The sequence below is a fragment of the Rhodococcus sp. NPDC003318 genome, assembly GCF_042879035.1.
In the GTDB taxonomy this organism is placed as follows: Bacteria; Actinomycetota; Actinomycetes; order Mycobacteriales; family Mycobacteriaceae; genus Rhodococcus_G.
In genome coordinates this window covers 1-56836 of sequence record NZ_JBIAOU010000006.1, presented here as the reverse complement: position 1 = coordinate 56836, position 56836 = coordinate 1, and the positions used below count along the sequence as shown (strand labels likewise).

53 protein-coding genes, 1 tRNA gene and 1 riboswitch (1 of these 55 cut by a window edge) are annotated in these 56836 nt (G+C 70.6%); of the genes, 32 read left to right on the top strand and 22 right to left on the bottom strand.

Annotated elements, in window-relative coordinates:
- Window positions 1-5, bottom strand: the start of a protein-coding gene (locus ACFYVR_RS12430; RefSeq protein ID WP_387473246.1) for a hypothetical protein. 1843 nt of this gene lie to the left of the window's left edge; only the first 5 of its 1848 coding nucleotides appear in the window; the start codon lies at window positions 3-5; the stop codon falls past the left edge of the window.
- A gap of 199 nt (window positions 6-204) precedes the next feature.
- On the opposite strand from ACFYVR_RS12430, the gene ACFYVR_RS12425 reads away from it, so the two are divergent.
- Window positions 205-1305 carry a M23 family metallopeptidase gene (locus tag ACFYVR_RS12425; protein WP_387473244.1) on the top strand — a complete coding sequence of 367 codons (1101 nt, stop codon included), beginning with the start codon at window positions 205-207 and terminating at the stop codon, window positions 1303-1305.
- 22 nt (window positions 1306-1327) lie between these two features.
- Here the strand turns inward: ACFYVR_RS12425 and ACFYVR_RS12420 are convergent, their stop codons facing one another.
- Window positions 1328-1705: a hypothetical protein gene (locus tag ACFYVR_RS12420; protein ID WP_387473242.1), complete on the bottom strand. Its 378-nt coding sequence runs from the start codon at window positions 1703-1705 to the stop codon at window positions 1328-1330.
- Between the two features lie 159 nt (window positions 1706-1864).
- Between ACFYVR_RS12420 and ACFYVR_RS12415 the strand changes: the two genes are divergently transcribed.
- The 3 genes from ACFYVR_RS12415 to ACFYVR_RS12405 all read left to right on the top strand — a co-directional run bounded on the left by ACFYVR_RS12415 (window position 1865) and on the right by ACFYVR_RS12405 (window position 4926).
- Window positions 1865-3073, top strand: coding sequence for a sensor histidine kinase (locus ACFYVR_RS12415; RefSeq protein WP_387473239.1), 1209 nt, complete (start codon window positions 1865-1867; stop codon window positions 3071-3073).
- Window positions 3070-3732: a response regulator gene (locus ACFYVR_RS12410; protein ID WP_387473237.1), complete on the top strand. Its 663-nt coding sequence runs from the start codon at window positions 3070-3072 to the stop codon at window positions 3730-3732. The genes ACFYVR_RS12415 and ACFYVR_RS12410 overlap by 4 nt, the downstream gene beginning before the upstream one ends.
- Before the next feature lie 243 nt (window positions 3733-3975).
- On the top strand, window positions 3976-4926 hold the full coding sequence (locus ACFYVR_RS12405) for a hypothetical protein (RefSeq protein WP_387473235.1): 951 nt from the start codon (window positions 3976-3978) through the stop codon (window positions 4924-4926).
- 229 nt (window positions 4927-5155) lie between these two features.
- On the opposite strand, the gene pcrA is transcribed toward ACFYVR_RS12405, so the two are convergent.
- The gene (pcrA, locus tag ACFYVR_RS12400) at window positions 5156-7630 is read right to left on the bottom strand and encodes a DNA helicase PcrA (protein ID WP_387473234.1); all 2475 of its coding nucleotides are present in this window, start codon (window positions 7628-7630) and stop codon (window positions 5156-5158) included.
- 291 nt (window positions 7631-7921) lie between these two features.
- Here pcrA and ACFYVR_RS12395 point away from each other — a divergent pair, with 291 nt between their 5' ends.
- From ACFYVR_RS12395 to pgi, 5 genes are all read left to right on the top strand, one after another.
- Complete coding sequence (locus ACFYVR_RS12395; RefSeq protein ID WP_387473231.1) at window positions 7922-8224, top strand: chorismate mutase; 303 nt, start codon at window positions 7922-7924, stop codon at window positions 8222-8224.
- Window positions 8225-8330: 106 nt separating this feature from the next.
- Window positions 8331-8468: riboswitch (cobalamin riboswitch) on the top strand.
- A gap of 43 nt (window positions 8469-8511) precedes the next feature.
- The gene (locus ACFYVR_RS12390) at window positions 8512-9567 is read left to right on the top strand and encodes an ABC transporter substrate-binding protein (protein ID WP_387473228.1); all 1056 of its coding nucleotides are present in this window, start codon (window positions 8512-8514) and stop codon (window positions 9565-9567) included.
- Window positions 9568-9638: 71 nt separating this feature from the next.
- On the top strand, window positions 9639-10643 hold the full coding sequence (locus ACFYVR_RS12385) for a FecCD family ABC transporter permease (RefSeq protein WP_387473670.1): 1005 nt from the start codon (window positions 9639-9641) through the stop codon (window positions 10641-10643).
- A 16-nt stretch (window positions 10644-10659) separates the two neighbouring features.
- On the top strand, window positions 10660-11436 hold the full coding sequence (locus ACFYVR_RS12380; protein ID WP_387473226.1) for an ABC transporter ATP-binding protein: 777 nt from the start codon (window positions 10660-10662) through the stop codon (window positions 11434-11436).
- Window positions 11437-11535: 99 nt separating this feature from the next.
- Window positions 11536-13185 (top strand): glucose-6-phosphate isomerase, encoded by a 1650-nt coding sequence (gene pgi, locus ACFYVR_RS12375; protein ID WP_387473223.1) that lies wholly within the window; start codon window positions 11536-11538, stop codon window positions 13183-13185.
- A gap of 7 nt (window positions 13186-13192) precedes the next feature.
- Here the strand turns inward: pgi and ACFYVR_RS12370 are convergent, their stop codons facing one another.
- Window positions 13193-14032, bottom strand: a complete 840-nt coding sequence (locus tag ACFYVR_RS12370; RefSeq protein WP_387473220.1) for an FAD:protein FMN transferase — start codon at window positions 14030-14032, stop codon at window positions 13193-13195.
- A 253-nt stretch (window positions 14033-14285) separates the two neighbouring features.
- Here ACFYVR_RS12370 and ACFYVR_RS12365 point away from each other — a divergent pair, with 253 nt between their 5' ends.
- Genes ACFYVR_RS12365 through ACFYVR_RS12345 form a run of 5 tightly spaced genes read left to right on the top strand, consistent with a single transcriptional unit; the run spans window position 14286 to window position 19649 of the window.
- On the top strand, window positions 14286-15089 hold the full coding sequence (locus tag ACFYVR_RS12365) for a crotonase/enoyl-CoA hydratase family protein (RefSeq protein WP_387473218.1): 804 nt from the start codon (window positions 14286-14288) through the stop codon (window positions 15087-15089).
- Between the two features lie 2 nt (window positions 15090-15091).
- Complete coding sequence (locus ACFYVR_RS12360) at window positions 15092-16357, top strand: hypothetical protein (RefSeq protein ID WP_387473216.1); 1266 nt, start codon at window positions 15092-15094, stop codon at window positions 16355-16357.
- Between the two features lie 58 nt (window positions 16358-16415).
- Window positions 16416-16661, top strand: a complete 246-nt coding sequence (locus tag ACFYVR_RS12355) for a DUF2630 family protein (RefSeq protein WP_387473213.1) — start codon at window positions 16416-16418, stop codon at window positions 16659-16661.
- Window positions 16662-16704: 43 nt separating this feature from the next.
- Complete coding sequence (locus tag ACFYVR_RS12350) at window positions 16705-18165, top strand: dihydrolipoyl dehydrogenase family protein (RefSeq protein ID WP_387473210.1); 1461 nt, start codon at window positions 16705-16707, stop codon at window positions 18163-18165.
- Window positions 18162-19649 carry a carboxylesterase/lipase family protein gene (locus tag ACFYVR_RS12345; RefSeq protein ID WP_387473207.1) on the top strand — a complete coding sequence of 496 codons (1488 nt, stop codon included), beginning with the start codon at window positions 18162-18164 and terminating at the stop codon, window positions 19647-19649. The genes ACFYVR_RS12350 and ACFYVR_RS12345 overlap by 4 nt, the downstream gene beginning before the upstream one ends.
- Before the next feature lie 7 nt (window positions 19650-19656).
- On the opposite strand, the gene ACFYVR_RS12340 is transcribed toward ACFYVR_RS12345, so the two are convergent.
- The 3 genes from ACFYVR_RS12340 to cobF form a co-directional block, all read right to left on the bottom strand.
- Window positions 19657-20922 carry a serine hydrolase domain-containing protein gene (locus tag ACFYVR_RS12340; protein WP_387473668.1) on the bottom strand — a complete coding sequence of 422 codons (1266 nt, stop codon included), beginning with the start codon at window positions 20920-20922 and terminating at the stop codon, window positions 19657-19659.
- A gap of 107 nt (window positions 20923-21029) precedes the next feature.
- On the bottom strand, window positions 21030-21905 hold the full coding sequence (locus ACFYVR_RS12335) for an Fpg/Nei family DNA glycosylase (RefSeq protein WP_387473205.1): 876 nt from the start codon (window positions 21903-21905) through the stop codon (window positions 21030-21032).
- Window positions 21906-21993: 88 nt separating this feature from the next.
- A complete protein-coding gene (cobF, locus tag ACFYVR_RS12330) occupies window positions 21994-22737 on the bottom strand; it encodes a precorrin-6A synthase (deacetylating) (RefSeq protein ID WP_387473203.1) in 744 nt (247 codons plus the stop codon).
- Window positions 22738-22836: 99 nt separating this feature from the next.
- Between cobF and ACFYVR_RS12325 the strand changes: the two genes are divergently transcribed.
- From ACFYVR_RS12325 to ACFYVR_RS12300, 6 genes are all read left to right on the top strand, one after another.
- Window positions 22837-23643, top strand: coding sequence for a thymidylate synthase (locus ACFYVR_RS12325; protein WP_387473665.1), 807 nt, complete (start codon window positions 22837-22839; stop codon window positions 23641-23643).
- Window positions 23643-24128, top strand: coding sequence for a dihydrofolate reductase (locus ACFYVR_RS12320; protein ID WP_387473663.1), 486 nt, complete (start codon window positions 23643-23645; stop codon window positions 24126-24128). The genes ACFYVR_RS12325 and ACFYVR_RS12320 overlap by 1 nt, the downstream gene beginning before the upstream one ends.
- Before the next feature lie 130 nt (window positions 24129-24258).
- Window positions 24259-25233 carry an oxygenase MpaB family protein gene (locus ACFYVR_RS12315; RefSeq protein WP_387473201.1) on the top strand — a complete coding sequence of 325 codons (975 nt, stop codon included), beginning with the start codon at window positions 24259-24261 and terminating at the stop codon, window positions 25231-25233.
- Window positions 25234-25332: 99 nt separating this feature from the next.
- Window positions 25333-25659, top strand: a complete 327-nt coding sequence (locus ACFYVR_RS12310; RefSeq protein WP_387473198.1) for a cupin domain-containing protein — start codon at window positions 25333-25335, stop codon at window positions 25657-25659.
- Window positions 25660-25701: 42 nt separating this feature from the next.
- The gene (locus tag ACFYVR_RS12305; protein WP_387473196.1) at window positions 25702-26340 is read left to right on the top strand and encodes an alpha/beta family hydrolase; all 639 of its coding nucleotides are present in this window, start codon (window positions 25702-25704) and stop codon (window positions 26338-26340) included.
- A gap of 63 nt (window positions 26341-26403) precedes the next feature.
- Window positions 26404-27984 (top strand): GAF domain-containing sensor histidine kinase, encoded by a 1581-nt coding sequence (locus tag ACFYVR_RS12300; protein ID WP_387473194.1) that lies wholly within the window; start codon window positions 26404-26406, stop codon window positions 27982-27984.
- A gap of 24 nt (window positions 27985-28008) precedes the next feature.
- Here the strand turns inward: ACFYVR_RS12300 and ACFYVR_RS12295 are convergent, their stop codons facing one another.
- Window positions 28009-29046, bottom strand: coding sequence for a beta-ketoacyl-ACP synthase III (locus ACFYVR_RS12295; protein WP_387473192.1), 1038 nt, complete (start codon window positions 29044-29046; stop codon window positions 28009-28011).
- A gap of 85 nt (window positions 29047-29131) precedes the next feature.
- On the opposite strand from ACFYVR_RS12295, the gene ACFYVR_RS12290 reads away from it, so the two are divergent.
- The gene (locus ACFYVR_RS12290; protein ID WP_387473190.1) at window positions 29132-29716 is read left to right on the top strand and encodes a TetR/AcrR family transcriptional regulator; all 585 of its coding nucleotides are present in this window, start codon (window positions 29132-29134) and stop codon (window positions 29714-29716) included.
- Window positions 29717-29719: 3 nt separating this feature from the next.
- Here ACFYVR_RS12290 and ACFYVR_RS12285 read toward each other — a convergent pair whose 3' ends face one another.
- Complete coding sequence (locus ACFYVR_RS12285) at window positions 29720-30370, bottom strand: response regulator (RefSeq protein WP_387473188.1); 651 nt, start codon at window positions 30368-30370, stop codon at window positions 29720-29722.
- 70 nt (window positions 30371-30440) lie between these two features.
- Here ACFYVR_RS12285 and ACFYVR_RS12280 point away from each other — a divergent pair, with 70 nt between their 5' ends.
- Window positions 30441-31391, top strand: coding sequence for an acyl-ACP desaturase (locus tag ACFYVR_RS12280; RefSeq protein WP_387473186.1), 951 nt, complete (start codon window positions 30441-30443; stop codon window positions 31389-31391).
- Window positions 31391-31654, top strand: a complete 264-nt coding sequence (locus ACFYVR_RS12275; RefSeq protein ID WP_387473184.1) for a hypothetical protein — start codon at window positions 31391-31393, stop codon at window positions 31652-31654. Before ACFYVR_RS12280 ends, ACFYVR_RS12275 begins: the two co-directional genes overlap by 1 nt.
- A gap of 104 nt (window positions 31655-31758) precedes the next feature.
- Here the strand turns inward: ACFYVR_RS12275 and ACFYVR_RS12270 are convergent, their stop codons facing one another.
- Window positions 31759-32661, bottom strand: coding sequence for a universal stress protein (locus tag ACFYVR_RS12270; protein WP_387473182.1), 903 nt, complete (start codon window positions 32659-32661; stop codon window positions 31759-31761).
- A 149-nt stretch (window positions 32662-32810) separates the two neighbouring features.
- Window positions 32811-33854, bottom strand: coding sequence for an LLM class F420-dependent oxidoreductase (locus tag ACFYVR_RS12265; protein ID WP_387473180.1), 1044 nt, complete (start codon window positions 33852-33854; stop codon window positions 32811-32813).
- 286 nt (window positions 33855-34140) lie between these two features.
- On the opposite strand from ACFYVR_RS12265, the gene ACFYVR_RS12260 reads away from it, so the two are divergent.
- The 3 genes from ACFYVR_RS12260 to ACFYVR_RS12250 all read left to right on the top strand — a co-directional run bounded on the left by ACFYVR_RS12260 (window position 34141) and on the right by ACFYVR_RS12250 (window position 38607).
- Entirely contained in the window at window positions 34141-34716 is a 576-nt protein-coding gene (locus ACFYVR_RS12260; RefSeq protein ID WP_387473661.1) for a TetR/AcrR family transcriptional regulator, read from the top strand.
- 56 nt (window positions 34717-34772) lie between these two features.
- A complete protein-coding gene (locus tag ACFYVR_RS12255) occupies window positions 34773-37121 on the top strand; it encodes an MMPL family transporter (protein ID WP_387473177.1) in 2349 nt (782 codons plus the stop codon).
- Window positions 37122-37266: 145 nt separating this feature from the next.
- Window positions 37267-38607: a YhgE/Pip domain-containing protein gene (locus tag ACFYVR_RS12250; RefSeq protein WP_387473174.1), complete on the top strand. Its 1341-nt coding sequence runs from the start codon at window positions 37267-37269 to the stop codon at window positions 38605-38607.
- On the opposite strand, the gene ACFYVR_RS12245 is transcribed toward ACFYVR_RS12250, so the two are convergent.
- Both ACFYVR_RS12245 and ACFYVR_RS12240 read right to left on the bottom strand, forming a co-directional pair.
- Complete coding sequence (locus tag ACFYVR_RS12245) at window positions 38574-39362, bottom strand: oxygenase MpaB family protein (protein ID WP_387473172.1); 789 nt, start codon at window positions 39360-39362, stop codon at window positions 38574-38576. The two genes, ACFYVR_RS12250 and ACFYVR_RS12245, sit on opposite strands and share 34 nt — an antisense overlap.
- Window positions 39362-40264 carry an oxygenase MpaB family protein gene (locus ACFYVR_RS12240; RefSeq protein WP_387473170.1) on the bottom strand — a complete coding sequence of 301 codons (903 nt, stop codon included), beginning with the start codon at window positions 40262-40264 and terminating at the stop codon, window positions 39362-39364. The genes ACFYVR_RS12245 and ACFYVR_RS12240 overlap by 1 nt, the downstream gene beginning before the upstream one ends.
- Before the next feature lie 125 nt (window positions 40265-40389).
- Between ACFYVR_RS12240 and ACFYVR_RS12235 the strand changes: the two genes are divergently transcribed.
- A tRNA-Arg gene (locus ACFYVR_RS12235) sits at window positions 40390-40462 on the top strand.
- Window positions 40463-40540: 78 nt separating this feature from the next.
- Complete coding sequence (locus tag ACFYVR_RS12230) at window positions 40541-41227, top strand: hypothetical protein (protein WP_387473168.1); 687 nt, start codon at window positions 40541-40543, stop codon at window positions 41225-41227.
- On the opposite strand, the gene ACFYVR_RS12225 is transcribed toward ACFYVR_RS12230, so the two are convergent.
- Entirely contained in the window at window positions 41184-44444 is a 3261-nt protein-coding gene (locus ACFYVR_RS12225; protein WP_387473166.1) for a BTAD domain-containing putative transcriptional regulator, read from the bottom strand. The genes ACFYVR_RS12230 and ACFYVR_RS12225 overlap by 44 nt on opposite strands.
- A 99-nt stretch (window positions 44445-44543) precedes the next feature.
- On the opposite strand from ACFYVR_RS12225, the gene ACFYVR_RS12220 reads away from it, so the two are divergent.
- On the top strand, window positions 44544-45461 hold the full coding sequence (locus ACFYVR_RS12220; protein ID WP_387473164.1) for a transporter substrate-binding domain-containing protein: 918 nt from the start codon (window positions 44544-44546) through the stop codon (window positions 45459-45461).
- Window positions 45462-45465: 4 nt separating this feature from the next.
- Here ACFYVR_RS12220 and ACFYVR_RS12215 read toward each other — a convergent pair whose 3' ends face one another.
- The 3 genes from ACFYVR_RS12215 to ACFYVR_RS12205 form a co-directional block, all read right to left on the bottom strand.
- Entirely contained in the window at window positions 45466-45897 is a 432-nt protein-coding gene (locus ACFYVR_RS12215) for an SRPBCC family protein (protein ID WP_387473162.1), read from the bottom strand.
- 94 nt (window positions 45898-45991) lie between these two features.
- Window positions 45992-47626, bottom strand: coding sequence for a cation acetate symporter (locus ACFYVR_RS12210; protein ID WP_387473160.1), 1635 nt, complete (start codon window positions 47624-47626; stop codon window positions 45992-45994).
- Between the two features lie 4 nt (window positions 47627-47630).
- Window positions 47631-47984, bottom strand: a complete 354-nt coding sequence (locus ACFYVR_RS12205) for a DUF485 domain-containing protein (protein ID WP_387473158.1) — start codon at window positions 47982-47984, stop codon at window positions 47631-47633.
- A gap of 611 nt (window positions 47985-48595) precedes the next feature.
- Between ACFYVR_RS12205 and ACFYVR_RS12200 the strand changes: the two genes are divergently transcribed.
- Genes ACFYVR_RS12200 through ACFYVR_RS12190 form a run of 3 tightly spaced genes read left to right on the top strand, consistent with a single transcriptional unit; the run spans window position 48596 to window position 51939 of the window.
- The gene (locus ACFYVR_RS12200; RefSeq protein WP_387473156.1) at window positions 48596-49147 is read left to right on the top strand and encodes a hypothetical protein; all 552 of its coding nucleotides are present in this window, start codon (window positions 48596-48598) and stop codon (window positions 49145-49147) included.
- Window positions 49148-49176: 29 nt separating this feature from the next.
- Window positions 49177-50505, top strand: a complete 1329-nt coding sequence (locus tag ACFYVR_RS12195; protein ID WP_387473154.1) for a TIGR03118 family protein — start codon at window positions 49177-49179, stop codon at window positions 50503-50505.
- 15 nt (window positions 50506-50520) lie between these two features.
- Complete coding sequence (locus ACFYVR_RS12190; protein WP_387473152.1) at window positions 50521-51939, top strand: hypothetical protein; 1419 nt, start codon at window positions 50521-50523, stop codon at window positions 51937-51939.
- Between the two features lie 12 nt (window positions 51940-51951).
- Here ACFYVR_RS12190 and ACFYVR_RS12185 read toward each other — a convergent pair whose 3' ends face one another.
- From ACFYVR_RS12185 to ACFYVR_RS12165, 5 genes are read right to left on the bottom strand one after another with little or no spacing between them, the layout of a single operon-like run.
- Window positions 51952-53700, bottom strand: a complete 1749-nt coding sequence (locus ACFYVR_RS12185) for a cation acetate symporter (RefSeq protein ID WP_387473150.1) — start codon at window positions 53698-53700, stop codon at window positions 51952-51954.
- Between the two features lie 17 nt (window positions 53701-53717).
- Window positions 53718-54098 carry a hypothetical protein gene (locus ACFYVR_RS12180; RefSeq protein ID WP_387473148.1) on the bottom strand — a complete coding sequence of 127 codons (381 nt, stop codon included), beginning with the start codon at window positions 54096-54098 and terminating at the stop codon, window positions 53718-53720.
- Window positions 54095-54946: a LytR/AlgR family response regulator transcription factor gene (locus tag ACFYVR_RS12175; RefSeq protein ID WP_387473146.1), complete on the bottom strand. Its 852-nt coding sequence runs from the start codon at window positions 54944-54946 to the stop codon at window positions 54095-54097. Before ACFYVR_RS12175 ends, ACFYVR_RS12180 begins: the two co-directional genes overlap by 4 nt.
- Before the next feature lie 40 nt (window positions 54947-54986).
- Window positions 54987-56180, bottom strand: coding sequence for a sensor histidine kinase (locus ACFYVR_RS12170; RefSeq protein WP_387473144.1), 1194 nt, complete (start codon window positions 56178-56180; stop codon window positions 54987-54989).
- Entirely contained in the window at window positions 56177-56578 is a 402-nt protein-coding gene (locus tag ACFYVR_RS12165; protein ID WP_387473142.1) for an MmcQ/YjbR family DNA-binding protein, read from the bottom strand. The genes ACFYVR_RS12170 and ACFYVR_RS12165 overlap by 4 nt, the downstream gene beginning before the upstream one ends.
- Window positions 56579-56836: the final 258 nt, after the last annotated feature.

Sequence of the window (56836 nt, the reverse complement as noted above, 5' to 3'; positions counted from 1 at the left end):
CGCACGAGGGTCGACGCTAGCCGCCGGGGCCCGGTGTGGACCGGGCGACACGCGTCGACGGCTCCCCGACCGAGCCCGTGATCATGCTGTGATGCATCTCACAAAGTCTCGGCAGGTCGCGCGCAGAGGTTGCGGCCCCCGCGACCGTTTCGTTACCGTCGCCAAGGTCAAAGTCACAGGCAGGTCACGAGGGAAGGACGGCAGTTGTCACGGCACCGCGCGCCCTCCACGACCCGCCTCTTCGGCACTCCGCCGGTACCGGACGCCACGGTCGCCGACGAATCCGCAGGTCATCTCATCGTTTCCCAACCGGGAGCGCCGACCGAGCCCGATCGGCGCAGGACCAGGCACGTCGACGATGACGCGACCACGCAGTCGTATCCGCAGTACTCGGCTCCGCGTTACACCGGGTCATCACGTTTCGAGACCCACGGCTCCATGAATCACCGCAGTACCCCGCTCCACCCGGTCCACGACGGCGTCGCCGACGGACCCACCGAGGTCGTCCCCGCAGCCCCCGGCGCGAACGACACCGATCTCGCAGCTCCCGCCAGGCGCGGTGGAGCGCACCGACTTCCCACTCCTCCCACTGCCCTCAAGGGCCGGGCCGCCGTGGTCGCAGTCGCGGCCGGCGCCGTCGTCGCCGCAGGCCAGGCCGCGGGCAACGGTCCCGAACAGGCCCCCCAGTTCGCCCTCGCCGACGACGCCGCCTCGAACATCGCGTCCACCGCGGAGCCGCAGGCAGCCCAGTTCGCCGCGAACACCGAGAGCACCGCGCCCTCACAGGTCGCTCAGGTGCTCAACGTCGCCGATCCGGCCGACCTGACCCAGTTCTCGAACCTGCTCGCGAAGGGCGAGCGGCTCAGCCAGGAGCGCGCCGCCCGCGAGGCGGCCGCACGTCGCCCCCTGTTCGTGCTTCCGGCGGTCGGCACCTTCACCTCCGGTTTCGGTTCGCGTTGGGGCGAACTCCACGCCGGCGTGGACATCGCCAACGCGATCGGTACTCCGATCTACGCGGTCGCCGACGGCACCGTCATCGACTCCGGGCCCGCGTCCGGGTTCGGCATGTGGGTCCGTCTGCAGCACGCCGACGGCACGATCACCGTCTACGGCCACATCGACTCCTCGCTCGTGTCCGTCGGCCAGCAGGTGCTGGCCGGCGACCAGATCGCGCGCATGGGCAACCGTGGTTTCTCCACCGGACCGCACCTGCACTTCGAGGTGCACCTGGCGGGCGACACCAAGATCGACCCGCTGCCCTGGCTCGCCACCCGCGGCATCAGCCTCGGCCCCGAGATCGACTGACATCCGCCGGCCCCGGCCGAGCTCAGCCGGCCAGCACCCTGGTGGTCCGACCGGTCAGGTGCGCGTCGGCCATCCGCTGCTCGGCCCGCTGCTCGCGCCGCAGCGCGGCGGACACCTCCGCACCCGCATCGAGCGCGGCCCGAAGACCGGGTTGCTCCGCGGCCAGCCGCAACCAGGCGTCGCGGGGTGCGGTCCCGTCCTCCACCGCCTGATCGAGCAGGGCCGCCAGATGCCCGCTCCACCGCTGCTGCAGGGCCAGCAGGATCTCGTCGGGTGAACTGAAATGCGTTCTCGCACCTGGTATCTCGTCGAGGTGTCGCACCACGGTCGGATCGGTCTCCGCTCGGGACAACACCGCCTCGAGTACCCGTCGACGCTCTCGGAACTCTGTCCAGGACATCTCGTCACCTCCCAGGAAGCCGTGTGCCGACCACGCTACGAACACGGGGCCGGTACCGTCGCCGTGCCGGAGGAGGGAATTCGTCTCCTACCCAGGTCGGAGACCGACTCCGTTCCGGGACGGATGCGCCTGCAACCGCCCGCCGTTTACGCTGGCCGTGTGCCGATCACGGAGTTCTTCCGGCAGCGGCTGGCGGCGAGTGGCTACGACTACCCGATCGCCGTGCCCCTGTTCGAACACCTCGCCACGGCGGCGATCGCGGTGGTCGCGGTCGCGCAGCGCGATGCGTTCCTGCCGCCGGACTGGCCGCTGCTCCTCGCCGTGGTCGCGGTGATGGCGCCGATGGTCGGCGACATGCTCAGGACGGGGACCCTGGTGCCGCGCCCGCTCCTCGCGGCCGTGGTGATCGCCGCGACGACGGTCCTGATGCTCGATCCACCCGCCACCGAGTTCGACTTCGCCCCGCTGCTGCTGATGATGATGGTCGGTGAGGTCGCGGCCACGTCCGGTCTCGCGGTCAGTCTGGTGACGGCGGGTGCGGCCCTCACCGTCCCGGTGGCGTTCGCGGCGTTCGGCCGGCTCGACGGTTCCGCGTCGTGGTACCTGCCGGCCATCGCACTGGGCTGGATCATCGGTCGACTGATGCAGACGCAACTGCGACTGCTGCACCAGGAACGCGCGGCTCGCACCATCGCGGCGGAGCAGTCGGCGGACGCCGAACGGCAGCGCATCGCCCGTGAGGTGCACGACGTGATCGCGCACTCGCTGAGCGTGACGCTGCTGCACCTGACCGCGGCCCGTCGCGCCCTCGAACAGGACCGCGACGTGGACGAGGCCGTCGACGCCCTCACCGATGCGGAACGTCTCGGCAGACAGGCGATGGCCGACATCCGCCGCACGGTCGGGCTGCTCGGCAACGGGCCCTCGGGGTCGCGTCCGGAACCGGGCATCGACGACGTCGGTGACCTGGTCGACGACTTCCGGCGCGCGGGACTGCCCGTGCGGTTCGAGATACACGGCGACCCGTCCGGGATCACCGCCGCGACCGGGCTCGGCGTCTACCGGGTCTCGCAGGAGTCGCTCGCGAACGTCGTCAAACACGCGCCCGGATCCGACGCGGACGTCCGGGTCGCCATCGGTGCCGACGCGGTCACGGTCGACGTCCGGAACCGACTGCGGGGTGCGGTGCCACCACCCGACCGGAACCCGGGAAACGGGCTGCGCGGCATGCGTGAACGGGTCACCCTGCTCGGTGGAGACCTGAAGGCCGGGCCGGACGCGGACGGCTGGAGGGTGCACGCCCACATGCCGTTGCCCAGCACCACCTGCGCCTTCGGACTTGTCCGCAAAACCCCGAGACTGTCGTGACGGCGCCGGCCGAAGTTCGGGTCCTGCTCGTCGACGACCAGGAGCTGGTGCGGTCGGGACTGCGGCGGATCCTGCGCCGCAAGGACGGATTCGTGATCGCCGGCGAATGCTCCGACGGGGCGGAGGTACCCACCGCGGTGCGCGAGCACGATCCGGATGTCGTGTTGATGGACCTGCGGATGAAAGAGGTCGACGGCATCGCCGCGACCCGGGCGTTGCGGGCGCACGCCGCGAACCCTCCGGTGCTGGTGCTCACCACCTTCGACGACGACGAACTGCTGTCGGGCGCGTTGCGGGCCGGGGCGGCCGGGTTCCTCCTCAAGGACTCCCCCGCCGAGGAACTGATCCGCGCCGTGCACACCGTCGCTGCCGGCGGGTCCTGCCTCGACCCGGCCGTCACCGGGCGGGTCCTGCGCACCTACCGGACCGCCACCCCGGCCCGCGACGGGCGCGGCGTCGACGGGCTGACGGCCCGCGAGGTCGAGGTCCTCGCACTGATCGGCCGCGGCCACACCAACGGCGAGATCGCCCGTCACCTCGGCATCTCCGAGGTGACGGTGAAGAGCCATGTCGGCCACATCTTCGTCAAACTCGACCTCCGCGACCGGGCAGCGGCCATCGTCCACGCCTTCGACCACGGCATCGTCGCCCCCAGCTGACCCCCGCCCCTCCGGCTGAAGGCGCCCTTGGTGTCGTTGATCCGAACGAAGGCCACTTTCAGCCGGGAGTTCCGCCAGGAGCCGGGGTCGGCCGGCGTCCGGGGTGAAGGCGCCCTTCATGCGGCTGAAGCGAACGATGGGCGCCTTCAGCCGGTCATCCACAGGTCGCGAACTATCCACAGCCCCCGCGGAATCCGCCCGACGACGGCCTTCGACGGTGCCGGCGCCGTGCAGGATCTGCTCATGCGACGAGGTGACTGGGCCCGACGGCTCGACGAGATCAGACGGGCCAGCCCCCACGGTGCCGTCAGGGTGGCCGACCTCTCCGCCGAGGGCATCTCGGGGTCGGCTGTCTCGCAGCGCTGCCGTACTGACGGACCGTGGCAACGCCTACTGCCCGGAGTCGTACTCATGCAGAACGGCGAACCGAGCTTCCGTCAACGCGAAGCGGCCGCGCTCCTCTACAGCGGACCCGACGCACTACTGACCGGGCAGGCCGCCTTGCGCGAGCACGGCCTCGGATCCGGGTCGCCCGGCGACATCCATGTCCTCGTTCCCCACGACCGTCAGCGCCAGTCGGCACGCTTCGTCCTGATCGAGCGGACGACACGACTGCCGGACGCGGTGTCCCGCAACGGTTTCGCCTGCGCACCCCTCCCGCGGGCGACGCTGGACGCAGCCCGCCGGATGCGCTCGCTGAACGCGGTGCGCGCTCTGGTGTCCGAAGTGATCCAACGTGAGCGGCTCGAACCTGCTGCATTGTTCCGTGAACTCGCGGCGGGTAGCCGACGTGGGTCGGCGCTGCCACGAGTCGTGCTCGCCGAGGTCGCCGCGAACGTCCACTCGGTCGCGGAGGCACAGGCGCGCGATCTGGCCAGGACCTCGGGGCTGCCGACCATGAGTTTCAACCCGTCCGTCCACACCGCCGACGGGCGGTTCCTCGCCCGCCCCGACGGCTGGATCGACGACGTCGCCCTCGCCTGGGAGATCGACTCGCTGAACTGGCATCTGAGCGCGGACGACTACGCGGCAACGCTCGAGCGGCGGTCGCGGTTGCAGAGTCACGGGATCGTCGTCTACGCGATCATTCCGCGACGACTGACGGAGGAACCGGCGCGGGTCCTGTCGGAGTTACGCGCCCACTACGACCTCGCCGCGTCCCGTCCTCGCCCCGACGTCCGCGTGCATCCCTGACGACCTGACGACCTGACGCCTCGACGACCTGACCCCCTGATGCCCCACCCCGCCCGGCTGAAGGCACCCTTCGTGCCGTTGATCCGAACGAAGGCCACCTTCAGCCAGAACGGGGGGCGGCCGACGATCCGGAGTGAAGGGGCCCTTCGTGCGGCTGATGCGAACGAAGGCCACCTTCAGCCGCGGTGGGTGCGGGGTGGGGCGGTGGGTGCGGGGTGGGGTGTGTTGGTCAGAGCTTGACCATGGGGACGCCGCCGATCAGCATCAGCCGCACCTTGCCCGACGAGCCGAAGTCGACGGTGACCGTGGCGGTGGTGCCGGCACCCTTCGTCTCGAGGACGGTGCCGAGCCCGTACTTGTCGTGGCTGACGCGGTCGCCGACCGCGAGCACCAGGTGGTTGTTGCGGGGCCGTGCGGAACCGAAGCTCGGTGTCGCCTCGGCCCTCTCGCGACCTCCGAAGCCGCCGTACCCGCCGCTGTTGCCGTAACCGCCGTTGCCGTAGCCACCGCCGTAGCCCTGACCACCGCGGAACCGGCCACCACCGATGGCCCCACCCATGCCCGGGCCGGGATCCTCCCGACGCCAGTCGATCAGTTCCTGCGGAATCTCTTGCAGGAAACGCGATTCCGGGTTGGTGATCGGCTGACCCCACGCCGAGCGCAGCACCGCGCGGGTCACGTACAAGCGATGCCGGGCCCGGGTGATGCCGACGTACGCGAGGCGACGTTCCTCGGACAGCTCCGCCGGATCGCCGAGCGCCCGCATGTGCGGGAACTGGCCGTCCTCCCACCCGGTGACGAACACGACGGGGAACTCGAGACCCTTCGCGGTGTGCAGCGTCATCAGCGTCACCACGCCGTCGCCGTTGTCGGGCAACTGATCCGAATCCGCGACCAGCGACACCCGTTCCAGGAACGCGGCCAGCGACCCGGGGTCGGGCTCACCGTCGCCGAGTGCCGGGTCGTCTTCGCCGGCCGCGGCGAGGGCACCTTCGAGCGACTCGTCGATCTCGGTGTCCAGACCGGCCGCGTTGCGGGCGTCGGAACTGAACTCGCGTGCGACGCTGACGAGTTCGTTGAGGTTGTCGAGCCGGGCGCCGTCCTGGGGGTCGCTGCTCGCCTCGAGTTCGGCGCGGTAGCGGGTCTTGTCGAGGACGGACTCGACCACCTCGCCGATGTCGATCAGTCCGGTGTCGTCGGGCTGCATCCCGTCACGGATCTCGTCCATCATGTCGAGGAAGCCGGCGATCGCCTTCTGCGAACGGGTGTTGAGCAGCGGCACCGTGCCGTCGGCGGCGTCGCGCAGGGCGGCCGCGAATCCGATGCCCCGCTGCTCGGAGTGCACCGCGACGCACGCCTCGGCACGGTCGCCGATGCCGCGACGCGGGGTGTTGAGGATGCGCCGCAGGCTCACCGTGTCGTCGGGGTTCTCCAGCACCCGCAGGTACGCGACGACGTCGCGGACCTCCTTGCGCTCGTAGAACCGGACGCCTCCGACCACCTTGTACGGCAACCCGAGCCGGATGAAGATCTCCTCCAGCGCGCGGGACGAGTTGTTGGTGCGGTAGAACACCGCGACGTCGCCGTAGCGCGCGTCGCCGGCGTCGACGAGCCGGTCGATCTCCGACGCGACGAACGACGCCTCGTCGTGCTCGTTGTCGGCGACGTACCCGGTGATGAGGTCGCCCTCGCCGGATTCGGTCCACAGCTTCTTGTCGCGTCGGCCGGTGTTGCGGGCGATCACCGCGTTGGCCGCCGACAGGATGTTCTGGGTGGAGCGGTAGTTCTGTTCGAGCAGGATCGTCCGGGCCTGCGGGTAGTCCCGCTCGAACTCCTCGATGTTGCGGATCGTCGCGCCACGGAAGGCGTAGATGGACTGGTCCGCGTCACCGACGACGCACAGCTCCGACGGCGGGACGGGGCCGGCACCCTCCTCGCCGACGAGGGTGCGCACGAGGACGTATTGGGCGTGGTTGGTGTCCTGGTACTCGTCGACGAGGACGTGCCGGAACCGGCGCCGGTAGTACTCGGCGACCTGCGGGTGGTTCTGGAGCAGCGCGACCGTCTCGCCGATCAGGTCGTCGAAGTCGAGCGCGTTGGCCGCCCGCAGCCGGGCCTGGTAGTGGCCGTACACCCGCGCGACGAGGCGGACGACCTCGTTGGTCTCGAGTTCCGCGTTGGCCGCGGCCTCCTCGGGACCGATCAGCTCGTTCTTCAGGTTCGAGATGTGGGTGGCCAGCAGCCGCGCCGAGTACTTCTTCTGGTCGATCTCGAGATCCTTGGAGATCATCGTCAGCAGCCGGCGCGAGTCGTCGGCGTCGTAGATCGTGAAGTTCGAATTCAGCCCCGGCAGCAGCGCGGCCTGCATGCGCAGGATCCGCACACAGCTCGAGTGGAAGGTTGCGACCCACATGCTGTTGGCGCGGGGTCCGACGAGTTGGGCGACGCGCTCGCGCATCTCGGCGGCCGCCTTGTTCGTGAACGTGATCGCCAGGACCTGCCCGGGAGTGACGTCCCGCTCCGCGAGCAGGTACGCGATGCGGCGGGTCAGCACCGCAGTCTTGCCCGACCCTGCGCCCGCGACGATCAGCAACGGCGATCCCTGGTGCACGACCGCCTCGCGCTGCTGCGGATTCAGTCCGGCCAGGAGGGCGTCGGTCGAGGTGCGGGTACCGGCGTGAGCTGCCGCGGAGAATGTGTTCATCGCCTGTCCACGCTACCGCTGTGCACCGACATCGGGCTGCCCGCCCACGACCCGTGTGCACCCACGACCCGCCGCGCCCGGTCGGGCATGGCAAAATGGGGTCATGCTCAGTGCCGACGCTCGCCACCCCTGGCGATTTTTCTACGGGTACCGGACTCCGGTGCCCGTGGCCTGAACAACCCACGAGCCCCGCGGTCCGCAGCGATCCGGGGCTCTTTTCGTGAGAGGGCCTGGATCGGGTAACGACCCGCGGGACCGAGAACGATCCAGTTTCTGACACGAGGAGAAGACATGGGCGCCCCCATCTCGCCGAACAACAACGCCGAGAACGACACCGACCTGCCGACCAGCGAGGCCGAGATCGACGAGCTCCGCAAGGAGATCGACCGCCTCGACGCGGAGATCCTCGCCGCGATCAAGCGCCGCAGCGAGGTGTCCCAGGTGATCGGCCGCACCCGCATGGCGTCGGGCGGTCCGCGCCTCGTGCACAGCCGTGAGATGAAGGTGCTCGAGCGGTTCAGTGAGCTCGGCCAGGAGGGTCACACCCTGGCGATGCTGCTGCTGCGCCTGGGGCGCGGTCCGCTGGGCCGGTAACTCCGCTCGGGCCTGCGACTCCTCTTCGGCGCCGGTGACGACGAGGCCCCGGCAACCTCGGAGGAACGCAGCGCGATACCCGGACATACCGGGCGATGCTCGCGAGGTATACGGTGACGGTGGCCGCCCGTGCGGCCCCGATCGGCGAGGGAACCCGGTGCGAATCCGGGACTGACGCGCAGCGGTGACGGCCCTGTTCACGTGGGCCGAAGTCCGGATGCTCGCGGATCGGGTCAGGTGAGACTCTCGGCCCCGCGACTGGGCCCTGAACGAGGAGTTCCCGCTTCGTGCGTATTCGTTTCCTCCGCTGTGCCGCCGTGCTCGCCGCAGCTGCCACGCTGCTGCTGACCGGCTGCTCGGGTTCCGCAGCCACCGACGACGAGCCGTCGACGGCCGCGACCGGGTATCCCGTCACGCTCTCGAACTGCGGCCGCACCGTCACCGTCGATGCGCCGCCGCACCGTGTCGTCTCCCTCAACCAGGCGTCGACGGAGATCCTGCTCTCCCTCGGACTCGCGGACCGCATGGTCGGCACCGCGACGTGGACGGATCCGGTCCGTGAGAACCTGGCTGCCGCGAATGCGACGGTGCCGCGGCTCGCCGACAACAAGCCGTCGCTCGAGGTGGTGCTCGACGCCGAGCCGGATTTCGTCACCGCGTCGTTCGGGTCGTCGATCGGCGACGGCGGCAGTGCGGGCCGCGACCAGTTCGAGTCGCTCGGTGTGCCGACCTACCTGTCCCCCACCGACAACGGGTGCGGCGGCGACGTGTCCTCGGCGTCGAACGCGGACGGCGCCCGCACCGAGCCGTTGACCCTCGACAGCGTCTACCGGGAGATCCGCGAACTGGCCGCGATCTTCGACGTCCGCGAGCGCGGTGAGGGGTTCGTCGCCGAGTTGCAGCAGCGGTACGCGACGGCAGCGGACACCGTGGACGCTGCCGGTGTCTCGCTCGCGTTCTGGTTCGCCGACACGAAGACCCCGTACATGGCGGGCTGCTGCGGGTCGTCCGGGATCATCGCGCGCGCGGTCGGCGCCACCAACGTCTTCGCCGACACCACCGACGAGTGGCCGCAGGTCTCCTGGGAGACGGTCGCGGACCGCGATCCGACCGCGCTGGTCCTCGCCGACCTGAGCCGGCGCAGCATCGACGGCGACGCTCTCGACAGCAAGATCGCCTTCCTCGAGTCGAACCCGGTGACGTCACAGCTGCCCGCGGTCCAGCAGAAGCGGTACATCGTCGTGAGCGGGGCGGACATGAACCCCACCATCCGCACCGTCGACGGCGTCGAGAAGGTGGCGGGGGCGCTGCAGCAGTGGAACCTCGTCACCCCGCAGCCGTGACGCCGACGGTCGCCGCGGAACGGGCGACGGCCCCGACCCCGACCCCGACCCCGCGACGCGAGTCGAAGGCCCTGCTTCCGGCGGTGCTGCTCGGTGGACTTGCCGTCCTGGTGGCCTCGATCGCCGTGACCGTCACGATCGGGCCGGCGAACCTGTCGGTCCGCGACGTGTACGCGGTGATCCTCGAGCACTGGGGCATCGGGTCGTCGGGGCTGACCCGGCTGCAGGACGGCATCGTCTGGGAGTTGCGGCTGCCCAGGACCCTGCTCGCGGCGGTGTGCGGCGCCGGGCTGGCGCTGTGCGGGGCGATCATGCAGTCGCTGCTGCGCAATCCGTTGGCCGATCCGTTCGTCCTCGGCATCTCGTCCGGCGCGTCGACCGGGGCGGTGCTGGTGGCGGTGCTCGGCATCGGCGGCGGCGCGATCTCGCTCTCGACGGGCGCGTTCGTGGGTGCGGTCGTGGCCTTCGGCGCGGTCCTCGCCCTGGCGGCGGGGGCCGGCGGCGGCACCGCGAAGGTGCTCCTCGCCGGTGTCGCGGGCACCCAACTGTTCTCGGCGTTGACCTCGTTCGTCGTGATGTCCTCCGCGGACGCCGAGCAGACCCGCGGCGTGCTGTTCTGGCTGCTCGGGTCGCTCAGCGGCGCGGACTGGACCGACGTGGCGCTGTGCGGCGCCGTCACCGTCGTCGGGGTCACGGTGTGCCTGGCGGTGGCGTCGTCGCTGGACGCGATGACGTTCGGCAACTCGTCGGCGGCCTCCCTCGGTGTCCCGGTCGGCACGATCCGCACGCTGCTGCTCACCGTCACGGCGCTGATCACCGCGGCACTGGTCAGTGCCGCGGGTGCGATCGGGTTCGTCGGGCTGGTGCTGCCGCACGCGGCCCGGTTCCTCGTCGGTCCGCGGCACAGCCGGCTGCTGCCCGCGACCGCCCTGATCGGCGCGATCTTCATGGTGTGGGTGGATGCGGTCGCCCGCACCGTGTTCGCGCCGCAGGAGATCCCGGTCGGTGTCGTGACCGCCCTGATCGGTGTGCCGGCCTTCGCGCTCGTCCTCTTCCGGATGGGGAGGACCTCGTGACGCGGTGGGGGCACTGATGCCCCTGCACGCGAAGAACATCACGTGGAGCCGCGGCGGCAACCTGGTCGTCGACGGCGTCACGATCGAACCGCATCGGGGCGAGACGATCGGGCTGCTCGGGCCGAACGGTTCCGGGAAGTCGTCGCTGCTCGGTGTGCTCGCGGGCGTGCACCGCCCCGACGAGGGGCAGGTGCTGCTGGACGGGAGCGACATCCGTGCCCTGCGACGCCGGCAGGTCGCGCGTCGCGTCGCGACCGTCGAACAGCACGCCGACACCGAGATCGACATCACCGTCGCGAATGTCGTTCGCCTCGGCCGGATCCCGCACCGCGGCCCGTTCGGCGGGGACGATACCGCTGACCGCGCCGCGATCGAGCGGGCGCTGGCGCGCACCGGGATGACCGAGCACGCCCACCGCCGCTGGCACACCCTCTCGGGCGGCGAACGTCAGCGGGTGCAGATCGCCCGCGCGCTGGCCCAGGAACCGGACGAGATCCTGCTCGACGAGCCGACCAACCACCTCGACATCGCGCACCAGCTCGACATTCTCGCCCTGGTCGCCGAACTGCCGATGACCAGCTACATCGCCCTGCACGACCTGAACCTGGCCGCGATGTTCTGCGACCGGGTCGTCGTCCTGACGCGCGGCCGCATCGTCGCCGCGGGAACACCGGCCGAGGTGATCACCGAGGAACTGGTCGCGGACGTCTACCGGGTCCGCGCCACGGTCACCGTCGACGACGGCGTCCCGTCGGTCAGCTACCACCGTGCGCTCCGCGCGGTGAGGCCGTGACGCGCCGAGGCTCGGGTGTGGAACCTGGCTCGATTCTCCGGATCCCAATTGCTGATCGCACCCCGGCGCAGCGCGGCCGCTGCCGTTAATGTCGAGACCATGAGCCTCGACATCACCGCGACCTCGGCCTGGCAGAAGCTCCGCGCGCACCACGACCAGATCGCGGACCGGCACCTGCGCGAGCTCTTCGCCGAGGACCCCGAGCGCGGACGCGAGCTCACCGTCACCGCGGGCGACCTGTACATCGACTACAGCAAGCACCGGGTGGACCGGGAGACCCTGGCACTGCTGGTGGATGTCGCGCGCACCGCCGGGGTCGAGGAGCGCCGGGACGCGATGCTGCGCGGCGAGCACGTGAACACCTCGGAGGACCGGGCGGTCCTGCACACCGCGCTGCGGCTGCCCGCCGACGCCGAGCTGCACGTCGACGGACACGACGTCGTCGCGGACGTGCACGAGGTGCTGAACCGGATGGGCGACTTCACCGACCGGCTCCGGTCGGGTGAGTGGCGCGGCGCGACGGGCGAGAGGATCACGACGGTCGTCAACCTGGGCATCGGGGGCTCGGACCTCGGACCCGTGATGGCGTTCCGGGCGCTGCGACACTACGTCGACAGCGGCGTGACGGCCCGGTTCGTCTCCAACATCGACCCCGCCGACCTGGTCGGCAAGCTCGCCGGTCTGGATCCGGCGACCACCCTGTTCATCGTCGCGTCGAAGACGTTCTCCACCCTCGAGACGCTCACGAACGCGACCGCGGCCCGGCGTTGGCTCGTCGCCGCCCTCGGGGAGGACGCCGTCCCGCAGCACTTCGTTGCGGTCTCCACCCACGCCGAGCGGGTCGCCGAGTTCGGCATCGACACGGCGAACATGTTCGGCTTCTGGGACTGGGTCGGCGGCCGCTACTCGGTCGACTCGGCGATCGGGCTGTCGCTGATGTGTGTGATCGGCCGGGAGGCGTTCGGCGAGTTCCTCTCCGGCTTCCACACCATCGACCGGCATTTCGCGGAGCAGCCGCTCGAGTCCAATGCACCGGTGCTGCTCGGCATGATCGGGTTGTGGTACTCGAGCTTCTTCGAGTCGGATTCTCGTGCGGTGCTGCCGTATTCGAACGACCTCGGACGGTTCGCCGCCTATCTGCAGCAGTTGACGATGGAGTCGAACGGCAAGTCGGTGCGCGCCGACGGCTCGCCGGTGACCACCCCGACCGGCGAGATCTTCTGGGGTGAGCCGGGCACGAACGGGCAGCACGCCTTCTACCAGTTGCTGCACCAGGGCACCCGCCTCGCGCCCGCCGATTTCATCGGATTCGCCGAGCCCACCGACGATCTCGCGACGATCGACGGCACCGGTTCGATGCACGACATGCTGATGAGCAACCTGTTCGCGCAGACGAAGGTGCTGGCGTTCGGCAAGACGGCCGAGGAGATCGCCGCCGAGGGTACCGACCCGGAGTTGGTGCCGCACAAGGTGATGCCCGGCAACCGTCCGACGACGACGATCCTCGCGCCGAAGATCACCCCGTCGGTGCTCGGGCAGTTGATCGCCCTCTACGAGCACCAGGTGTTCGTCGAGGGTGTGGTGTTCGGGATCGACTCGTTCGACCAGTGGGGCGTCGAACTCGGCAAGGTGCAGGCCCTCGAGCTCGCACCGGTCCTCACCGCACCGGAAGCGCCTGCCCCTCAGGATGATTCGTCGACGGACACCCTCGTCCGCTGGTACCGCGGCAGGCGCGGCCGGCTGTCCTGATCCGTACTCACGCCACGTGGTCGTACGGCGGCAGGTGCAACCACGCGTCGGTGGTCCGCACACTGCCGTGCCGGTAGGCCACTCGCGCGGCCAGGTCGTTCTCGCCCAGCCACCGCAACGCGGCCACGCCCTGCGCGGCGGCCGCGGCCGCGGCCGAGTACGCCCACAGCCCGTCGTCGGCGACGACGGTGACGCTCTCGAGCCCCGCGTCGGTGACGCGCGGCACGGAGTCCACGTCCGCGGCGTGCACGGCGGGCGCCCGCGCGGTCGCCAGTGCGCTGCCCGAGCGCACCTCGACCTGCGGACTGCGTCCGGTGGCGTCCCGTCCCACCTCCACCTGCCAGCCGCCGATCGGGCAGTGTCCCCACGTCGCGACCAGGTCGTCGATCCGCACGAGGACACCGCACTCGAGGTCGTCGGCGGCGCGGCGGGCCGCGCGGTGGGCGGTGGCGGCCTTCGCGATGCCGGTGACGTCGAGGAAGGCTCCGAACGGCGCGAACACGGTGTCGCCGTCCACCCGGATGTCCTCGAACGTGGGCGGGGTGCGGGCCGGGACGGCACCCGGCGCCGTCTCCTCGATCAGGGGCGACACCGCACCGTCGGTCATCCGGGCCGCCCACAGCGCCGCCCGGATCAGACCGCCGAGCCGTGTACCGACCCGCACCGGCGTGCCCTGGGCCTGGTTGACGGCGTGTATCTCCGCGTCCCCGCGACCGAGGTCGCACACGGCCTGTACCTGGGCCAACGCATCAGCGACGATGTCGGCCGCCTCCGTGAGTGCCGCCCACTCGGTGACGCGTACCTCGACCTCACTCCCCCATGTCGTCCACACTGTGCTCGGGGCCATGATCCTGCGCTCCACGCTGACATCGGTGCCGACCCGGCGGTCGGCTGCTAACGAATCTCCAGTATGCGCCCTGTTTCTGTGGATGGTCTGAGGGATTTTCCGCCGCCGGACAGGGATGCCACGGCCGAGGCGACGAACCGGCCTCGGGACACGGGAAGACGAATCCCGCTCTTGTACAGTCGGCCTCACCACCCCGGGAGCCCCGCCTCTGCGGCACCCGAGCCGCACCAGCCAGCGAGGAGAATCGGACCGGATGAGCGAGCACAGGATTCGTCTCGACGTCGACGAGCAGGGTGTCGCGACCGTCACGCTGGACCGCGCCGAGAAGCACAACGCACTCGACCCGGCGATGTTCGACGCGTTGGTCGAGGTCACCGCGCGGCTCGCCGCCGACCGGAGCGTGCGCGCCGTCGTCCTGCACGGTGCGGGCAGGAGCTTCTGCTCCGGCCTCGACATCACCGGCCTCGGCGAGCGGGACGGCGGTCCGTCGGATCTGCTCGCCCGCGAGGACGGCCACGTCGCCAACCACGCCCAGCGCGTCGCCCACGACTGGTCCCGGGTGCCCGCCCCGGTGATCGCGGCCATCACCGGCAACTGCTTCGGCGGCGGCCTGCAGATCGCGCTCGGCACCGACATCCGATTCGCGACCCCGGACGCGCGGCTGTCGATCATGGAGGTCAAGTGGGGCCTGGTCCCCGACATGGGGATCACGCAGACCCTGCCCCGCCTCGTCGGCATCGACGTCGCGAAGGAGCTGACCTTCACCGGGCGGATCCTCTCCGGCACCGAGGCCGAGGCCATCGGACTGGTCACCCACACGGCCGCCGATCCGCTCGCCGCGGCGCTGGAGTTGGCCCGCGAGATCGCCGGGAAGTCGCCGCACGCGGTCCGGGCGGCCAAGCAGCTCTACGACGACACCTGGACCCGCTCCGACCCGGCGTCGGCATTGCTGCTCGAGAGCGAGCTGCAGGTCGAGCTGATGGGTTCACCCAACCAGATCGAGGCGGTCTCCGCCGGCATGGCCAAGCGGGCACCGGCCTTCGCCGACCCGGACTGATCGTGACCGGGCAACGCCTGACGGTGGTGGACGAGATGTTCCTGCGCAGCCACCACGGGTACGGCACGCCGGTCGTGATGCAGGGCCTGTGGCGCGGCGCGGACGTCGACGCCGCAGACGTGGACCGGGTGCACGACGCGCTGCGCCACGGCATCCTGTCGCGCACCGTGGTTCGGCCCCGGGTGCCCGGCGCGCGGCCGCGCTGGCAGCCCGGCACGGCCGCCTGGCCCGTCGAGTGGGCACCCGCCCCGATCCCCCGGGACGGTGTCGTCGCGTGGGCGGACGAGGTGGCCACCCGCCCGGTGGACCCGGAGTCGGGCGCGGGGTGGCGGCTGGCCGCGGCGCGGATCGACGGCGGCGCGGCGGTGCTCTCGCTGCTGTGCTCCCACGTCGTGACCGACGCACGCGGGCTCGCGACGGTGCTCGCCGCGGCGATGTCGGGGCAGGCGCCGGCGGTCCCGTCCGCGGGTCCGGCGCATCCCGTCCGCGCCGACCTCGCCGACGCCGCCCGGATGCTCACCGCGGTCGGGGCACGCACCGCCCGCGCCGTCGCCGGTTTGGCGCTGCACCCGTCCCGCCGCGCCGAGTTGCGCTCCGCACCTGTGCGCGAGTTCGGTCGCCCTGACGACCGAACTCGTGCACAGGTGCCGGAGGCGCTGATCGTCGACGTCGACGCCGCGCAGTGGGACACCGTCGCGGCGCGGACCGGCGGCACGCCGAACTCGCTGCTCGTCGCGGTCGCGGTCGCCATCGCCGCCGGTGACGACGCACCCCGGCAGGTCTCGGTCCCGGTGGACCGCCGCACCGACACCCGCTCGGCGTCGAACGCCGTCGACATGGCGGAGGTCACCGTGCGCCGCGGCGACTCCCCGGCCACCGTGCGCGCCCTGCTGCGGGACGCCTACGCCCGGCCGCCGATGTCGAGTCCGGCCGGGTTCCCGCCGGAACTGCTGCAGGTGGTCCCCGACCGGGTCGCGTACCGCCTCGCACCGGACCCCGGCGAACGCGACGTGCTGTGCTCGAACATCGGGGCCGTCCCCGCCACCGTGGGCCGGCTGGGCGACGCGCGAGCCGACGCGATCGCGACCCGGGCCGTGCACCCCGGCATCACCGCCCAGCAGCTGGCGTCGTCGCGAAACCGGTTGTCGGCGTATCTGTGTCGGCTCGGCGACCGGTACACGCTCTCGCTCGTCTCGAAGGATCCGGGGCTGCGAGCCCGCACGGACGCGGCGCTGTCCCCGCTCGACGTGCCCGCGCGACACTGGTGACGCGGGCATAGTGTGGAGGCGTCACAGCCGCCGATCCGACCACGAGTGGAGTGCGACGATGAGTGAACAGGACATCCTGGCCCGCATCCGCGAGCTCGTCGAAACCGAACACAGGCTGCGCGCGAGGACCGAGGCAGGCGACCTCGACCCCGACACCGAGCAGGCCACCCTCGCCGCCGTGGAGCAGACCCTCGACCAGTGCTGGGACCTGCTGCGTCAGCGGCGCGCCCGCGCGGACGCCGGCCTGCCCCCCGACGAGGTCCCGGTCAGCTCGGCCGATCAGGTCGAGGGCTATCTCCAGTAGTCCTTTCCCGGCGGCCGCCCGCCCGCCGTTCTACCGTGGGTCCATGACCCTCGCACCGGAGAACGAGGCCGAGTCCGCGTACGACGTCGTCGTGATCGGGGGTGGTCCGGCCGGCGAGATCGCCGCCCAGTACGCCGTCGCCGGATCCGACCGCACGGCCGTGATCGTCGAACACGAACTCCTCGGCGGCGAGTGCTCCTATTGGGCGTGCATGCCGAGCAAGGCCCTGCTGCGTCCGGGCGCGGTGCTCGGCGCCGGGCTCGCGATGCCGGGCGTCCGGGAGTCGCTGGGCGGCGCGGCCCTCGACGTTCCGGCCGTCCTGGGCCGACGCGACTCGTTCACCTCGCACCATGACGACACCGGGCAGGTGCGGTGGGCGACCGGGGTCGGCGTCGACGTGATCCGCGGCTCCGGCCGGCTCACCGGTGAACGCACCGTCGCCGTGGACACCTCCGACGGAACCCGGACGCTGCGGGCGGGGCTGGCCGTGGTCCTGGCGACGGGCTCGACCGCCACCGTCCCGCCGACGCCGGGCCTGCGGGAGGCACTGCCGTGGACGTCGCGGGACGCGACCAACCTGCGCCAGGTCCCCGACCGGGTCGCGATCATCGGGGGTGGTGTCGTCGCGACCGAGGCCGCGACCTGGCTGCTCAGCCTCGGAGCGCGGGAGGTGACCCTGCTGGTCCGCGGCCCCGCGCTGCTCGCGTCGGCCGAACCGTTCGCCGGGGAGGCGGTCGCCGAAGCGCTGAGGTCCCGCGGCGCCACCGTCCGGACCGGAACGACCGTGTCCTCCGTCCGGCGCGACGACGCCACCGACACCGGCATCGGGCGGATCCACGGCGGCCCGGTCACCGTCACCCTCGACGACGGCAGCGACCTGGTTGTCGACGAGGTGGTCGTCGCGGCGGGGCGCCGGCCGGCGACCTCGTCACTCGGCCTCGACACGGTCGGGCTCGACGGCGTGGGCACCGACGACCGACTGACCGTGGTCGGGACGCCGGGCGACTGGCTGTACGCCGTCGGCGACGTCAGCGGCCGCACGCCCCTGACCCACATGGGCAAGTACCACGGGCGGATCTGCGGGGACGTCATCGCCGCGCGCGCCGAGGGCCGGCCCCTCGACGGTGCCCGGTTCTCGGCGAGCGCCGACGCGGCCGCGGTCCCGCAGGTGGTGTTCGCGGCCGCGGAGGTCGCGTCCGTGGGCCGGACCGAGAAGACCGCGCGCGAGGGCGGCTTCGATGTCGAGACGGTCGAGCTCGACATCGAGGTCGCGGGGTCGTCGCTGGCGCGGGACGACTTCGCCGGCCACGCGAAGCTGGTGATCGACCGCGCCGCCGACACCCTGCTCGGTGCGACGTTCGTCGGCACCGACATCGCCGAACTGCTGCACGCCGCGACGGTCGCGGTCGCGGGCGCGGTGCCGATGTCCGCACTGTGGCACGCCGTTCCGGCGTACCCGACCGTGTCCGAGGTGTGGCTGCGACTGCTGGAGGCGCGACGATGACCGACCCACTGGTGATCACCACCGCCGACGGCCCACTACAGGGTCGCGAACAGCACGGACTGCGGTCCTGGCGCGGCATCCCGTACGCCGCACCACCCGTCGGCGCCCTGCGGTGGCGCGCCCCGCAGCCCGTCACACCCTGGACCTCGGTGCGCGACGCCACCGAATTCGGCAGCGCCGCACCCCAGTCCGGCCGCATCGCCCGCTCCGGCGGGACCGGCGAGGACTGCCTCACCCTCAACGTTCTCGCGCCCGCATTCCGCAGCGTGCAACGGCGCCCGGTGATGGTGTTCATCCACGGCGGCGCCTACAACTCCGGGGCCGCGGCGACCCCGCTGTACCGGGGGGACTCACTGGTCCGGCGGGGCGACGTCGTCTACGTGACCATCGGGTACCGCCTCGGCGCGCTCGGCTACCTCGACTTCACCGAACACTCCACTCCCGAAAGACGATTCGACTCCAACCTCGGCCTGCGCGACCAGATCGCGGCCCTCGAATGGGTACGCCGCAACATCGGCGCGTTCGGCGGCGACCCCGACAACGTGACGCTGTTCGGCGAATCGGCGGGCGCCAACGCCGTCACCACACTGATGTGCGTGCCCGCCGCGGCCGGACTGTTCCACCGCGCGATCGCGCAGAGTCCGCCCGCCGCATCGGCGTACGGAACCGAACGGGCCCGGGCGTGGTCGCGTGAATTCCTCGAACTCCTCGGCGGCGGAGACGATCCCGTCCGGGCACTGACCGAGGCGAGCACCGACGCCCTGGTCCGGGCCGGTGACACCCTCGTGGCCCGCGGCGCCGACGAGGCGCCCGGAACCCGCGCGTTCGCACCCGTCGTCGACGGGGACCTGCTGCCCCGGCACCCCCTCGACGCGTTCGCCGCGGGACTCGCCCACCCCGTGCCGCTCGTCATCGGCACCAACGCGCGCGAGGGCACCCTGTTCCCACGCTTCCTCGACATCATCCCGACCGACCCGGTGCGGATCGAGAAGATGTTCGCCGAAACGGATCCGGTGCAGAAGTCCCGGATCCTCGCCGCCTACCCCCGCTACCCGGACCGTCCCGCCGCAGTCCAACTCGGCGGCGACGTCACCTTCTGGGAGCCGTCCATCCTCGTCGCACAGGCCCACACCACGGCCGCACCGACGTACTCCTACCGCTACGACTTCGCACCGAACCTGTTGCGCTGGACCGGATTCGGTGCCACACACGGAACCGAACTGCTGGCCGTATTCGGCGTCGGGGACCGCCCGATCGGCAAGGCCGCAGCGGCTCTCGGCGGCCGCGAGGGCCTGCGCTCGGCGACGAACATCCTGCAGTCCCACTGGCTGCACTTCGCCCGCCACGGACACCCCCGGGAAACCTGGCCGGTCTACAGCCTCGACCGGCGCGAGACCCTGATCATCGACCGGGGCGTCCGCGTCGAACACGACCCCGACGCCGACAAGAGACGCGCATGGATCGGCTACCGGCACCGCCGGTGAGGATCGGCTACCGGGTGGGAGTCGGCGTCGGCGCCAGCGACAACCCGGCGTAGATCTGATCGAGGATCGTCGGCAGCATGGCGATCGCCGTCGCCTTGCCCTCGGGAGACACGGTCAGGTTCGTCCAGATCACCAGCGTCACATCGTTGTCCGGGTCGTACCCGATGAAGGAGTTGAATCCCGGCAGCTCCCCACCGTGGTAGTACATCGCGGCATTCGGCCCGAAACGCTGGAAACTGATGCCGTATCCGTACTGCTGCCCGTCGGGCGTGTCGGGGTTCTCGGGACGCAGGCCGCCGAGCCACTGTTGCTGGTACTCGGAGTCGAACACCTTGCCCGACACCAACGCGCGGATCCACGTCGCCAGGTCGTCCGCCGTGGAGATCGCGCCGCCGGCCGCGGTCGCGTAGGAGGGGTTCTGGTCGGTGTAGTCGTTCGGTCGGAGTGTCCCGGCCCGAGCAGCCGCCTGCAGGTCGTCGGGATACGGCTCGTCGACCAGCGCGTAGGAGGTTCCGCCGTAGAGGTATCCGTGCGAGTGCGGGTCGGGAATCGTCGAGTCCTCGGGGGCGGGCAGGGAGGTCTGCGTCAGCCCGAAGGCGCCGAGCAGTCGATCCCGGAATTGCTCACCGAGCGGGCGACCCCCGACCTTCTCGGCGACCAGCCCCAGGAGCGCGTAGTTGGTATTGCAGTAGTCGTACGCGGCGCCGGGCGCGAACTCCGGCGGGTGAGCGAACGCGATGTCCAGGACCTCGCGGGGCGTCCAGACCTTCGCCGGGTCGGCATCGAGAGCCGCGGCCAGTTCCGGCGCATCCGTGTAGTTGTACAGCCCGCTGCGCATCGTCAACAGCTCGGCGACGGTGATGTTCTCGCCGTTCGGCACGTCCGGCACGTGGTCGGAGACCGGGTCGCCGAATCGGAGCCTGCCGTCCTGCGCCAGCAGGACGATCAGCGCAGCGGTCATGGTCTTGGTGTTCGAGGCGATCCGGAAACGAGTCCGTGCGTCGGGTGGCGTCTGAGCACCCTGTTCGGTGGTGCCCACGACCGCGTCGAAGGTCCCCTGCGGGGTGCGGAGCCGGACCACCGCCCCGGGTACGAGCAGCTCGGTCGCGGCGGCGGTCACCGCTGCCTGGAATGCGGCCGGGTCGACATGCTCGAGCGCCGACTCCGTCGGTGCCCCGATCGTCGCGGACGCTGCGGGCGGCGATCCGGAGGCCGACTCCGACTGCCCGGAGTCGGACGCGCAGCCCGCGAGGGCGACACAGGTCGCGAGCACGACGGCACCGGCGCCGGGCCTCCGGCGACGATGTCCGGTCCTTCGGGCGGGCGCACTCTCGGCTCGCGGGTACCTCGTCGTCACCGTCACCACCTCGGCGCAGGGTTCTACTTGAGCAGCTTCGACATTCGCCGGTCGGCGAGGATCTTGCCGCCGGTCTGGCAGGTCGGGCAGTACTGGAACGAGCGGTCCGTGAACGAGACCTCCCGCACGGTGTCACCGCACACCGGGCACGGCAGTCCGGTGCGGGCGTGGACCCGCATCCCGGATCGCTTCTCCCCCTTGAGCCGGGCGGCATCCTGGCCGACCGACCGGACCACCGCATCGCTCAGCACCGAACGCATCACAGCGTGCAGGTTCGAAACCTGTTCGGGTGTCAGCTTGTTCGCGGTCGCAAACGGCGACAGCCGCGCCTCGTGCAGGATCTCGTCGGAATACGCGTTGCCGATGCCCGCGAGCACAGCCTGATCGGTCAGCGCCGTCTTGATCCGCTGCGAGGACTTCGCCAGCCGCTCCGCGAACACCGGTTCGGGAACGTCGAGCGCGTCCGGTCCGAGTTTGGCGACACCCGGTACCTCCGCCGGTGTGCGCACCAGCCACACCGCGAGGCGCTTCTGCGTCCCCGCCTCGGTGAGGTCGATCGCGGGGGCCGTCCCGTCCGGTGCGAACAGGTGCAGCCGCAACGCCAGCGGCCCCTTACCGGGCTTCGGTGGCGTCGAACTCGGGTTGTCCTGCCACCGCAGCCAGCCGGCGCGGGACAGGTGGGTGATCAGCCACAGCCCGTCCTCCTCTCCGCACCGCAGCCCCAGGTGTTTGCCGAACCGCGCGGCGCCGCTGATGTCGCGGCCCTTCAGGACGCTGACCGGCGGATCGAATGTCTTGAGCACGCTCAGCGCCGCGACGTCCACCCGTCCGATCACCGCGCCGACCGCGTGGTCGCGCAGGAACTGGGCCAGGGCCTCCACCTCGGGCAGTTCGGGCATGCCCACCAGTATTGCGCCTACGGCGCAGTGGTGGGGGGGGGGGGGGGGGGGGGGGCCCCCGCCCCCCCCCCCCCCCCACCACTGCGCGTCAGCGCCTCCGGAGAAGGTAGGTGTCCATGATCCAGCCCTTGCGCTCGCGCAGCTCGGCGCGGGTGCGGACGATGTCCTCGGAGACCGAGCGCAGGTCACCGGCGATCAACGTCTCGTCCGGGGTGCCGAGGTAGGCGCCCCACCAGATGTCCCAGTCGCCGTCGAGGGTGGTGAAGCTGTTCTCCGCGTCGAGCATCACCACGGCGTCCCGGACCCCGTCGGGCAGGCCCTCCTCGCGCAGCCGGCGACCCGTGGTGGTCAGGACCGGTTCCCCGATCCGGTTGAGCACGACCCGGTGCTGCGCGGCCAGCGAGGACACGCTCGTCACACCGGGGATCACCGAGTACTCGAAGTCCACGACACCGCGCCCGAGCACCCGCTCGACGATCCGCAGCGTGCTGTCGTACAACGCCGGATCGCCCCAGACCAGGATCGCTCCGACGCCCTCGACCGCGGCGAACGCCTCCTCGAAGATCCGCGCGCGGCGGTCGTGCCAGTCGTCGACGACACCCTCGTAGTTCGCGGGGGTGCGGTCGCGCGGGGGGTCGACGATGTCGACGATCCGGTAGTTCCCGCGCACGTGCTCGTCGAGGATGGCGGTGCGCAGATCCACGAGATCGTGTTTGCGCTCCCCCTTGCCGATGACGAAGAACACCTCGGCCCGGTTCATCGCCTTGATCGCCTGCACCGTCACCTGGTCGGGGTCGCCGGCACCGATGCCGATCACGAGGAGTTCACGCATGGGCGCAGGCTATCGCCCGTGAGTCCCTCTGGTCCGCCACGGGGCCGGAAGGACTCACGGGGGGCGGAGCCGCCTAGACTCGGGCGCGTGACTCCCCCGATGCCCGCCCCCGTGCACACCCCGTACGAGGACCTGCTCCGGCTGGTCATGGAGACGGGCACCCCGAAGGCGGACCGCACCGGCACCGGCACGCGCAGCGTGTTCGGTCACCAGATGCGCTTCGACCTGAGCGAGGGATTCCCGCTGATCACCACCAAGAAGGTGCACCTGAAGTCCGTCGTGTACGAGCTGCTGTGGTTCCTACGCGGCGACTCGAACGTCACCTGGCTGCGCGACCACGGCGTCACGATCTGGGACGAGTGGGCCGACGCGGACGGCGAGCTGGGGCCGGTCTACGGCGTGCAGTGGCGGTCCTGGCCGACACCGGACGGCGAGCACATCGACCAGATCACCAAGGTCGTCGAGACGCTACGGACGAACCCGGACTCGCGGCGGATGGTCGTCTCGGCGTGGAACGTCGCCGACCTCGACGCGATGGCGCTGCAACCCTGCCACGCGTTCTTCCAGTTCTACGTCGCGGACGGCCGGCTCAGCTGCCAGCTGTACCAGCGCAGCGCCGACCTGTTCCTCGGTGTCCCGTTCAACATCGCCAGCTACGCACTGCTCACGCACATGGTCGCGCAGCAGGCGGGGCTCGAGGTCGGCGAGTTCGTGTGGACGGGCGGCGACTGCCACATCTACGACAACCACGTCGACCAGGTCACCGAGCAGCTCTCCCGCGAGCCCTACCCCTACCCGACGCTGATCCTGCACAAGCGGGACTCGATCTTCGACTACACCTTCGAGGACGTGGAGATCACCGGCTACCGGCACCATCCCGGCATCAAGGCGCCGGTGGCGGTGTGATACTGGGGCTGATCTGGGCCCAGGCCCGCGCCGGCGTCATCGGCCGCGACAACACCATCCCGTGGCGCGTCCCCGAGGACACGGCGCACTTCGTGGACGTCACGACCGGTCACCCCGTGATCATGGGCCGCCGCACCTGGGATTCGCTGCCGCCTCGTTTCCGTCCGCTCGCCGACCGCCGGAACATCGTGGTCACCCGCGACCGGACGTGGTCGGCCGAGGGAGCCGAGGTCGTGCACTCTCTCGACGACGCGCTCGCTCTGGCCGGTGACGCCGAGACGTGGGTGATCGGCGGCGGCGAGATCTACGCGGCCGCACTCGGCCGGGCCGACCGGGTCGTCGTCACCGAGATCGACCTCGACGTCGACGGCGACGCCTACGCACCCTCGCTGGGCGATGCGTGGACACCGGAGTCGATCGGCGACTGGCAGACCTCGCGCCGGGACGGAACCCGGTTCCGATTCGTGAACCACGTCCGCCGCTGACCCGCCGGGTCCCTCCCCCGCATCCTCGCGGGAACCTCCGCGACAAATCTTGACACGGGCGTGTTCAGATTGGTCCACTGCAGGTACGCCGACAAGCGACCCTGCCCACCCAGCCGCGAGGTGACCTTCGATGAACAGCCCCGACCTCCCGGTGTCCGCGCCCACGGACACGGCGGTACCGCCCTGGGATCCGAGCCAACCGCATCACGAGCTGGCCGCCGACGTGCGGTGGTGGACGGGCATGCCGATCGCCTTCGGCCTGTACGGGCGCCTCGCGCTCGATCAGGTGGCGTACCGCGAGGTCGCCGCGGCCGTCGACGCGACCGGGCGCTTCGCCGAGAACTTCACCAACCGGGGCATCCGCAGCTACCTGTGGGGCCCGCTGCTGCTGTTCGGTGACGCCGCCGATCGGCACGCGACCGCGGACCGGCTCGAGACGATGCACGGCCAGGTCCGCGGCCGAGGCAAGGGCCACTTCGAGGGCGAGCGGTACAGCGCGCTCGACCCCGCACTGTGGAAGTGGGTGGGCACGAGCAGCCTGCTCGTCTTCTACACCGGGTACGTCGCAACCTACCGCGAGGACCTCGACGACGAGCAGCGTGAGGTCGTGTACCGCACGGTGCTCGCGATGAGCGACTTCGACCTCACCAGCGACCGTTCCCGGGTCCCACAGACGGTCGCCGAGATGACGGAGTACTACGAGTCGGTGGCAGCCACCGAGCTCGCCGACAACGAATTCCTGCAGTGGGCGAACGCGCAGTTCGACGCGCTGCCGGTACCCACGCTGTTCGGCCCGCACCGGCTGCACCGGGCGATCGCCCCGTTCTGGCGCGCCGTCACCCCGGTCCTGGCTCGGCCCGCCCGGATCTGCTCGGCGGCGGCGGCCCATCCCCGGATGCGGGAGCTGCTCGGGACCGAGTGGAATGCGCGGCGCGCGTGGGAGTTCCGCTGCTACACCGCGGCGCTGCGCGCGGCGCGGCGGGTGCTGCCGAAGTGGATGCTGCTCGAGCCGCTGGCGTACAACCGGTACCGCTACGAGCGCCTGCGCGCGGCGTACACCCGACCACAGCTGGCCTCGTTCGGTCCGGCGTCGACGGCACGTTGACCGACCCGTTCGGCGAGTAGGGGCGCCACCCGGCGCCCGGTGGGCCATACTGCAGGGGCAGGACGTCCGATTCGGTCCTTCCCGGCGAGAGGTACGCCCATGGACAAGAAGTCGCTGACCGCCGTTGCGCGGCAACAGCTCAAGCTCGCCGCCGCCGCCAGCAGCGGCCGCAGCTCGCAGACCATCTACGGCGGCCACCAGCGCAGCCTGCGACAGACCGTGGTCGCACTGACCGCAGGCGAGGAGCTGGCCGAGCACGACTCCCCCGGCGAGGCGACGCTGCTGGTCCTCAGCGGCACACTGACGCTGGTCGCGGGCGAGGACTCGTGGAAGGGCTCGACCGGCGACCTGCTGGTCATTCCGGCGGTCCGGCACCGGGTCGAGGCCGTCGAGGACGTCACCTTCCTGTTGACGGTCGCGAAGTAGCCTCTCGAGGCGGCCGCCCCCGGCGGCGTAGATTCGGTGGCTGTGAGCGAACTGTTCGAACGCGACGGTGTGGTCGGGGACCTGCACCGACCCGACGGCGACCCGACGGCGGCCCTGCTGCTCGCGCACGGGGCCGGCGGAGACCGGAACGCGAAACTCCTCCAGCGGGCGGCGTCGGAGTTCGCGGCACGCGGACTTCTGGTGCTGCGTTACGACCTGCCGTTCCGGCAGCGGCGACCGAAGGGGCCGCCGAGCCCGTCGACCGCCGCGAAGGACCGCGACGGCATCGTCGCCGCGTCCGACGCGATCCATGAATTGTTCACGGGCACATTGCTTCTCGGCGGACACTCGTACGGCGGCAGGCAGACCTCGATGCTCGCGGCCGAACGGCCGGGGGTGTGCGACGGCCTGTTGCTGTTCTCCTATCCGCTGCACCCACCGGGCAAACCGGAGAAGGCGCGCACCGAGCACCTGCCGGACCTGCGCTGCCCGACCGTGTTCGTGCACGGCACCCGCGACCCGTTCGGCAGCCCGGACGAGATGCACGCCGCCGTCGAGCTGATCCCCGCGCCGCACACCCTCGTCCTCGTCGAGGGCAGGGGGCACGACCTGGCTCCCGACAGGAGCCCGGCGGTGCCGCTCGCGGTCGAGGCCGCCACCGCCGCCTTCGCGTTGCGCTGACGGCGCTGGGTCGACGCTGTGGCGAATCACCCCTGCCGGGCGCTGCCCCAGTACGCTCGGTACATGGTCGGGGACCCGGAATTCAACCTGAACGGACTGCTCGACACGGTGCACCGGCGGTTGGGCGAGGACGTGACCTCGCCGAAGAACCTCCGGGACCTCCTCGAGGCGGTCCTCGTCGTCGGGGCCGGCCTCGACCTCGACACCACGCTGCAGCGGATCGTCCGGGCGGCCACGGAACTGCTCGGCGCGCGCTACGGCGCGCTCGGGGTCCGGGCGCCGGGCGGCGGGTTGTCCGAGTTCGTGTACGAGGGCATCGACGCCGACGTCCGAAAAACCATGGGGCACCTGCCGGAGGGCCGCGGGCTGCTCGGCCTGTTGATCAACGATCCACGGCCGGTGCGGATCCGGGAACTCGCGACCCACGCGTCGTCGGTCGGGTTCCCACCGAACCATCCGCCGATGCACAGCTTCCTCGGCATGCCGATCGTGGTGCGCGGTCAGGCGTTCGGCAGCATCTACCTCACCGAGAAGCTCGGTGGCCCCGAGTTCACCGACGAGGACCAGACGATCCTCACGGTGCTCGCCGAGTCCGCCGCGCTGGCTATCGACAACGCAAGCCTGTTCGAGCAGTCCCGCACCCGCGAACGGTGGCTGACGGCGATGTCGTCGATCACCTCACGGCTGCTGATCGGCGGCTCGGTGCCCGAGACCCTCGACCTGCTGGTCCGTCAGGTGCGGGACCTGAGCACGGCCGACGCGGTCACCCTGGTGAACACGGTGGACGGCACGAGCGCCGTGATCGCCAGCACCGACCCGCGGCTGTCTGTCGGGCAGGAGGTCGCGTTCGCGGAACTCAGCGCGGGGGTTGCGCGGTCGGCGACGCTGCCGGTGTCCGGCCCGCAGCACGTGCAGGGTGCGCTGGTCGTCGGGAGCGGCACCGGCGGTTCGGAGTGGGATTCCGACGAGTTGCACCGGATGGCGTCGATGGCCGATCTGGCGGCGGTGGCACTCGAATTCGCCCACCAGCAGAGCCAGCAGCGTCTGCTGGACGTGCTCGCCGACCGCGACCGCATCGCTCGCGACCTGCACGACAACGTCATTCAGCGATTGTTCGCGACCGGCATGAGCCTGCAGTCGGTGACCGCGACGACGCAGGGTCGCACGGCGGAGGTGCTCACCCGGGCGGTGGAGCAGCTGGATCAGACGGTCCGCGAGATCCGCACGACCATCTTCGACCTGCAGTCCGCCGAGTCCACGTCGGCTGCCGGGCTGCGCCGGCGGCTGCTCGACGTGATCGGCGAACTGACCACACACGCGTCCGTCACCCCGTCCGTCCAGTTCGACGGGCCGATCGACACGGTGGTGCCCGACGGCGTCGGCGCGCACGCCGAAGCGGTGCTGCGGGAGGGTCTGAGCAACGCCCGCAGGCACGCGAGTGCCTCCGCGATCGCGGTCTCGGTCACCGCCGGGGACGACTTCGCGATCACGATCGTCGACGACGGGATCGGGATGTCCGGCACCGAGACCCGAAGTGGCCTGGCCAATCTGGAGCGCCGTGCGGCCGCGTGCGGTGGCCGCTGCGACGTGGCCGCACCCGCAGCGGGCGGGACCGCGCTGACCTGGCGGGTGCCGCTGCGCTGACCTGACGCGAACACCCGGCCGGGTTCAGGCGATGGCGGGCAGCGCGACGACCTGTCCGGCGTAGGCCAGTCCGGCGCCGAAGCCGAGGAGCAGCGCGGTGTCCCCCGGCTTCGCCCCACCGGAACGGATGAGCTGTTCCATCGCCATCGGGATCGACGCCGCGCTGGTGTTGCCGGATTCGACGATGTCGCGGGCGACGGCGACGGTGTCGGGCAGGCCGAGCGTGCGGATCAGCGCGTCGGTGATGCGGCTGTTCGCCTGGTGCGGCACGAACGCGTCCAGGTCGTCCGCGGAGACACCGGCCTTCTCCAACGCGTCGCGGCACGCCTTCTCCAGGAACGTCACGGCCCAGCGGAACACCGCCTGGCCGTTCATCCGGATGTACGGCCGTTGGGTGCTGCCGCCGGTCGCCTCGGCCTCCGCGACCTCGGCGAAGTACTGCGCGAAGTCCTTGTCCTGCTTGATCGCCGACGTCTGGGATCCGTCCGAGCCCCACGCCACCGGACCGATGCCCTCGGCCTCGGCGGGACCGACCACGACCGCGCCCGCCCCGTCCGCGAAGATGAACGCGCAGGTCCGGTCGGTGGGATCGAGGAGGTCGGACAGCCGCTCGACACCGATCACGAGGACGTGCCGTGCCTGGCCGGCGCGGACGAGGCTCGCGGCGTTGCCGAGGGCGTAGCAGAAGCCGGCGCACCCGGCGGAGACGTCGTAGGCGGCGGCGTCGTGCATGCCCAGTTCAGTGGCGACGACCGCCCCGGCGGACGGCCCGAGCACCATCTGCGAGGAGGTGGCGAGCACGACCGCGTCGATCTCGTCCGCCACGAGGCCGGCCGCGGTGAGCGCGTCGCGGGCCGCGGCGACGCTCATCGAGACGATGGTCTCGTCCGGTTCGGCCCAGTGCCGCGCCGTGATGCCGGACCGGGTGCGAATCCATTCGTCGGAGGAGTCGATGCGGTCGACGATCTCCGCGTTGGGTACGACGCGTCGGGGCCGGTACGCCCCGAGGCCGAGCAGGGCCGCGTGAGCGACGGGTTTCGCGGTGGCGATGGCGACGGGCATGGCATCCTCTCGATGTGAACCGATCGGTTCAACTGGCTCGATCTAACATGAACCGATCGGTCCACACAAGCCGGGAGGCAGACGCATGACCACGGCACGCCCGCGCGCTCGACTGCTCGCGAGCACCATCACGACGGTGCAGGAGGTCGGAGTGCACGCGGCCGGACTGGCCGAGCTGCTCAAGCGGAGCAACGCGTCGCGCAACTCGCTGTACCAGCACTTCCCGGAGGGGAAGGGACAACTGGTGGAGACGGCCACCCGGATCGTGTCCCGGGTCGTCCATTCGCACCTGAACGTGATGGCCGACAAGCTGGCCACCGCGCCGTCGGCGGACCGGTGGCTCGACGAGCTGTTCGCGTTCTGGCTCGACCCGCTCGAGTCGAGCGAGTACCGGCTCGGGTCGTTCATGATGGCCGCCGCGCTGGACGAGTCGGATCCGGCCGTGCGGGCCGCCGCCGGCCAGGCCTTCGCCGAGTGGACCTCGCGGCTCGCCGCGGGCCTGGTCGCGGCAGGCCTCGACGACACCACCGCACGGAGCGTGGCGGGTCTGCTGCTGTCCGTGATCGAGGGCGCCATCGTGCAGAGTCGGGCGCTCGGCTCGAGCGCGCCCTTCGACGACGCCCGCACCCAGCTCGGGGTACTGCTGCGCCACCACCTCCCCGACCGGTAGCGGTCAGCGGCCCCGTTCGGGCCTGCCCCGCAGTTCGGTGGCCAGCACCGCCGCCTGGGTACGGCGCTGCATCCCGAGCTTCGCCAGCAGCCGGGACACGTAGTTCTTCACCGTCTTCTCCGCAAGGTGCATCCGGGCACCGATCTCCCGGTTCGTCAGGCCCTCCCCGATGAGTTCGAGCACCACCTTCTCCTGGTCGGTCAGTTGGTCGACCAGGCCGTTCTGGCTGCGCTGCGCACGGATCCGGGCGAGCACAGCGGCGGTGTCCCGGTCGCCGAGGAGCGACCCGCCCGCGGCCACGGTGCGGATCGCGGAGATCAGGTCGGTCCCGAGGATCTGCTTGAGCAGGTACCCCGACGCGCCGGCCATCACCGCGTCGAACAGTGCCTCGTCGTCCGAGTAGGACGTCAGCATCAGGCAGCGCAGTCCCGGCATCGCCGACCGCAACTCCCGACACAGCTCCACCCCGGACCCGTCCGGCAACCGGACGTCGAGGACCGCGACATCCGCGCCCGACCCCGGGATGCCCGCGAGCGCCTCCGCGACCGACGACGCCTCCCCCACCACGGTGAAGTCGGCGGCGCCGTCCAGGAGATCCACCAGGCCGCGCCGGACGATCTCGTGGTCGTCCACCAGGAACAGGCGTGTCTGCATCTCCCAATACCAGCACATGGGGACTTTCGGCACTATCGCCCAGGGGCCCGGATCGGCGACTGTCGATTCCGTGACCCGCGAACTGACTCAACTCGAGCTGCTCCGTGAACTCGAGCCCGTCGCCGAGGACAACGTGCACCGGCACCTGTCGATGGCGAAGGAGTGGCATCCGCACGACTACGTGCCGTGGGACGACGGCCGCAACTTCGCCGAACTCGGCGGCGTGGACTGGGAGCCCGGGCAGTCGCAGCTGACGGACGTCGCGAAGGCGGCGATGGTCACCAACCTGCTGACGGAGGACAACCTGCCGTCGTACCACCGGGTGATCGCGGAGAACTTCTCGCGCGACGGCGCGTGGGGCACGTGGGTCGGCCGCTGGACCGCGGAGGAGAACAAGCACTCCGTCGTGATCCGCGACTACCTGGTCGTCACCCGCGGGGTCGACCCGGTGGCACTGGAGAACGCGCGCATGACGCACATGACGCACGGCTTCAACCCGGATCTGCAGGACGGCCTCCTCGACGCCGTCACCTACGTGACCTTCCAGGAGCTGGCGACGCGGGTCTCCCACCGCAACACCGGCAAGGCGTGCGGCGATCCGGTGGCGGACCGGATGCTCGCCCGGGTGGCCGCGGACGAGAACCTGCACATGATGTTCTACCGCAACATAACCGGGGCCGCGCTGGACGTCGCACCCGCTCAGGCGATGCGCGCAATCCTGAAGATCCTCACCCACTTCCAGATGCCGGGCGCGCAGATGCCGGGTTTCCGGCGCAACGCGGTGCTGATCGCCAAGGGCGGCATCTACGACCTGCGCCAGCACCTCGACGACGTCGTGCTTCCGGTGTTGCGCACGTGGAAGATGTTCGACCGCAATGATTTCAGCGGCGAGGCGGAGACGCTGCGCGAGCAGCTGGCGGTGTTCCTCGCCGCACTCGAGGCGGACGCCGTTCGATTCGAGGAGTCCCGCGACCGGGCACTGGCCCGCGCCGCCACCCGCGCACGGAAGGTGACCGCCTGATGACGGATCTGATGGGCGAGCAGCCCGCCACCTACACCCACGCACTGTTCGAGACGGCTCTGGAGATGGCGTCGGCGGCCAAGCGCGGCAACGTGACCCGGTGGGCGGAAGCCAAGTCGGCCCGCCACGACCCGGATGCGCTCGCGTTCCTGAACTCGGTACTGCTCGGGGTCCTGATCGAAAATGACGCCCTCCGGCGCGGCGTGCATCCCACCGACGTGTGGGCGCAGCTGCGCGCGGGAGGACTCGACGAGTTCGGCTGAACCGACAGTCGGCCCCGACCACGGGTCGGGCTCGTCGAACACGGACGAAGGGTCGGTTCCCGGTGGGGGGAAGCCGACCCTTCGTTCCGTGTGCAGAAGTGCCGCTACCCGGCGGACTTCGGTCGGACGATCAGGACCGGGCAGTCGGCGGTGCCCATCAGCGCGGCACTCGTGGAGCCGAGCAACATGCCCTTGAAGCCGCCACGTCCGTGGCTACCGACGACGAGAAGCTGTGCGCGCTCGGAGAATTCGCTGAGCACGCGGACCGGACGGTCCCGGTCGACGATCCGCTGCACCTCGACGTCGGGGTACTGCTCGATCCAGCCGGCCAGCCGCTCGGACAGCACGGCCTCCTCCGCGGCCTGGATGGACCGCCAGTGCGGATCGTCGGCGGTGGCACCCAGGGACGGCTGCACCGACACGTCACTCCACACGTTCACCGCGACCAGCTGTGCGCCGAGGGCGGAGGCCACCTCGAACGCGGTGGCGATCGCCGCCTCGCTGACCTCGGAACCGTCGACACCGACGACGACCGGGCCCTCGGTCGGCGGCCGGCCGTCGAGGGTGCGGCCGCGGACCACGGCGACCGGCGCCGTCGAGTGCGCCGCGACCGCGCGGGCAACGGAACCGAGGAGGGCGCCACTGAACTCACCGAGTCCGCGGCTGCCCAGCACGATCATCGCCGCCGTCGGCGCGTACTGCAGCAGGATCTCCGCGATCCGGCCCTCGTGCAGCTTGGTCTCGATCTCCAGACCACCGACCTCGTCGGCGACCTCGCGGGCGAGGACCTCGGCGCTGTCGAGGTGGGCCCGGCCCGCCTTCTTGAGGTCGTCACCGTAGCCGCGCACCAGATAGGGCTCGGTGTAGTAGTAGGCGGGGACGTGCACGACCGAGACCAGCAGCAACGGGAGCTTGCGGGCCGCGGCGGTACGGGCGGCCCAGACGACTGCCGTCGACGCCGACTCGGACCCGTCCACACCGACCACGACCGGACTGCTTGCACTCATGCTGCTTCCTCACTGGAGATCCGTCACCGACACTGCCGGGGCACCGCGCGCGCCCCGCAACCATTGTCCCGATTGTGCGGCGAAGCCGCAGTGGCGCACTTACGAACGCGCCGGGGTCCGTAAGTGCACCACTGTGGCGGAGCCGCTCATCAGGCGTCGATGATCGCGCGCAGCTTCTCGATCTGCGCGACGCGGCCGGCGGTGTCGGCGGCGAGTGCGCTGACCGTGAGCGTGGTCGCACCGGCCTCCTTGAACGCCGCGACCCGCTCGCGGACGAAGCCCTCGGGCCCGATCAGGGAGATCGAGCGCACCAGTTCGTCGGGGACCGCGGCGGCGGCCTCCTGCTTCTTGCCGTCCAGGTAGAGGTCCTGGATCGCCTTGGCCTCGGCCTCGTAGCCGTAGCGGCAGGCGAGGTCGTTGTAGAAGTTCTTGCCGCGGGCCCCCATGCCGCCGATGTAGAGGGCGAGGTGCGGCTTGATCCAGTCGAGCATGTGGTCCACGTCGTCGCCGATGGCCAGGGCCGGGCCCGCGTAGACCTCGAGCTCACCGAGCGAGGGGTCGCGCTTGGCCTTGCCTTTGTTCACCGACTCGCCCCACACGTCCATCGCCCGCTCGGGGTGGAAGAAGATCGGCTGCCAGCCCTCGGCGATCTCCGCGGTCAACGCGACGTTCTTGGGGCCGATCGCCGCGATGACGATCGGGATGCGTTCGCGCACGGGACGATTGATGAGTTTGAGCGGCTTGCCGAGGCCGGTGCCCTTCTCAGGGGGCAGCGGGATCTGGTAGTACTTGCCGTCGTACTGCACCTTCTCGCGGCGCCAGACCTGGCGGCAGATGTCGACGAGTTCGCGGGTCCGGCCGAGCGGCGCGTCGTAGGGAACACCGTGGAAGCCCTCGATGACCTGGGGCCCGGACGCGCCGAGACCGAGCACGAACCGGCCGTCCGAGACGAAGTCGAGTCCGGCGGCGGTCATCGCCATCAGCGACGGCGTGCGGGTGTAGATCTGGAAGATTCCCGAGGCGAGCTGCAGCGTCGTCGTCTTCGCGGCCAGGTAACCGAGCTGGCTCACGGCGTCGAAGGAATAGGCCTCCGCCATGAACACGATGTCGAGTCCGGCGCGTTCGAGGTCCGCGACCTCCGCGACCGTTTCGGCGAATCCGCCGCTGTACGTGATCTGCGTTCCGATGCGCACCGGACACTCCAATCGACTGTGTGGAACTGCTCGTCTGGACACTACGCAGGGTTGCCGCGAATCCGTAGGACCGAGTCGAGCGCAATCGGGGACCGAACGATGAAGCAGAACCAATGGTGGCGGTGGTCACACCGGGCACACGAGTGTGGTGCACGAAACACAAATTGCACGCGAATGCAAGTTTGCAGGGTTGTGCAACTTCCGTACCGTGGATTGGGTGAGCACCCCACCCGGCCTGCGTGACCAGAAGAAAGCCGCAACCCGCGTCGCGCTGAGCGATGCCGCGATGCGCCTGGCAATGCAGGCCGGTATCGAAGCCGTGACCGCCGAGGCGATCGCGTCCGAGGCGGGGGTCTCCACCCGCACCTTCCACAACTACTTCGCCTCGAAGGAGGACGCCGTCCTGCACCGCCTCGAGGCCGACGTCACCATCTGGGTCGCCCGGCTTGCCGAGCGGCCGCAGGGCGAGCCGATCTGGGATTCCCTCGAGGCGGTCGTGCAGTCGGTGCTCCACGACCCGGTCCGCGACCTCGACGTGATCGTCGCCGAGATGGCGCTCATCGAGTCCAGCCCTGCCCTGCTCGCCCGCAAGCTCCAGCTGGAGGGCCGGGTCGGCCGGATCCTCGGCGAGGCGATCGCCGACCGCACCGGCACCGACATCGACACCGACCTGTACCCGAACCTGCTCCAGATGACGGCGGGTTCCGCGTGCAAAGCGGCGATCGAACTGTGGATCCACGGCGACACCGGCCATTCCAGCCCCTCTTCGATCGTCCACGAGGCCTTCCGGATGCTGCGCGCGGGCATCCCTCAACCGCTTCCCCGCACGGCACCGGCCGCCCACGAACCACCAGTCCCGTAAACCGTCCCGACGAGCACACGCAACACCCCTCACACCCGCAACACGAAGGGTCCTCCATGGCCACCTACCTGTACCGGATCGGCAAGTTCGCCTACCGGCGCAAGGGCACAGTCCTGTCGATCTGGCTGGCTCTGCTCGTCCTGATGGGCGTCGGCGCAGCGACGCTGTCGGGTCCGACGAACGACTCGTTCTCCATCCCCGGGACTCCCGCGCAGAAGGCGCAGGACCTGATGGCCGAACGGTTCCCGTCCGACGGAAGGGATCCGTTCAACTCCATCTCGGCGCGATTCGTCTTCGCCGCACCCGAGGGACAGACCCTCGACACCCCGGAGAACCAGGCCGCGATGGACGAGACGCTCGCCGCGGTCCGCGCCATCGACCTCGTCGAGCCCGCCGCGAAGGTCGACCCGGCCACCGCGACGCCGGACGAGAGCAGCGCGGCACTGGTCAACCCCGTGGTCGCCGATGCCGGCCTGACGCAGATGGTGACGGCCCAGGCCGAGCAGACCGGCAAGCCGCTCGACCAGGCACTGGCCGACGCGGCCGCGCTGTCCCCGCTCGGCGCCGACAAGACCGTCGGATACGTCGAGGTCCCGTTCACGGGCGACTACACCAGTGTCACACCCGAACTGATCGACGAGATCGACGCCGCCGCCCAGGCCGCCCGGGACGCCGGACTCACCGTCGAGGTCAGCGGCACCGCCGCACAGGCCCAGGAAGCGCCCGGCGGCAGCGCAGAGCTGATCGGTATGGCCGTCGCCGCCGTCGTCCTCGTCCTCACCTTCGGCTCGCTCGTCGCGGCGGGTCTGCCGCTGCTGTCGGCGATCATCGGCGTCGGCATCGGCAGCCTCGGCATCACCATCGCAACCGGCTTCACCGAACTGGGCTCGATGACGCCCACCCTGGCCGTGATGATCGGTCTCGCCGTCGCGATCGACTACTCGCTGTTCATCGTGTCGCGGTTCAGGCACGAGGTGAACGTGACCGGCAACCGGGAGGAAGCCGCCGGCCGTGCGGTCGGTACCGCCGGTTCCGCCGTCGTGTTCGCCGGCCTGACCGTCATCATCGCGCTCGTCGCGCTCCGCGTCGTGGGCATCAAGTTCCTCAGCGACATGGGTCTGGCAGCGGCGTTCGCGGTGCTGATCGCGGTCCTCGTCGCACTGACCTTCCTGCCGGCGTTCCTCGGCCTGCTCGGACGCAAGGCTTTCGCCGGCCGGATCCCGTTCGTCAAGGCGACGGACCCGGAAGCCGACGACGCCGCTCCCGGCCCCGCCGCCCGGTACGCCACATGGGTGGCCCGCAAGCCCGCCATCCCGCTGATCGCGGGCGTCGTGATCCTCGGTGCGCTCGCCCTCCCCGCCACGGGCCTGAAGCTGGCCCTGCCCAGCGAGAGCACCGGCGACCCCGCGACCAGCTCACGCCAGGCCTACGACCTGGTGTCCGAGGGGTTCGGACCGGGCCGCAACTCCCCGCTGATCGTGGTCGTCGACGCGAAGGACGCGAGCGTTCCCGCGCAACAGGCGTTCGGTCGCGTGGTCCAGACGATCTCCGAGCAGGACGACGTCGTCAACGCGCAGGTCGTCGGCGTGAACCCTGCCGGTGACACCGCGCAGATCCTGGTCACCCCAGGGAGCGCACCGACGGACGAGCGGACCGTCGACCTGATGCAGTCCATCCGCGACAGCGAAGGCACGCTGCACGACGAGATCGGCGTCAACTACGGCGTCACCGGCCAGACCGCGCTCGAGACCGACATCTCGGACACGCTGCTCGGCGCGCTGGTGCCGTACCTGACCATCGTCGTCGGACTCGCGTTCATCCTGCTGATGCTGGTGTTCCGGTCCATCCTGGTGCCGCTCACCGCGGCGCTCGGCTTCCTGCTCAGCGTCGCCGCCACGTTCGGTGCCACCGTCGCGATCTTCCAGCACGGCTGGGGCGGGTTCATCGCCAACCCGCAGCCCCTGGTCAGCTTCATGCCGATCTTCCTGATCGGTGTGGTGTTCGGTCTCGCGATGGACTACCAGGTGTTCCTGGTGACCCGAATGCGGGAGGAGTACGTGCACGGCGCCTCCGCGAAGGAGGCCATGACCATCGGCTTCCGCCACGGCGCCCGCGTGGTCACGGCCGCGGCCCTGATCATGATGTCGGTCTTCGGTGCGTTCATGCTCGAGGGCAACGCGTTCATCAAGTCGATCGGCTTCGCGCTCGCCGCCGCCGTGTTCTTCGACGCATTCATCGTCCGCATGGTGATCATCCCCGCCGTGATGGCCGTGCTCGGCGACAAGGCGTGGTGGCTGCCGAAGTGGCTGGACAAGATCCTGCCGAACGTCGACATCGAGGGTGAGAAGCTGCGGAAGGAGCTGCCGCAGTCCGAGGCGGCACCCGAACCCGCACCGTCCCACTAGGGACACGACCCAGGACCCGAGCCGGCACCTCCGGTCGCGTCGGTACCACCGACGCGGCCGGAGGTGTTGCCGTGTTCGGGCCAGGTTCCCCGCCTAGGCTTGACCGGCGATCATCCCGATCCCGCGCGGCGAGAGGCAATCGAGCGTGAACAGGCCGAAGCACGAAGCACCGGAGCAGACCGACCCCGGGCAACGCACCAGGAAACTGCGCAGTCCCCTGTTCTGGGCCGCCCCGATCGTGGTGGTCACCGCGCTCATGTCGTTGCTGGCGGCCCTGTACCTCGGCAGCGTCATCGACCCGAAGGGCAGTCTTCGCGACTTCCCGATCGCGGTGGTCAACCAGGACGAGGGCGACGTCGCGCCGGGGTCCGACCAGCGGCAGAACATCGGTGACCAGATCGTGGACGGGCTTGTCGCCGGGGTGCCCGCCGACAAGGTCGACCTCGAGCAGGTCGGTATCGCCGCGGCCACCTCGATGCTCGACTCGGCGGAGGTGTACGGCGCGATCGTCATCCCGTCCGATTTCACGAAACGGCTGATGATCCTTGCGGAAGCGAGTGTCGTTCCGGGCGATGTCGAGAAGCCGGTGATCACCGTCTACACCAATCCGCGGTCGGGCACGTTCGGCACCGCGTTGGTCGAGTCGATCGCGACTCCGGCATTGGCGACCGTGAACGAGCAGGTCGGTGCGCAACTGTCGGATCAGGTGGCGGCGGCCGTCGGTGACACCCCGGTCGTGGGTGCGGCCCGGCTGACGCTGTCGAACCCGATCGAGGTGCTGACGGTGCAGTACAAGCCGCTGCCCGACGGCACCGGAAACGGCCTGTCCGCCTTCTACTATGCACTGCTCGTGATTCTCGCCGGGTTCACCGGCGCGATGATCGTGCACACCCTGATCGACGGGATGCTCGGCTTCACCCCCACCGAGTTCGGTCCCCGCTACGTCCACAATCCGACGGTCGAGATCTCCCGCCTGCAGACGCTGCTCGTGAAGTGGGGGGTGATGGTCGTTCTCGGGTTCCTGGTCTCGGGTCTGTACCTGTGGATCTCGCACCTGCTGTCGATGCCGCTGCCGAATGCGTTGGGGCTGTGGATGTACGGCGCGTTCGCGATCATCGCGGTCGGCGTCACCGCGATGTCGGTGCTGGCGGTCTTCGGCAGCGCGGGGTTGATCATCAACCTGATCGTGTTCATCGTGCTGGGGCTGCCGTCGGCCGGCGGCACCCTGCCGATCGAGGCGACGCCCCCGTTCTTCGGCTGGCTCGCCGGTTTCGAGCCGATGCACCAGGTGTTCCTCGGGGTGCGCAGCCTGCTGTACTTCGGCGACGGTGGGTCGGGGGCGCTCATGCGGTCGGTGACCATGACCGCGATCGGGCTCCTGATCGGCCTCGTCCTCGGTCTCGTCGTCACCCGTCTGTACGACCGCAAGGGTTTTCACCGCGGGGTGGCGGATCAGCCGACACCGGCAGCATCCGAGACGGTCTGACGGTCCCGCCGCAGCGCCCGCGCCGCGACGTCGACGTGACGGTGGCCGGGCCCGAGTGCCGCGAGGATCTTGCGCCAACCGGCGTACGCGGCCAGTGCAGCGGTCCCGCTGCCGGGCACCCCGTACAGCTCTCGGGCGCGGGGATGCAGGAGTTGCCGCACGACGGGAGTGGGTACCCGTCGGACCACCCAGGCGTCGGGCCGGAGGACCTGCTCGCGGTAGTACTCGGCATCGGGGCCGACGCGGAGCTCGGCGCAGGCGCCGGCGAAGTACTCCTCGAACTCGCTCCAGCTGGCCGGCATCGCGCGCGCCGAGATGCCGTAGCGGTGGTACCAGATCGAGCATTCCTGGTAGAGCTGTTCGCGTTCCGCGGCGGAGAGGGGACGGATGAAGGTGTCCACCATCGTCATCAGGGTGTCGACGTAGGTGGCGTGCTGGAAGAAGAACACCTCGGGATTGAGCGCGTGGTACCGGTTGCCGTGGTCGTCTCGCCCCTTGACGTTCTCGTGCCCGTAACGGATCACCGTCGACAGGTCCCGGTCCGCGTAGGCCATTGCGACGAGTTGGGGCACGGTGTGCCGGGCGTGCATCCACACGTGCCGCGGGGTGCGCGAGTGTTCCCGGATACCGCGCGCGATGACGGGGTGCAGCATCTGCAGTGACACCGCGCGCGGCAGGGTGAGCAGGAACCGGCGGTCCCCCAGGAACTTCCAGAGCAGCGTGTCCGGGCCGAGGCCGTCGTCGAGGGCCGCCATCAGATCAGGTTCGAGCCCTTGCCCATCCGCCGTCGAAGGTCACTCATGAGCACGTGGCTGCCGCCGTTGCGGATGAAGCCCGGCAGGAACCGGTTGACGAACGAGACGAAGATGAACAGGTGCTCGAACCGGCGCTGGTCGACCTCCGTCCACTCGTATCCGATCGCTTCCCGGAAGTACGGCGCGAGCGAGCCGATGGTGAGGAACCGCAGCAGGTTTCGGAACGGAGCCCGGATCGGCCACGCGATCATCTTCAGGTCGATCAGGTCCTCGATGAACCGCTTCGTCCGGTCGTCGTACACGACGCGTTCGCACGCGGTGTTCCAGTAGACGTCGAAGTCGGCGCGCGTCGCCGGCCACATGTCCTCGGTGACCTGCAGTGTGGTGCCGAGCGGTGCCGCCCGTCGGTAGAAGGCCTCGAGCTGCTCCGGCGACATCTGCCCGTGCAGCAGCTGGTGGGTGTCCTCGAAACCGATGTAGAGGCAGGCCGCGACCCACATCTGCAGGTCCCGGTTGAAGGCGTTGTACTTGACCGGGCTGTTCTCGTCCGACCGGACCTGACGGTGAGCGCCGTTGACGGCCTCCCGGAAGGCGGCACGTTCGGCCTCGGTGCCGAGGATCGCGACCGCGAGGTACTGGGTGGTGGTGCGCGCCCGCTTCCACGGATGCGACATCAACGCACCCGACTCGACCTTGCTCTCCATGACGCCGTAGGCGACCTCCGGCCACCCGATCTGCATGGCCACGTTCGCGGCCGCGCCGGCGAACGACCAGAAGTCGAGCGCCTCCCGGATGTCCGGATCCTTGCGCGTCCACCGGCGCCCGGCGGATTTCACGGAGATCCGCGTGCGGGCGGTGCTCAGCCGCGGAGCCGCGTCGAGATCGATGTAGTGCTGTGGCATGGTCCCTCCCCCTGAAGAATTGCCGTTAACATATCACCGCCGAGGGAGTCCGTGGAAGGAAATGCACCGAACCCGGCTACACTGCCTAGTGCATCGGGGACGGTGGCCACACGCGCCTCCCCATCGCCCTCGTAGCTCAGGGGATAGAGCACGGCTCTCCTAAAGCCGGTGTCGCAGGTTCGAATCCTGCCGAGGGCACACCCGCGTCCCGGTCGACAAGTGGGGCGCCTGTGCCGAGACAAGTCGCCGACAAGTGCGGCGTCCGATGCTTCGGCCATGACCATCACATCTGCACTGCTCTACCGCCTCAGCGGGTTCGCCCTCGTGGCCGCCCTCGCCTTCAACCTTGCCGGTGGCATGCTCCATCCGGTCGACGAGGACGGCGGCCACAGCATCGGCGCCCTCTCCACCCACTCCGTCCCCTACCCGCAGTACCTGATTCTCGTCGGGTCGATCCTGTTGATGCTCGGCCTGCCCGGGATGTACGCCTGGGTTTCCCGCAAGGCGGGCCTGGCCGGTCTGATCTCCTTCGTCGGATTCTTCGTCGCCTCGACGGTGATGGCGATGGCCCACCTCGCCGTCGAGGCCTTCATCGCGGTGCCCCTCGCCGGGACCCCCGCGGGCGAGGGTGTGCTCTCCGGCACCGACACCATCATCGCGACGACCCCGTTCGCCGCCCTGATGATCGTCGCCGGCCTCGGCCTCATGCTCGGCATGGTCGTGTTCGGGGTCGCGCTCCTGCGGTCCGGTGCCGTTCCGCGCTGGATCTCGGCGGTGATGATCGCGGGAGGCCTGATCCTGCTCGCCCCGATCCCCTACGCTCCGGTGCTCAGCGGCCTCGTCATCGAACTGCCCCGCGGTGTCGCCTTCGCCGCCATCGGGGTGCTCATGATCCGCGCCACCCGCTCCACCCGGAATGTCACCGCCGCCGAACCCGTAGGTACGCCCGAGTCCGTTCGATGAGCTTCTCGGCCTCACCCCGATGGTGCGCCGCCCCGGCCGCATCGCCGAAGAACTCGGCGAGCTCGGCCAGGGCGGCGTCCACCGGTCCGGCGTACACCGATCCGGATTCGGGACCGGCGAAGCGCCCCGTGTACGGTGCGAGCTCGACGCGGCACCGCTCGGCCACCGCCACGTCCCCGAGTCGCACCGCCGCCCTGCCGCGGAGCGTGGTCATCGTCAGCCAGAAGTGGTCGCGGGGCGGGTCGGCGAGGCCGTCCCACAGCCGACGGGCCTGCTCGGGGTCGCCGACGTCCAGCAGTGCGAGCACCACAGCGGGACGCAGCGACTGCGGCCACGCCTTCTCGATCGCGAGGAGCTCCGGGGCGATACCCGCGAGATCTCCGGTCACCACCCCGGCACCGATCCTGCCGATCACCCGCAGCCAGTCGGCGTTGCCCGTACCGGCCTCCGCGAGCCGTGCCGCGGCGGCGTCGTAGCATTCGAGTGCCGAATCGATCTCTCCCGCAATCAGATCCGCCAAGCCGCGAAACGTGTCCAGCGCGCCGAGCATCTGCGACAACTGATTCCCGGCGGCGTACTCCACGGCCTCGGCGACCTGGTCGAGCGCCTCACCGAGGTCGCCGTCGGCCGCGGCGGCCATGAACAGCTGGAAGTGCGCCTGCGCCTGGAATCCCGGGTCGCCGGTCGCGACGGCGAGGAGCTCCTCGGCGATCGCGCGGCGTTCGTCGGCGAAGTCCGGCCCGTACGCGACGTAGCCGTAGGCGTTGAGCGCGCGACGCAGAATCACCGGGTCCCCGGACTCTCTGGCCAGGGCGAGTGCCTCGCGGACCGCAGCCGTCACCGCGTCCGGGTCGTTCTCCTCAAGCTCGAACGCCTTGGCCACCAACAACAGTGCCCGATCCCTGCCCGACAGTCCCGGCCGGGCGAGCATCGTCTCGATCGGCCCGAGTACCGCCTCGTCGACCGCCGAGTCCGTTCGGATGTACCAGGTGACGGGCGCGGTCCACGAGGTGAGCGCGCGGATCAGCACGACCCGGTCCTCCACCCGCGCCGCGACGTCGATCGCGGACTGTCGGTGGCGGCGCGCCGACACGATGTCGCCGGTGCGGGCCAACGCGCCGACGTACGGGATCAGGATGTCCACCAGCGCACGCTCGTCCGCGTCGGCGGAGCGCTCGAGGAGGTCCAGCGCGGCCGCCCACAGTTCCACCGCCTCCCGGTGGGAGAACACCGCATCTGCACGTCTCGCTGCCCGGACGACGTACTCGACGGCCGCCGCCGCCGGCGCCCTGGCAGCGATCGCATGCCGCGCCAGGACGGCCACGTCGTCCGGTGTGCGCTCGGCGAGCACCTCGAGCGCGGCGGCGTGCAGTCGCGTACGCCGGATGCCCGGCAGATCCGCGTAGACGACGTCACGAATCAGTATGTGCGCGAACCGGAGCCGGTCGGGTCCGGACTCGACCAGGACGTTCGCACCGAGCGCCGGTTCGAGCGCGTCGACGAGAGCGTCCTCGGTCAGGTCACCGAGGTCGCGCAGAACGGTCAGGTCGAACTCCCGACCGAGCACCGCTGCCCGCCGCAGGGTCGACACGGTCGGATCGGGCAGGCGTTCGACCCGGCGGCGCAGCAGGTCGCGGACCCCGTCGGGCACCGCACGATCCACCGACGTCTCGCCCTCGGACTGCACGAGTCTCGCGAACTCCTTGACGAACAACGGGTTTCCACCCGACCGCTCCGTCAGGTGTGCGAGCACGGGGGCCGCCAGTGCGCCGAGTCCGGCCTCGCGGACGATCTCGTCGACGCCGGAATTCGAGAGCGGGCCCAGTTCGACGCGTGCGCCGGGCACTCCCGCGGTGGCGGACCACGCCGCCGCGAGTTCCGGTGACCGTTCCCGGAACGTCGCGACCACCAGGATCGGCGCACCCGACGCGTGCACCGCGACGTGCCGCAGCAGTTGCAGGGTCAGTTCGTCCGCGCGATGGGCGTCGTCGAGGGCGATCACCAGCGGCGCCCGCTGCGACACCGCGGACAGGTACGGCGGCAGCCCCTGCGCGAGCCAGAAGGGGCCCGGCATCGTCCCGTCGGCGCCCTCCTCTCCCAGCAGGTTCGCCAGTTGACCGGACGTCGCCGGGTCCATCGGGTGGCGTTCACGCAGGTCGCGCAGGACCTCGCCCCACGGCCAACCGGGCGGGGCACCGTCCACCTCCGGGCAGCGCCCCCACGCCGCGCTCCAGCCGCGACCGGTGAGGGCGGCGACGAGATGGGCGGTCAGGGTGCTCTTGCCCGCTCCGGCCTCACCGCCGAGCCACACGACGCGCAGGCCCGACCTCACCGCGAGGTCGGCCTCCGCCAGCAGGGTGGCCAGCTCCGCGGGGCGCGCGTTCGACGGGCCGTCCGGGCGCTGCGGCTCCGGGATCCGCAGCGCCTGGGGAGCGAGCGCCGGAGCGTGGGTGAGGATGTCGCGTTCGAGCTCCTGCAGCTGCGGTCCGGGATCGACGCCCAACTCGTCGGCGAGATGTCGCCGCGCCGCGCGCAGCGTCGTCAGCGCCTCGGCCTGCCGTCCGGATCGGTACTGGGCCAACGCCAGCAACGCCGTCGCGGTCTCCCGATCGGGGTGGTCGGCGACGTGCCGGCCGAGCAGCGCCACCGCGGACTCCGGATCCCCCTGGGCCAGCCTGCTCTTCGCGCTCTCCTCGATCGCGGTGCGGCGCAGCTCCTGCAGCCGCTCCACCTCGGGTCGCGTCCACGCGGTGTCGGCGAGCTCCTGGAACGGTGGGCCGGTCCACAGGTCCAACGCCCGATCGAAGAACGCGGCCCGCGACGCGGGATCCTGCGTGCCCTGTCCGCGTCCGACGAGTGCCTCGAATTGCCAGGAGTCGACCGCGGTGTCGGGCAGCACCAACGCGTACCCGGGAGTCGCGCTGACCAGTACCCGGGCCGCGGTGCGGGGGCGGCGCGCCGGTTCCAGGATGCGACGCAGGTAGGAGATGTGCACCTGCAGCGCGGCCAGCGCCTTCGGCGGAGCGTCACCCGACCACAGGTCGTCGATCAGCAGATCCGTCGAGACCACCGTGCCGTGCGCGGCGACCAGCCGCGCGAGCACCGCCCGCCGGCTCGGACCACCGAGATCCACTGGCGCACCCGCCACCCGGGCCCGCACCGAACCGAGGACGTGCACCGTCACGTCGGTGCCGGGTTGCTGCGGCGTCACCTCCATCCTGCGGACAGTAGCGAACCCGACCGGCCGGCGGTATGCGGGACGACGCCTCCGGTCATCGTGTTGCCCGACGGGGCAGGTCGGGGCAATATGACGCGGGTGCCCCGACTCGGACCCCGACCCGCGCCGCTCGCGGTCGCCGTCGCCGTGCTGGTCCTCGCGGGCTGTTCGACGCCGGACGCCGACTCGACCACCGCCGGGTCACCGACGCCCAGCGCCGTGCCGAGCGCCTACACCAAGCTGCCGTCCACCGCGGCGATCGGCAACTGCGGTCCCGACAGCGGCACGACGACGACCCCGGGACGCCTGACGATCGCGACCGACGCCCCGGCGTACGCACCGTGGTTCGTCGACGACGACCCGGCGAACGGCAAGGGGTTCGAGGGCGCGGTCGCGCGCGCCGTGTCGGAGCGGCTCGGCTACACACCCGACCAGGTCACGTTCGTCCGGGTGCCGTGGGCGGACGCGATCGCCCCCGGCGCCAAGGACTTCGACTTCGACATCAACCAGGTGACGATCGTCGGCGAGCGCCGGGACGCGGTCGACTTCTCCTCCCCCTACTACGCGGTGACGCAGTCCGTCGTCGCGATGGCGGGCAATCCCGCGGCCTCCGCCCGGAACCTGGACGATCTGACCCGGTTCCGGCTCGGCGCCCAGGCCGAGTCCACCAGCCTCGCGGCCATCACGGCGACGATCCGCCCCACCCAGGGGCCCGTCGCGTTCGAGACCACCGACGACGCGAAAGCCGCGCTGACGCAGGGCCGCATCGACGCCCTCGTGGTCGACATCCCGACGGGGTTCCAGATCACCGAGTCGGACCTGCCGAGCAGCGTTCTGGTCGGCCAGTTCCCCCGCCCCAACACCGTCACCGAGTTCTTCGGGCTGGTGCTCGAGAAGAACAGTCCGCTGACGCCGTGCACGTCCGCGGCGGTGGACTCGCTCTACGCCGACGGCACCCTGGACACGCTGGCGCAGACCTGGCTGATCGACTCGGTCGGCACCCCGATCCTCGAGTAGCGGATCAGGAGTACAGGGACACGAAGGTCCGGAGCGACGATTCGATGTCCCCCTTCAACGCGCGGGCCACGCCCGACCCGATGGGCCCGAACAGCGGCGCCCCACCGAGGTCGATGTCCAGCCCGACCGTGGCGCCGGAGTTGTCCGGCGTCACCGACAGCACGAGGGCGATCTTCACGCCGCCCTTTCCGTCGCCCTTCAACGTCAGTGTGCGCGGTGGGGCGTAGTCGGTGATCGTCCACCGCACCCGGTTGCGCAACCCCTTGACGGTGACCACGGATTCGGCGGTGACGCCGGTGGCGAGTTCGGCGGGGAGCTCACTGCGCCACGCCTCGTGGATCGAGAGCCACCTGTCGAATTCGGCCAGATCACTTGCCTTTTCCCAGGCGGTGTCGGGTGCGAGCGGCACGTCGACGGAGACCTTCAGCTTTGCCATGCGCGAATGGTATCGGCCCGCAATGCGGCCCGTCCCGCACCTCGGAGCGGGGACGCCGAGGTGCGGGACGGGTGTGCGGGACTGGCCTGCACTGCTAGTGCGCGACGGCCTTCTCCACGCCGACACCGGTGAGCGAGCGGACCTCCATCTCGGCCTGCTTCGCCGGATCCTCGAGTTTGCGGCGCCCGACGTAGGTGCCGACGATGCCGAGGACGAAGGCGAGCGGGATGGACACGATGCCCGGGTTGGCCAGCGGGAACCAGGAGAAGTCGCTGTTCGGGAACATCGAGGTCTTCGCGCCGGAGACGGCCGGGGAGAACACGATCAGCACCAGGCAGCTGATCAGGCCGCCGTAGATGCTCCACAGTGCACCGGTGGTGTTGAAGTTCTTCCAGAACAGCGAGTACAGCAGCGTCGGCAGGTTGGCGGACGCTGCGACCGCGAAGGCCAGCGCCACCAGGAAGGCGATGTTCTGACCCATCGCGAGGATGCCGAGCACGATCGCGGCGACACCGATCACGACGACGGTGATCCGGGAGACCTTGACCTGCTGCTCCTCGGAGGCGTTGCCGCGCTTGATGACGCTGGCGTAGATGTCGTGGGCGAACGATGCCGACGCGGTGATCGCCAGGCCGGCGACCACGGCGAGGATCGTCGCGAACGCGACCGCCGAGATGATGGACAGGAACAGCGTGCCGCCGAGTTCGAAGGCGAGCAGCGGTGCGGCGGCGTTCTCCTTGCCGGGGGCGGCGAGGATCTTGTCGGGGCCGACCATCCGGGCGGCACCGTAGCCGAGCACCAGCGTGAACAGGTAGAAGGCACCGATCAGGCCGATCGCCCAGGTCACCGAGCGGCGGGCCTCCTTCGCGGTGGGCACCGTGTAGAAGCGCATCAGCACGTGCGGCAGACCGGCGGTACCGAGGACGAGCGCGATGCCGAGGGAGACGAAGTCCAGCCGCGACATCGAGCTGATGCCGTACTTGGCACCGGGGGCGAGCACGTCGCGGCCGGCGACGGCCTCGTTGGTCGAGTCGGTGACCATGCTCTGGGCGTCCGCGAGCAGCTGCGAGAAGTTGCCGCGCACGGCGAACAGCACCAGGAAGAACATGATGCCCGCGCCGGTGATCAGGAGCACGGCCTTGACCATCTGCACGTAGGTGGTGCCCTTCATGCCACCGATCAGCACATACACGATCATCAGGACGCCGACGACGGCGACGACGACGGCCTGCCCGGCCTTGTCGTGGATGTCGAGCAGCAGCGCGACGAGGCCGCCGGCGCCGGCCATCTGCGCGAGCAGGTAGAACAGCGACACGACGAGGGTGGACAGCGCGGCGGCCATCCGGACGGGACGCTGTTTGAGCCGGAAGCTGAGGACGTCGGCCATCGTGAAGCGGCCGGTGTTGCGCAGCAGTTCGGCGACGAGCAGCAGCGCGACCAGCCAGGCGACGAGGAAGCCGATCGAGTACAGGAATCCGTCGTAGCCGTAGACGGCGATGGCGCCGGCGATGCCGAGGAACGACGCGGCGGACAGGTAGTCGCCGGCGATCGCGAAACCGTTCTGTGGGCCGGAGAACTGGCCGCCGCCGGTGTAGAAGTCGGACGCCTTCTTCGTGGTCCGGCTCGCCCGGATCACGATGCCCATCGTGATCACCACGAACGCGACGAAGATGGCGATGTTCAGTGCCGGGTTGCCGACACCGGAGCTGCCCTGCGCGAGGATCGTCATGTCTCTAGCCCTCCAGCTCGTCGCGGATCGCGGCCGCGCGGGGGTCGAGTTCACGGTTCGCGAACTTCACGTACAGCGCGGTGATGAGGAACGTCGTCACGAACTGCCCCAACCCGAGGACGACGCCGAGGTTGATGTTGCCGATCACCTTGGTCGCCATGAAGTCGGAGGCGTAGGTGGCCAGCAGGACGTACACGGCGTACCAGGTCAGGAAGACGGCCGTCATCGGAAAGACGAAGCGGCGCAGCCTGCGTCGCAGATCCTGGAACTCAGGGCTCGCCTGCATCTCGATGAAGGCCTGGGCGTCCGGAGTGCGCCGTGTGGGCGTCGCCTCCGAACCCAGATCTGCTGTGGTCACTTCGAACTCCTCGGTCGGGTGAGGCCAGTGTGAGAACTGGCAGGCCACAGACGTTAATGAGAGCCACATCACAGCGGAATGCTGTGTCGCCAGTCACACGACGAGCCGCCGGATCACGCGCCGGGCGGTCGTTCGGGCGCGACGAACGGCACCGGCCGGCCCGCGGAAACAGCCCCGACACGCGGCGCGCGGGCACATCGCCCGCCGCGCGCCGAACGGCGCCGTGCGATGTGACAGCCACCACACGGATTGACTTCGGAGACCCGAACATTTTTACTGAGCGTGCCCACAAAGAAAGGGCAGCCTTAGCTACATCCTGTGAGTTTCCCGATAGAACACCGGGAACCGACAGGCTCGTCCGACAGAGCGGCGTCCGGGGCAGCGAACGCCGAAATCCGCACCGCATGCGGATAGCAGTTCGCGCATCGTCACACCACAGGACCGGTTCTCCAATGCATTCCACCTCCCCCCTCACCGACGACCAGTTCGATTCGCCCACGCAGGCCTCGCCCGTCGCGCCGATCGATGCGCACCGGATCCGCGTGGACGCCGTCAGATGGGGCCCGATGCACACGCACCCGCCTCACAGACCACGGACACGATCTCTGCGGGTGCCGCCGGGCGAGCCGGAACGCGCAGTCACCCTGCACGACTCATGGCTGGTCGTGCTCGGGGTCGCCACCCTCGCGACGTCGGCCGTCGCGGTGGCACTCTGGATCTCCGCACACGTCGAGGTCGACCCCGCCCTCCACATCGCCGCACTGTTCGTGCACCTGGCGTCCCTGGTTCTGGGATTCGGCGGTGTACTGATCGCGGACTACCTTGTGCTGGTGTGGATTTCCGGTCGATCCACACTCACGGACGCCATTCGTGGCGCCGAGCGACTGCACCTGCCCATCTGGACCGGCCTCGCCGGGCTCGTCGCGAGCGGCGCGCTCCTCGAACCCGATCTGGCGTCGACGATCACCCGGATCAAGCTGGTCCTCGTCGCCGTTCTGACCGTGAACGGGGTTCAGGCGATGGTCCTGAACAAGCGCATCGCCACCGACGACTCGACCCGTCTGCCCGGACACCTGACGTTGTGGGGAGGCGCAACGGCGTTGATCTCCCAGGCGTGCTGGTGGGGCGCGGTCTGGATCGGCTTCTGGAACGCCGAGCACTGACACCACTGCACTTCGAGAAAGGCATCACCATGACCCTCCGAACTCGCACGGCGTGGGTGGCACTGGTCGGCACCGCTCTGACCGCGGCGACCGCCTGTGGATCGTCCCAGACACCCGACTCCCGGAGTCCGGCCGACAACCGATACGTTTCCACGACTCTGGTCGCCGACAACGACACCTACGACGCACCGACCGTCCTGCCTGGCATGGTCAACGCCTGGGGAGTCGCGATCCGCCCACAGGGCGCGGGCGGGCACTTCTGGATCGGCGCGGGCGGAACGTCGTTCGAGTTCGTCGGCGACGTCTCCGCCTCCCCCGATCCCGCGTTGCAGACGTTGCACCAGGACGGACTGCGCGAGGTCACCGTACCCGGCGCGGACGCCGACACGACCGACGCCGGCGTCGGCAAGATCACCGGCGTCGCGTTCAATCCGGCACCGCTGACATCGGACAGTTTCGTCGTCACCGGACAACCCGTCGACACGAACGGCAGTCGGCAGATGCTGTCGGGGTCTTCGCGATTCGTCTTCGCCACCGACTCGGGTCGCATCTCGGGATGGACCGAGCAGGGCGCCGACGGCGCGATCGTGCGTCACGACGGGCCGGCCGTGCAGATGTTCGACGGCGGGCCCGACGGGATGAGCTTCTTCGGCCTGGCCCTCGCTCCCGGACGCGACGACACGCTGTGGGCGGCGGACTTCGGTGCCGATCCGCAGATCCGGCAGTTCGACAAGATGTGGCGTCCCGTCCCGACGCAGGGATTCGCGAACCCCTTCGCGACGGGCGACCCGATCGATCCGGCGAATCCGTCTCTCGGCAAGCGAGCACGCCCGGGCGACGCAGCACCGTTCAACATCACCACGGTCGGCGACCGCGTGTTCGTCACCTATGCCGTCACCAAGGCCCCCGAGGGTTCCACCGACCCCACTGAATTCGATGCGGGAGAAGAGGACTCACTCGACGCGGAGCAGGAGGCCGCCACCGGCGACCGGCCGGACCGCGGCAGGGTCGCGGAGTTCGACGCGTCCGGCAACCTGGTTCGAGTGCTCGACGACGCGGGCCGTCTCAACGCGCCCTGGGGTGTCGCCGTCGCACCCGCCGACTTCGGCGCGTTCAGCGGCAGCCTCCTGGTCGGCAACTTCGGCGGCGCGGGCCGCATCGCCGCGTTCGACGACGCCACGGGTGCCTTCATCGACTACCTCCACGACGAGTCCGGTGTCGTCCTCGGAGTCGAGGGCCTGTGGGGACTGCTGTTCGGCAACGGCGAGAGCCTCGGTGACAGCGATTCGCTGTACTACACCGCGGGACCGGCCGACGAGACGGACGGCGTCTTCGGGCGCCTCCGCGTCGCGAACTGACCCGAGAACGCCGCGATGACCACGGGCCTCGGACTGAGCATCCGAACCGCCACCGCCACCGCCGCTGTCAGGTTCCACGACGCGACGACGCTGTCCTCGTACCGGTCCACACTCACGTTCGAGGACTCCTCGACCGTACGACTGGGTGACCATCCGGGGCCCGGGGTGATCGCCGGATTCGCGGACCGCGTCGACGACATTCTCGTCGCGGGCGACGGGCACCACTACACCGGTCGCGATCTCGTCGCCGCCGCCGCGCACTGCCTGATCGCCGCGGCGAACGTGCCGCCCGGCAGCGCGATGGTGCTCACGTATCCGGCCGTCCATTCCCCACGCACCGTGGACCTGCTCCGGTCCGCGCTGGACCGGGCCGGCCTCCCCGGGGTGGGCCTGGTCGCCGAACCCGTCGCGGCCGTTGCCTGGCTCGAGTCCGAGCACGGCCCCCTCGGTGACGGTCTCGCGCTGGTGTGCGACGTCGGAGCGGGCAGCCTGGATCTCACCGTGGTCGCGGTCGGGGCCGTCGGCGGCCCCGACCCGATCCTGGGTCGGTCGTTGCGCTCCGCCGGGTTCGGTGCCGTGCCCGCAGCCGGGCACGAGGCGGCGCCGGTGCTGGATCTCGTCGACGAGTGCCTCGCGGTCGCGGGGGTGGCTCGGGGCGACCTCGATGTCGTCGTCCTGACCGGTGCTGCGTCAGCCGGATTCGAGGACGTCCTGGCTCGACTCCGCCGACCCGTGGTGCTCGATCACGACCCCGGGAGCGTGACCGCCCGGGGCGCCGCCACCCTCGCCGCCGTTCCCCGGACGACGTCGACCGTCACTGCGTCCGGGAACCGCCGGCCCCGGCGCGTCGCGCTCGCCGCCGCGGCAACCGTCGCCGTGGCGGCACTGGCCGCGGTACCACTGCTGGTGCACGACACCGGATCCACCGACACGACCGCGGACGGTCCCGCCGACACCCGCACCGTCCGCGTCGTCGAACGCCTGGAGCCGCCGCACCTTCCCTCGGGCAGGGCCCTTCCCGGCAACGCCGACTCGACATCGACACCGCAGTTCCGGACTCCGATGCCAGCCGCGTCGGAACCCGTCCGGCACACCCGCGTTCCGGATGTCGCGTCGCCCGCGACGGTGCCCGCTCCGATGCCGTCGGCTGCACCGCACGTGGTGACTGTCGGTGTCCCGGACATCGCTGTCGTCGCGTCCGCGACCTGGCCGGCGTTCGACACCGGAACGGTTCCCGACGAGGCCGCGGTGCCCACGCCGGCGCAGTCGACGACACCGACCGGACCGACCGCGGAGCCGACCACCGCTTCCGCCCCCGAGACCCCCACGACGTCGGCGCCACCGCCCGAACCCACTCCTGCCGAGGAAGCCGCGGTACTCGGCGACCCACCGCACGAACCTGATCCGAGCGACGTCGACGGTGCGCAGCCGTGACCCGGCGCCTTCTCAGGACAGGTCCCGCTCCCGGTCGCGGCCGACGCCGAGGCGTTCGGGGGCGTGCATGCGGGTGAACGTCCGCCCCACGTCGGCGGGGATGCGGCTGTGGGTCGCGCGGCTCACCGCCACCATCACCAGGAACGCCAGGGGCACCGTCACCGCGGCCGGGTAGCCGATCAGCACCTGCGCCCAGCCGTTCCACGGGCCCGGGCCGATGCCGCCCATCGCGGTCGCGAGCGCGGCCGCACCCGAGGTCAGCCCGCCGACGACCAGCCCGGCGGCGGCCCCGGGCGCGGTGAGGCCGCGCCACCAGATGCCGAGCACCAGCAGCGGGCACAGGGTCGACGCGGCGACCGAGAAGACCAGCCCGACCGTGCGGGACAGGTCGAGCGAGACGACGCCGATCGCCAACGCCAGGGCCGCGGCGCCCGCGACCACCGCGGCCACCCGGAAGTCGCGGACCCGGCCGCGGAGCACGTCGGTGCTGAGCACGCCGGCGACGCTGACGAGCAGTCCCGACGAGGTCGCCAGGAACGCGGCGATCGCCCCGGCCGCGACGAGGGCGGCGAGCATCTGCCCGCCGAGCCCGGAGACCACCGATCCGGGGAGCAGCAGCACCGCGGCGTCGGACGTGCCGGTGATCAGCAGCTGCGGCACCCACAGCCGGGCGAACACACCGAGCAGCGTCGGGAACAGGTAGAAGCCGCCGACGAGACCGATCACGGCCAGCGCCGTCCGGCGCCCGGCCCGGCCGTCCGGATTGGTGTAGAAGCGCACCAGCACGTGCGGTAAGCCCATGGTGCCGAGGAAGATTCCCACGATCAGCGAGTACACCTGGAACAGGGGGTGGGCGCCGCCCAGACCCCACCCTGGTTCGAGCCACTGCGAGCCGTTCGGCGGGGCGCCCGCGACCACGGGTACCGGGGCGCCGGCGTCGAGCACCAGCGCCGTGCCCGCACCCAGTTCGTGCTCCCCCACCGCCAGCACCACCTGCCCGTTCACCGGTCGCCCGTCGACGGTCCCGGACACCGTCGCGGACAGCGGCTGCGCGACCTGCACTACGACGTCGGTGGTGATGTCGACGGTGGTCCGCTCACCGACGGTGGGCGGTGCGGCGGTGCCGAGTTCGCGTGCCTGTCCGGTGAAGGCGACCGCGAGCACCAGCGCCGGGACCGCGACCGCGGTCAGTTTGAGCCAGTACTGGAACGCCTGCACGAAAGTGATCGAGCGCATCCCGCCGCCGACGACGTTGGCGATCACGATCACCGCGACGACCACCGCACCGACCCAGATCGGCCACCCGAGCAGGATCCCCAGAGCCAGTCCCGCGCCCTGGAACTGCGGCACCATGTACAGGACGCAGATCACCGCCACCACGATCATCGCCATGGTGCGCAGTCGCCTGCTGCCGAGCCGGAACTCGGCGAAGTCGGGCACCGTGTAGGCGCCCGACCGCCGCAGCGGCGCCGCGACGAACAGCAGCAGTCCCAGGTAGCCCGCGGTGAACCCGACCGGATACCACAGGGCGTCCGCGCCGTACTTCGCGATCAGGCCGGCGACACCGAGAAACGATGCGGCCGAGAGGTACTCACCGGAGATCGCGGCGGCGTTCCACCGCGGCCCGACGCTGCGGGAGGCGACGAGGAAGTCGGAGGTGGTGCGCGCCAGGCGGACCCCGTAGGCACCGATCGCGACGGTCGCCGCGGCGGCCGCGGCGAGCGCGGCGACGGTCAGCGGGGAGATCGCCTGTCCGGACACGTCTTTGCTCCCGGCGCTCAGTCGTCGGCCAGGTCGACGAATTCCTGCTCGGTGCGCTCGGCGAGGCGGACGAAGAGCCGGCCCGCGAAGTACAGCGCGGGGTAGGCCGCCACCCCGAGCAGCAGCCACGGCAGCCGCACACCGAACACGGCGACCTCACCGATCGACGGAAATGCCACCAACAGCAACGGCGCCGCAGCGACGATCAGCACGACAACCGCCGTGAAGCGCAGTGCGAGGCCGAGTTGCGCGCGCACCAACGCCCGGACCATCGCCTCGCCGACCTCGGTCTGCTCCTGGACCTCGACCCGCGTGCGCACCGTCCGGGCCCCACGCCGGTGCGCCAGCACGACCCGTTCCCGCGGTCGGGCCGGACCCGGCCTGCCCGCGCCGGTCACCTGGTGGTCCAGCTCTGCCGCGGGACGCGGACGAGTCGGTCCTTGAGTTCACGGGTGTGCCTGCGGCTGACGGGCAGTTCGACGACCGGGGCGTGGTCACCGGTGCGCAGACACACCACGGTTCCGGTTCCCACGCTGCGGATCCCGGTGACCAGCGGCAGCGCCACCAGGTACGAGCGGTGCACCCGCAGGAACCCCGCGGGCTGCCAGCGCGACTCGAGCGAGGAGATGGGGATCCGCACCAGATGCGACCCGGTCGCGGTGTGCAGGCGGGTGTAGTCGCCCTCCGCCTCCACCCAGGCGACGTCGGAGCGGTGCACCAGCGTGGTGACGCCGCCGAGTTCGACGGGGATCACCTCGTCGGCGGGGATCGGCGACGGCTCGGCCACGGCCGGCTCGGGGGCGCGACCGGATCTACGGGCGGCGCGGATTCGCCGCACCGACTCCGCGAGGCGCTCGTCCCGCAACGGCTTGAGCAGGTAGTCGACGGCGCCGAGGTCGAAGGCGTCGACCGCGCGGTCGTCGTGCGCGGTCACGAACACCACCGTCGGGGGTGTCGCGAACGCCGACAGCACGCCGGCGAGCTCGAGTCCGTCGAGACCGGGCATGTTGATGTCGAGGAAGACGGCGTCGATGGCCGCGGCCGCGTCCGCGTCGGGCGCCGTGGTCGCGCCGAGACGGTCCTTGATCACCCGCAGCGCCGTGGTCGCGTCCCCGGCGGTGAGGATCTCGCCGACGTCGTCCTGGCCGCCGAGCAGGAACACGAGTTCGTCGAGCGCCGGACGTTCGTCGTCCACCGCCAGCACGGTCAGCGGGGCGTCGGGTGCCCCTGAGGAAATCTGCGTCACAACGACATCTATGTTGCCACGCCCGGGCTCGCCGGAAGGCTCAAGCCCGAATCCCGGGACGGAACTTCGGTACTCGCATGCTCACCTTGGTTCCGGCGCCCGGCGCGGTCTCGACGACGAGGCCGTAGTCGTCGCCGAACGCGGCACGCAGCCGGTCGTCGACATTGGCCAGCCCGACGTGGGCCGCCTCCCGCGTGCTCGGCCCACCGGCGTCCTCGGCGATCGCGTCCAGCGACCCGGACCGCAACAGGTCCGGGTCCATGCCCACGCCGTCGTCCTCGACGCTGATCACGCAGTCGGCACCCTCGTCCGCGGCGACGATGGTGACCGTGCCGCTGGCCTGCCCGGCGAGACCGTGCCGCACCGCGTTCTCCACCAGAGGCTGCAGTGCCAGGAACGGAAGCACCACGCCGAGCACCTCGGGCGACACCTGCAGCCGCACCTCGAGGGCGCTGCCGAACCGGGCCCGCTCCAAGGTCAGGTACCGGTCGATGTTGCGCAGCTCGTCGGACAGCACCGTGTACTCGCCCGCGGACCGGAACGAGTAGCGGGTGAAGTCGGCGAACTCGAGGATCAGTTCACGGGCCCGATCCGGGTCGGTGCGGACGAACGAGGCGACGGTGTTGAGTGCGTTGTAGATGAAGTGCGGACTGATCTGGGCCCGTAGTGCCCGCACCTCGGCGCGGTCGAGGCGGGCGCGGGACGCGTCGAGCTCGGCGAGTTCGATCTGGCTGCAGGCGTAGCGCGCGACCTCGGTGATCGCGCCGAGCATCCCCGGCCCCGGCTCGACCCGGGTGACGACGCCCATCACGCCGACCACCCCGACGTCGTCGACGACGAGCGGCTGCACGACCAGGGCGCGGACATCGGGGGCCGGGTGCGCGATCAGCTCACGCCTGCCGCTCTCCGCCGCGGCGACGGCAGCGGCCGAGAACCGCGGGGCGAGATCGTCGTGCGGCCCGTGCCAGGACAGCAGCTCACCCGCGGCGTCGGCCAGGACGAGCGCGTCGGCGGAGGTCAGCAACTGCAGGTGCGGCGCCGCCTCCGCCGCCGAGGTGGAGTCGAGACCACGCCGCAGCGGACGGGCGGCGAGCGACGCGGTGTGCAACGTCGCGTGCACCGCCCGCTCCTCCGGGGTCGTGAGGGTGCGGGGGCTGCGGGCGCGCAGCACCACGATGCCGAGACCGACCACCGCGACGAGCAACACCACGATGACGAGCGCCGTCGCGGTCATCGGCGATCCGGCCCGTCTGCGTCGAGCCGGGCGACCAGCCTCGGCGGCGCCACCGCCCGGTAGGCGTCCTCGACGATGTCCTCGATGTCCCGCCAATCACGTTGCGAGGGGCCACCGTTCGGCCCGACGTCGAGACGGACGCCGATCCAGCCGCGCGTCCCGACGTAGGGCGGAACGAAGAACCGCTCGGTGTCGCGGGCCACCCAGTCCTGCTGCGCACCGGCGGGAGCGGCCGCCCAGAACGACACCCGGTCATCGTGGTGGTGGTCGGCGTAGGTGGCGAACTGCGGCGACTTCCGGACGAACCACGCCGGCTCGCCGTGGCTGATCCGTTCGGTGGCCTCGGGCAGGGCCAGGCACAGTGCCCGGAGCCGGTCGAGCGGGCGCAGCGCGGTCATGGTCCCACGCTACGACAGCCCCACCCCTCCGGCCGAAGGCCACCTTCATGCGCACCACCCGCACGAAGGTCACCTTCAGCCCACCACCCGCCGACCCACCCCTCCGGCCGAAGGCCACCTTCATGCGCACCACCCGCACGAAGGCCACCTTCAGCCGGTCGAAGTGAACTGGTCCCCGGAAGTTGGACTGCGAAATTCGGTTCCGACTTCCGGGGAGTGGTGTCATGGATGCACGAAGTTCGTTGTCCGAGGGGCAGC

What these genes read in the sequence shown, in the direction of transcription:
- ACFYVR_RS12370 (WP_387473220.1), bottom strand. Translation starts at nt 14,032, where the DNA reads ATGGCCCCGAGCACAGTGTGGACGACATGGGGGAGTGAGGTCGAGGTA.
- pcrA (WP_387473234.1), bottom strand. Translation starts at nt 7,630, where the DNA reads ATGAACACATTCTCCGCGGCAGCTCACGCCGGTACCCGCACCTCGACC.
- cobF (WP_387473203.1), bottom strand. Translation starts at nt 22,737, where the DNA reads ATGCGTGAACTCCTCGTGATCGGCATCGGTGCCGGCGACCCCGACCAG.
- ACFYVR_RS12325 (WP_387473665.1), top strand. Translation starts at nt 22,837, where the DNA reads ATGCCCGCCCCCGTGCACACCCCGTACGAGGACCTGCTCCGGCTGGTC.
- ACFYVR_RS12285 (WP_387473188.1), bottom strand. Translation starts at nt 30,370, where the DNA reads ATGCAGACACGCCTGTTCCTGGTGGACGACCACGAGATCGTCCGGCGC.
- ACFYVR_RS12165 (WP_387473142.1), bottom strand. Translation starts at nt 56,578, where the DNA reads ATGACCGCGCTGCGCCCGCTCGACCGGCTCCGGGCACTGTGCCTGGCC.
- ACFYVR_RS12295 (WP_387473192.1), bottom strand. Translation starts at nt 29,046, where the DNA reads ATGCCCGTCGCCATCGCCACCGCGAAACCCGTCGCTCACGCGGCCCTG.
- ACFYVR_RS12170 (WP_387473144.1), bottom strand. Translation starts at nt 56,180, where the DNA reads ATGACCGCGACGGCGCTCGTCATCGTGGTGTTGCTCGTCGCGGTGGTC.
- ACFYVR_RS12405 (WP_387473235.1), top strand. Translation starts at nt 3,976, where the DNA reads ATGCGACGAGGTGACTGGGCCCGACGGCTCGACGAGATCAGACGGGCC.
- ACFYVR_RS12365 (WP_387473218.1), top strand. Translation starts at nt 14,286, where the DNA reads ATGAGCGAGCACAGGATTCGTCTCGACGTCGACGAGCAGGGTGTCGCG.
- ACFYVR_RS12315 (WP_387473201.1), top strand. Translation starts at nt 24,259, where the DNA reads ATGAACAGCCCCGACCTCCCGGTGTCCGCGCCCACGGACACGGCGGTA.
- ACFYVR_RS12255 (WP_387473177.1), top strand. Translation starts at nt 34,773, where the DNA reads ATGGCCACCTACCTGTACCGGATCGGCAAGTTCGCCTACCGGCGCAAG.
- ACFYVR_RS12215 (WP_387473162.1), bottom strand. Translation starts at nt 45,897, where the DNA reads ATGGCAAAGCTGAAGGTCTCCGTCGACGTGCCGCTCGCACCCGACACC.
- ACFYVR_RS12270 (WP_387473182.1), bottom strand. Translation starts at nt 32,661, where the DNA reads ATGAGTGCAAGCAGTCCGGTCGTGGTCGGTGTGGACGGGTCCGAGTCG.
- ACFYVR_RS12245 (WP_387473172.1), bottom strand. Translation starts at nt 39,362, where the DNA reads ATGGCGGCCCTCGACGACGGCCTCGGCCCGGACACGCTGCTCTGGAAG.
- ACFYVR_RS12195 (WP_387473154.1), top strand. Translation starts at nt 49,177, where the DNA reads ATGACCCTCCGAACTCGCACGGCGTGGGTGGCACTGGTCGGCACCGCT.
- ACFYVR_RS12230 (WP_387473168.1), top strand. Translation starts at nt 40,541, where the DNA reads ATGACCATCACATCTGCACTGCTCTACCGCCTCAGCGGGTTCGCCCTC.
- ACFYVR_RS12225 (WP_387473166.1), bottom strand. Translation starts at nt 44,444, where the DNA reads ATGGAGGTGACGCCGCAGCAACCCGGCACCGACGTGACGGTGCACGTC.
- ACFYVR_RS12210 (WP_387473160.1), bottom strand. Translation starts at nt 47,626, where the DNA reads ATGACGATCCTCGCGCAGGGCAGCTCCGGTGTCGGCAACCCGGCACTG.
- ACFYVR_RS12380 (WP_387473226.1), top strand. Translation starts at nt 10,660, where the DNA reads ATGCCCCTGCACGCGAAGAACATCACGTGGAGCCGCGGCGGCAACCTG.
- ACFYVR_RS12395 (WP_387473231.1), top strand. Translation starts at nt 7,922, where the DNA reads ATGGGCGCCCCCATCTCGCCGAACAACAACGCCGAGAACGACACCGAC.
- pgi (WP_387473223.1), top strand. Translation starts at nt 11,536, where the DNA reads ATGAGCCTCGACATCACCGCGACCTCGGCCTGGCAGAAGCTCCGCGCG.
- ACFYVR_RS12420 (WP_387473242.1), bottom strand. Translation starts at nt 1,705, where the DNA reads ATGTCCTGGACAGAGTTCCGAGAGCGTCGACGGGTACTCGAGGCGGTG.
- ACFYVR_RS12190 (WP_387473152.1), top strand. Translation starts at nt 50,521, where the DNA reads ATGACCACGGGCCTCGGACTGAGCATCCGAACCGCCACCGCCACCGCC.
- ACFYVR_RS12355 (WP_387473213.1), top strand. Translation starts at nt 16,416, where the DNA reads ATGAGTGAACAGGACATCCTGGCCCGCATCCGCGAGCTCGTCGAAACC.
- ACFYVR_RS12310 (WP_387473198.1), top strand. Translation starts at nt 25,333, where the DNA reads ATGGACAAGAAGTCGCTGACCGCCGTTGCGCGGCAACAGCTCAAGCTC.
- ACFYVR_RS12335 (WP_387473205.1), bottom strand. Translation starts at nt 21,905, where the DNA reads ATGCCCGAACTGCCCGAGGTGGAGGCCCTGGCCCAGTTCCTGCGCGAC.
- ACFYVR_RS12275 (WP_387473184.1), top strand. Translation starts at nt 31,391, where the DNA reads ATGACGGATCTGATGGGCGAGCAGCCCGCCACCTACACCCACGCACTG.
- ACFYVR_RS12290 (WP_387473190.1), top strand. Translation starts at nt 29,132, where the DNA reads ATGACCACGGCACGCCCGCGCGCTCGACTGCTCGCGAGCACCATCACG.
- ACFYVR_RS12300 (WP_387473194.1), top strand. Translation starts at nt 26,404, where the DNA reads ATGGTCGGGGACCCGGAATTCAACCTGAACGGACTGCTCGACACGGTG.
- ACFYVR_RS12260 (WP_387473661.1), top strand. Translation starts at nt 34,141, where the DNA reads ATGCGCCTGGCAATGCAGGCCGGTATCGAAGCCGTGACCGCCGAGGCG.
- ACFYVR_RS12345 (WP_387473207.1), top strand. Translation starts at nt 18,162, where the DNA reads ATGACCGACCCACTGGTGATCACCACCGCCGACGGCCCACTACAGGGT.
- ACFYVR_RS12350 (WP_387473210.1), top strand. Translation starts at nt 16,705, where the DNA reads ATGACCCTCGCACCGGAGAACGAGGCCGAGTCCGCGTACGACGTCGTC.
- ACFYVR_RS12240 (WP_387473170.1), bottom strand. Translation starts at nt 40,264, where the DNA reads ATGCCACAGCACTACATCGATCTCGACGCGGCTCCGCGGCTGAGCACC.